The sequence below is a fragment of the Furfurilactobacillus curtus genome (assembly GCF_045862785.1).
Taxonomy (GTDB): domain Bacteria; phylum Bacillota; class Bacilli; order Lactobacillales; family Lactobacillaceae; genus Furfurilactobacillus; species Furfurilactobacillus curtus.
In genome coordinates this window covers 173,014-230,684 of sequence record NZ_BQXO01000003.1, presented here as the reverse complement: position 1 = coordinate 230,684, position 57,671 = coordinate 173,014, and the positions used below count along the sequence as shown (strand labels likewise).

At 43.9% G+C, this 57,671-nt stretch carries 55 protein-coding genes, 3 tRNA genes and 1 other RNA gene (2 of these 59 only partly in view); 43 read left to right on the top strand and 16 right to left on the bottom strand.

Going from position 1 to position 57,671, the window contains the following annotated elements; genetic code table 11:
- Positions 1-761, bottom strand: the 5' portion of a protein-coding gene (gene pnuC / locus ACKTR2_RS06925) for a nicotinamide riboside transporter PnuC (protein WP_407883885.1). Its footprint begins 7 nt before the window's first position; the window shows 761 of its 768 coding nt (coding positions 1-761); its start codon is at positions 759-761; the stop codon falls past the left edge of the window.
- Between the two features lie 334 nt (positions 762-1,095).
- A complete protein-coding gene (locus tag ACKTR2_RS06920; protein WP_407883883.1) occupies positions 1,096-1,317 on the bottom strand; it encodes a hypothetical protein in 222 nt (73 codons plus the stop codon).
- A 167-nt stretch (positions 1,318-1,484) separates the two neighbouring features.
- Between ACKTR2_RS06920 and ACKTR2_RS06915 the strand changes: the two genes are divergently transcribed.
- The 18 genes from ACKTR2_RS06915 to smpB all read left to right on the top strand — a co-directional run bounded on the left by ACKTR2_RS06915 (position 1,485) and on the right by smpB (position 21,207).
- Positions 1,485-1,556: transfer RNA gene (locus tag ACKTR2_RS06915), tRNA-Arg, on the top strand.
- A 342-nt stretch (positions 1,557-1,898) separates the two neighbouring features.
- Positions 1,899-2,954 carry an aldose epimerase family protein gene (locus tag ACKTR2_RS06910; RefSeq protein WP_407883881.1) on the top strand — a complete coding sequence of 352 codons (1,056 nt, stop codon included), beginning with the start codon at positions 1,899-1,901 and terminating at the stop codon, positions 2,952-2,954.
- A gap of 313 nt (positions 2,955-3,267) precedes the next feature.
- Positions 3,268-3,513 (top strand): hypothetical protein, encoded by a 246-nt coding sequence (locus ACKTR2_RS06905; RefSeq protein WP_407883879.1) that lies wholly within the window; start codon positions 3,268-3,270, stop codon positions 3,511-3,513.
- Positions 3,514-3,586: 73 nt separating this feature from the next.
- Positions 3,587-5,020: a glycoside-pentoside-hexuronide (GPH):cation symporter gene (locus ACKTR2_RS06900; protein ID WP_407883877.1), complete on the top strand. Its 1,434-nt coding sequence runs from the start codon at positions 3,587-3,589 to the stop codon at positions 5,018-5,020.
- A gap of 18 nt (positions 5,021-5,038) precedes the next feature.
- Positions 5,039-6,211, top strand: coding sequence for a galactokinase (locus ACKTR2_RS06895; RefSeq protein ID WP_407883875.1), 1,173 nt, complete (start codon positions 5,039-5,041; stop codon positions 6,209-6,211).
- Between the two features lie 21 nt (positions 6,212-6,232).
- Positions 6,233-7,705 (top strand): UDP-glucose--hexose-1-phosphate uridylyltransferase, encoded by a 1,473-nt coding sequence (locus tag ACKTR2_RS06890; protein WP_407883874.1) that lies wholly within the window; start codon positions 6,233-6,235, stop codon positions 7,703-7,705.
- A 1-nt stretch (position 7,706) separates the two neighbouring features.
- Positions 7,707-8,699: a LacI family DNA-binding transcriptional regulator gene (locus ACKTR2_RS06885; RefSeq protein WP_407883872.1), complete on the top strand. Its 993-nt coding sequence runs from the start codon at positions 7,707-7,709 to the stop codon at positions 8,697-8,699.
- A 205-nt stretch (positions 8,700-8,904) separates the two neighbouring features.
- Positions 8,905-9,405: a phosphatidylglycerophosphatase A family protein gene (locus ACKTR2_RS06880; protein ID WP_407883870.1), complete on the top strand. Its 501-nt coding sequence runs from the start codon at positions 8,905-8,907 to the stop codon at positions 9,403-9,405.
- A 162-nt stretch (positions 9,406-9,567) separates the two neighbouring features.
- A complete protein-coding gene (gene gap, locus ACKTR2_RS06875) occupies positions 9,568-10,584 on the top strand; it encodes a type I glyceraldehyde-3-phosphate dehydrogenase (protein WP_407883868.1) in 1,017 nt (338 codons plus the stop codon).
- A 193-nt stretch (positions 10,585-10,777) separates the two neighbouring features.
- The gene (locus tag ACKTR2_RS06870) at positions 10,778-11,977 is read left to right on the top strand and encodes a phosphoglycerate kinase (RefSeq protein ID WP_407883866.1); all 1,200 of its coding nucleotides are present in this window, start codon (positions 10,778-10,780) and stop codon (positions 11,975-11,977) included.
- A 254-nt stretch (positions 11,978-12,231) separates the two neighbouring features.
- Positions 12,232-12,993: a triose-phosphate isomerase gene (gene tpiA / locus ACKTR2_RS06865; RefSeq protein ID WP_407883864.1), complete on the top strand. Its 762-nt coding sequence runs from the start codon at positions 12,232-12,234 to the stop codon at positions 12,991-12,993.
- A 90-nt stretch (positions 12,994-13,083) separates the two neighbouring features.
- The gene (eno, locus tag ACKTR2_RS06860; RefSeq protein ID WP_407883862.1) at positions 13,084-14,403 is read left to right on the top strand and encodes a phosphopyruvate hydratase; all 1,320 of its coding nucleotides are present in this window, start codon (positions 13,084-13,086) and stop codon (positions 14,401-14,403) included.
- Positions 14,404-14,620: 217 nt separating this feature from the next.
- On the top strand, positions 14,621-15,283 hold the full coding sequence (locus tag ACKTR2_RS06855) for a TetR/AcrR family transcriptional regulator (protein WP_407883860.1): 663 nt from the start codon (positions 14,621-14,623) through the stop codon (positions 15,281-15,283).
- A gap of 21 nt (positions 15,284-15,304) precedes the next feature.
- The gene (locus tag ACKTR2_RS06850) at positions 15,305-16,879 is read left to right on the top strand and encodes a ClC family H(+)/Cl(-) exchange transporter (protein ID WP_407883858.1); all 1,575 of its coding nucleotides are present in this window, start codon (positions 15,305-15,307) and stop codon (positions 16,877-16,879) included.
- Between the two features lie 264 nt (positions 16,880-17,143).
- A complete protein-coding gene (gene secG, locus ACKTR2_RS06845; RefSeq protein WP_407883856.1) occupies positions 17,144-17,386 on the top strand; it encodes a preprotein translocase subunit SecG in 243 nt (80 codons plus the stop codon).
- Positions 17,387-17,530: 144 nt separating this feature from the next.
- Entirely contained in the window at positions 17,531-18,295 is a 765-nt protein-coding gene (locus tag ACKTR2_RS06840) for an alpha/beta hydrolase (protein WP_407883854.1), read from the top strand.
- A 41-nt stretch (positions 18,296-18,336) separates the two neighbouring features.
- A complete protein-coding gene (gene rnr, locus ACKTR2_RS06835; protein ID WP_407883852.1) occupies positions 18,337-20,706 on the top strand; it encodes a ribonuclease R in 2,370 nt (789 codons plus the stop codon).
- A gap of 30 nt (positions 20,707-20,736) precedes the next feature.
- Positions 20,737-21,207, top strand: coding sequence for an SsrA-binding protein SmpB (gene smpB / locus ACKTR2_RS06830; protein WP_407883850.1), 471 nt, complete (start codon positions 20,737-20,739; stop codon positions 21,205-21,207).
- A gap of 87 nt (positions 21,208-21,294) precedes the next feature.
- On the opposite strand, the gene apf is transcribed toward smpB, so the two are convergent.
- Together apf and ACKTR2_RS06820 are read right to left on the bottom strand one after the other, a co-directional pair.
- The gene (apf, locus tag ACKTR2_RS06825; RefSeq protein ID WP_407883848.1) at positions 21,295-21,927 is read right to left on the bottom strand and encodes an aggregation-promoting factor; all 633 of its coding nucleotides are present in this window, start codon (positions 21,925-21,927) and stop codon (positions 21,295-21,297) included.
- A gap of 386 nt (positions 21,928-22,313) precedes the next feature.
- Positions 22,314-22,886, bottom strand: coding sequence for an LURP-one-related/scramblase family protein (locus ACKTR2_RS06820; protein ID WP_407883846.1), 573 nt, complete (start codon positions 22,884-22,886; stop codon positions 22,314-22,316).
- A gap of 132 nt (positions 22,887-23,018) precedes the next feature.
- On the opposite strand from ACKTR2_RS06820, the gene ACKTR2_RS06815 reads away from it, so the two are divergent.
- The 4 genes from ACKTR2_RS06815 (at position 23,019) to ACKTR2_RS06800 (ending at position 25,824) form a co-directional block, all read left to right on the top strand.
- Positions 23,019-23,723 carry a uracil-DNA glycosylase gene (locus ACKTR2_RS06815; RefSeq protein WP_407884023.1) on the top strand — a complete coding sequence of 235 codons (705 nt, stop codon included), beginning with the start codon at positions 23,019-23,021 and terminating at the stop codon, positions 23,721-23,723.
- Positions 23,724-23,764: 41 nt separating this feature from the next.
- Entirely contained in the window at positions 23,765-24,742 is a 978-nt protein-coding gene (pta, locus tag ACKTR2_RS06810) for a phosphate acetyltransferase (protein WP_407883844.1), read from the top strand.
- A 100-nt stretch (positions 24,743-24,842) separates the two neighbouring features.
- The gene (gene tsaE / locus ACKTR2_RS06805) at positions 24,843-25,316 is read left to right on the top strand and encodes a tRNA (adenosine(37)-N6)-threonylcarbamoyltransferase complex ATPase subunit type 1 TsaE (RefSeq protein WP_407883842.1); all 474 of its coding nucleotides are present in this window, start codon (positions 24,843-24,845) and stop codon (positions 25,314-25,316) included.
- Entirely contained in the window at positions 25,309-25,824 is a 516-nt protein-coding gene (locus ACKTR2_RS06800) for a GNAT family N-acetyltransferase (RefSeq protein ID WP_407883840.1), read from the top strand. The genes tsaE and ACKTR2_RS06800 overlap by 8 nt, the downstream gene beginning before the upstream one ends.
- Before the next feature lie 73 nt (positions 25,825-25,897).
- Here ACKTR2_RS06800 and ACKTR2_RS06795 read toward each other — a convergent pair whose 3' ends face one another.
- Positions 25,898-26,431 carry a 3'-5' exonuclease gene (locus tag ACKTR2_RS06795; RefSeq protein WP_407883838.1) on the bottom strand — a complete coding sequence of 178 codons (534 nt, stop codon included), beginning with the start codon at positions 26,429-26,431 and terminating at the stop codon, positions 25,898-25,900.
- 128 nt (positions 26,432-26,559) lie between these two features.
- Positions 26,560-27,321 (bottom strand): exodeoxyribonuclease III, encoded by a 762-nt coding sequence (locus ACKTR2_RS06790; protein ID WP_407883836.1) that lies wholly within the window; start codon positions 27,319-27,321, stop codon positions 26,560-26,562.
- 137 nt (positions 27,322-27,458) lie between these two features.
- Here ACKTR2_RS06790 and murB point away from each other — a divergent pair, with 137 nt between their 5' ends.
- The 7 genes from murB (at position 27,459) to ACKTR2_RS06755 (ending at position 37,041) form a co-directional block, all read left to right on the top strand.
- Positions 27,459-28,385, top strand: coding sequence for a UDP-N-acetylmuramate dehydrogenase (gene murB, locus ACKTR2_RS06785; protein WP_407883834.1), 927 nt, complete (start codon positions 27,459-27,461; stop codon positions 28,383-28,385).
- Positions 28,386-28,483: 98 nt separating this feature from the next.
- The gene (locus ACKTR2_RS06780) at positions 28,484-30,628 is read left to right on the top strand and encodes a cation:proton antiporter (protein ID WP_407883832.1); all 2,145 of its coding nucleotides are present in this window, start codon (positions 28,484-28,486) and stop codon (positions 30,626-30,628) included.
- A gap of 101 nt (positions 30,629-30,729) precedes the next feature.
- A complete protein-coding gene (gene cdaA / locus ACKTR2_RS06775) occupies positions 30,730-31,569 on the top strand; it encodes a diadenylate cyclase CdaA (protein WP_407883831.1) in 840 nt (279 codons plus the stop codon).
- Entirely contained in the window at positions 31,566-32,678 is a 1,113-nt protein-coding gene (locus ACKTR2_RS06770) for a CdaR family protein (protein WP_407883829.1), read from the top strand. The genes cdaA and ACKTR2_RS06770 overlap by 4 nt, the downstream gene beginning before the upstream one ends.
- Before the next feature lie 28 nt (positions 32,679-32,706).
- Positions 32,707-34,059: a phosphoglucosamine mutase gene (gene glmM / locus ACKTR2_RS06765; RefSeq protein ID WP_407883827.1), complete on the top strand. Its 1,353-nt coding sequence runs from the start codon at positions 32,707-32,709 to the stop codon at positions 34,057-34,059.
- A 263-nt stretch (positions 34,060-34,322) separates the two neighbouring features.
- The gene (gene glmS, locus ACKTR2_RS06760) at positions 34,323-36,140 is read left to right on the top strand and encodes a glutamine--fructose-6-phosphate transaminase (isomerizing) (protein WP_407883825.1); all 1,818 of its coding nucleotides are present in this window, start codon (positions 34,323-34,325) and stop codon (positions 36,138-36,140) included.
- Between the two features lie 193 nt (positions 36,141-36,333).
- Positions 36,334-37,041 (top strand): glucosamine-6-phosphate deaminase, encoded by a 708-nt coding sequence (locus ACKTR2_RS06755; RefSeq protein WP_407883823.1) that lies wholly within the window; start codon positions 36,334-36,336, stop codon positions 37,039-37,041.
- A 399-nt stretch (positions 37,042-37,440) separates the two neighbouring features.
- Here the strand turns inward: ACKTR2_RS06755 and ACKTR2_RS06750 are convergent, their stop codons facing one another.
- The gene (locus ACKTR2_RS06750; RefSeq protein WP_407883821.1) at positions 37,441-37,776 is read right to left on the bottom strand and encodes a hypothetical protein; all 336 of its coding nucleotides are present in this window, start codon (positions 37,774-37,776) and stop codon (positions 37,441-37,443) included.
- 550 nt (positions 37,777-38,326) lie between these two features.
- Between ACKTR2_RS06750 and ACKTR2_RS06745 the strand changes: the two genes are divergently transcribed.
- From ACKTR2_RS06745 to ACKTR2_RS06725, 5 genes are all read left to right on the top strand, one after another.
- Complete coding sequence (locus ACKTR2_RS06745) at positions 38,327-39,040, top strand: nuclear transport factor 2 family protein (RefSeq protein ID WP_407883819.1); 714 nt, start codon at positions 38,327-38,329, stop codon at positions 39,038-39,040.
- An 84-nt stretch (positions 39,041-39,124) separates the two neighbouring features.
- Complete coding sequence (locus ACKTR2_RS06740) at positions 39,125-39,301, top strand: hypothetical protein (RefSeq protein ID WP_407883817.1); 177 nt, start codon at positions 39,125-39,127, stop codon at positions 39,299-39,301.
- 117 nt (positions 39,302-39,418) lie between these two features.
- A complete protein-coding gene (locus ACKTR2_RS06735; protein WP_407883816.1) occupies positions 39,419-39,856 on the top strand; it encodes a MarR family winged helix-turn-helix transcriptional regulator in 438 nt (145 codons plus the stop codon).
- A gap of 21 nt (positions 39,857-39,877) precedes the next feature.
- Positions 39,878-40,135, top strand: coding sequence for a hypothetical protein (locus tag ACKTR2_RS06730; protein ID WP_407883814.1), 258 nt, complete (start codon positions 39,878-39,880; stop codon positions 40,133-40,135).
- A gap of 398 nt (positions 40,136-40,533) precedes the next feature.
- Positions 40,534-41,970 carry an Nramp family divalent metal transporter gene (locus tag ACKTR2_RS06725; protein ID WP_407883812.1) on the top strand — a complete coding sequence of 479 codons (1,437 nt, stop codon included), beginning with the start codon at positions 40,534-40,536 and terminating at the stop codon, positions 41,968-41,970.
- An 81-nt stretch (positions 41,971-42,051) separates the two neighbouring features.
- Here ACKTR2_RS06725 and ACKTR2_RS06720 read toward each other — a convergent pair whose 3' ends face one another.
- Positions 42,052-42,909, bottom strand: coding sequence for a metallophosphoesterase family protein (locus tag ACKTR2_RS06720; protein WP_407883810.1), 858 nt, complete (start codon positions 42,907-42,909; stop codon positions 42,052-42,054).
- An 80-nt stretch (positions 42,910-42,989) separates the two neighbouring features.
- Positions 42,990-43,356: a transfer-messenger RNA gene (gene ssrA, locus ACKTR2_RS06715) on the bottom strand.
- 234 nt (positions 43,357-43,590) lie between these two features.
- Here ssrA and ACKTR2_RS06710 point away from each other — a divergent pair.
- From ACKTR2_RS06710 to ACKTR2_RS06675, 8 genes are all read left to right on the top strand, one after another.
- Positions 43,591-44,751 carry a LysM peptidoglycan-binding domain-containing protein gene (locus tag ACKTR2_RS06710; RefSeq protein ID WP_407883808.1) on the top strand — a complete coding sequence of 387 codons (1,161 nt, stop codon included), beginning with the start codon at positions 43,591-43,593 and terminating at the stop codon, positions 44,749-44,751.
- A 171-nt stretch (positions 44,752-44,922) separates the two neighbouring features.
- Positions 44,923-46,353 (top strand): APC family permease, encoded by a 1,431-nt coding sequence (locus tag ACKTR2_RS06705; protein WP_407883807.1) that lies wholly within the window; start codon positions 44,923-44,925, stop codon positions 46,351-46,353.
- 191 nt (positions 46,354-46,544) lie between these two features.
- Complete coding sequence (locus ACKTR2_RS06700) at positions 46,545-46,817, top strand: hypothetical protein (RefSeq protein WP_407883805.1); 273 nt, start codon at positions 46,545-46,547, stop codon at positions 46,815-46,817.
- A 325-nt stretch (positions 46,818-47,142) separates the two neighbouring features.
- The gene (locus ACKTR2_RS06695; RefSeq protein WP_407883803.1) at positions 47,143-48,168 is read left to right on the top strand and encodes an ROK family glucokinase; all 1,026 of its coding nucleotides are present in this window, start codon (positions 47,143-47,145) and stop codon (positions 48,166-48,168) included.
- Positions 48,169-48,202: 34 nt separating this feature from the next.
- Positions 48,203-49,096 (top strand): GRP family sugar transporter, encoded by an 894-nt coding sequence (locus ACKTR2_RS06690; RefSeq protein ID WP_407883801.1) that lies wholly within the window; start codon positions 48,203-48,205, stop codon positions 49,094-49,096.
- Between the two features lie 280 nt (positions 49,097-49,376).
- Positions 49,377-50,729: a glucose-6-phosphate isomerase gene (locus ACKTR2_RS06685; protein ID WP_407883799.1), complete on the top strand. Its 1,353-nt coding sequence runs from the start codon at positions 49,377-49,379 to the stop codon at positions 50,727-50,729.
- 315 nt (positions 50,730-51,044) lie between these two features.
- Positions 51,045-51,260: a hypothetical protein gene (locus ACKTR2_RS06680; protein ID WP_407883797.1), complete on the top strand. Its 216-nt coding sequence runs from the start codon at positions 51,045-51,047 to the stop codon at positions 51,258-51,260.
- A gap of 547 nt (positions 51,261-51,807) precedes the next feature.
- Complete coding sequence (locus ACKTR2_RS06675) at positions 51,808-51,942, top strand: hypothetical protein (RefSeq protein ID WP_407883795.1); 135 nt, start codon at positions 51,808-51,810, stop codon at positions 51,940-51,942.
- Between the two features lie 242 nt (positions 51,943-52,184).
- On the opposite strand, the gene ACKTR2_RS06670 is transcribed toward ACKTR2_RS06675, so the two are convergent.
- The 3 genes from ACKTR2_RS06670 to ACKTR2_RS06660 are packed head-to-tail and all read right to left on the bottom strand — an operon-like array spanning position 52,185 to position 55,344.
- Entirely contained in the window at positions 52,185-54,188 is a 2,004-nt protein-coding gene (locus ACKTR2_RS06670) for a cation:proton antiporter (protein ID WP_407883793.1), read from the bottom strand.
- Positions 54,189-54,242: 54 nt separating this feature from the next.
- Positions 54,243-54,887, bottom strand: a complete 645-nt coding sequence (locus tag ACKTR2_RS06665; protein ID WP_407883791.1) for a DUF421 domain-containing protein — start codon at positions 54,885-54,887, stop codon at positions 54,243-54,245.
- 7 nt (positions 54,888-54,894) lie between these two features.
- Positions 54,895-55,344, bottom strand: a complete 450-nt coding sequence (locus tag ACKTR2_RS06660) for a DUF3290 family protein (protein WP_407883789.1) — start codon at positions 55,342-55,344, stop codon at positions 54,895-54,897.
- Between the two features lie 100 nt (positions 55,345-55,444).
- Here ACKTR2_RS06660 and ACKTR2_RS06655 point away from each other — a divergent pair, with 100 nt between their 5' ends.
- Positions 55,445-55,735, top strand: coding sequence for a hypothetical protein (locus ACKTR2_RS06655; RefSeq protein ID WP_407883787.1), 291 nt, complete (start codon positions 55,445-55,447; stop codon positions 55,733-55,735).
- A gap of 48 nt (positions 55,736-55,783) precedes the next feature.
- Here ACKTR2_RS06655 and ACKTR2_RS06650 read toward each other — a convergent pair whose 3' ends face one another.
- The 4 genes from ACKTR2_RS06650 to ACKTR2_RS06635 form a co-directional block, all read right to left on the bottom strand.
- Complete coding sequence (locus ACKTR2_RS06650; protein ID WP_407883786.1) at positions 55,784-56,149, bottom strand: winged helix-turn-helix transcriptional regulator; 366 nt, start codon at positions 56,147-56,149, stop codon at positions 55,784-55,786.
- Positions 56,150-57,250: 1,101 nt separating this feature from the next.
- Positions 57,251-57,323, bottom strand: a tRNA-Gln gene (locus tag ACKTR2_RS06645).
- Positions 57,324-57,375: 52 nt separating this feature from the next.
- Positions 57,376-57,448 (bottom strand) — tRNA-Glu (locus ACKTR2_RS06640).
- A gap of 155 nt (positions 57,449-57,603) precedes the next feature.
- Positions 57,604-57,671: the 3' end of a universal stress protein gene (locus ACKTR2_RS06635; RefSeq protein ID WP_407883784.1), read on the bottom strand. Its footprint extends 379 nt past the window's final position; the window shows 68 of its 447 coding nt (coding positions 380-447); the start codon falls outside the window, past its right edge — the gene reads right to left on this strand; the stop codon is at positions 57,604-57,606.

Sequence of the window (57,671 nt, the reverse complement as noted above, 5' to 3'; positions counted from 1 at the left end):
TTATGCAATGCCTTATGTTCAGCAAAGTAGGCAGTTTCAAGCTTGGCTTGAGTAACTTGATTTTTCTTGTTGTACCATGGGGAAATCGTAAAAGCAAGAAAGTCATTGATTAGATAAACTGAACTATTTACAAACATAGCTAATGTTGCATCCCCTTGACGGAATGAAACGGCCCACAGAACCATTTGTGCCAGACCTGATGCCACCCACCACAGGTATTGTTGCTTAAAACGCAAAAAGCAAATCACACCAGCGCAAGCTGAAATGCTAAAAGAGATTGCATCAATCCATGGCCGCGGGTCATTAGTAAAGGTACCGATGAGAAAGCCAGATAAACCGTACGTTAGCAAGGTCGCTAGGATGGCAATAAAGGTTGTTTGCCAAGTGAACGAGCGAATCTTGCTAACCATATTTTGATTCCAAGACGGGCTCATTAAGACGGGTAGATCTAAAGTTAGCATGTAAACCAACTGTTCACCAATAGATAAATAATTCTTGGCCGCAAAACCGACGTAGATAAAACATAGGGCGGACAAGATACCCAACAACCCATTGACGCTTTTAGCCTGATTGATTGCTAAGATGCATAGTACACCAAGCGTTGTCCCAACAAAGGTAACTAAGCTAACCCAACTAAATGGGTTAGAAACAAGGGTCATAACTTGAGCACCTAGCGAAAAGCCAAATAGCCAATATGAAGCTGTGTGCCAGCCCGTTAATTGATGTGCGAGAAACTTGAAATAATTTGTAACCTGTTGCATGAAAAGATCTCCCCTTGTTTTATATTGTGGCGATTACATGAAAATCATGAAATTAAAAACGCACGAGAAGTATCTTAGCATCCCTGATTCTAAAATAAAAATGTGATTAAACTGCTTATTGCATATAGCATTTTCTTAACTAAATAACGCGTTAAAGGACGTCCTGACAAGAGCTGACCACATTATCGGTTGAACACAAGATATTGTGAAAATAAATTTTAAAAATCTATATCTTGTGGTCAAAACGAATTGATAACCTCTTTTATTGCACGTGAAAACCCCCTCAATTGAGTGGGGGGTCAATTGAGGGGGGAGAAACCAAGCTTAATTAGAACTAGATCAGCTGGAAACTGAGTTGTGGTTCGCGTAGTTGTAAAATTTGGCCCAAATGGCTGAAGCGAACTTGGAGCTTTTTTAGGCCAGTCAGATTAGTGTCCAGAATTTCAATCTGGTAAGCGGAGGCGGGATTGGGATGGACTAAGTTAAACGTAATGTACTTCCCTTTAGGGAAATGGACGCGATGATGACCTAGTTCGTTATGAAAAATTGTAATCATAAATTTATCCTCCTTACTATGTGATTTACCATAACAATAAATAAATGAAAATGATAATTATTTGCTTCTAAATGACTGATTTTAATTGAGAAAAGTCGTTATAACGGGTTGTGTTTTCAAAAGTAGTTCGCTAATATAGTAAGGTACTCTTTGAGTTAGTTTGATTTGCGCCTGTAGTGTAATGGATCGCACGTAAGATTCCGGTTCTTGAAATGGGGGTTCGATTCCCTCCAGGCGCATTATTAACACTTCTTTTTACAGCTAGTTTATTTGGCTAATTCCTCATGGTAGTAGGAATTGGCCTTTTTGCTAGACCATTTTTGCCACGGCTGAACTCATTACCAGCAAGTGATGACATTGAAAGAGGCCAACGGACTATAGCCATAGTAGAAAGTTATTTTGTCGAGTTCCGCCAACCAAATCTATGTGTTTAACCCAGCTGGCATTCGCTCTGCGTGTTTCATTTTGGCAAAACTTTGCTCAACAATTTGGAGGGATGTATGCAGACTGTTGTAAACGTTTTCATAAACCTTTATACTGACTTTGGTAAACTTTACTAAAAAAGTGGAGGCCGAAGACAGATGAATTTCGAACAGAAGACGATGGGAACATTGAAGAATGGTGAAACGGTTGACCAGTTGACGTTAACTAATGATCATGGCGTTTCAATTCGCGTTTTAACTTTTGGGGCTACATGGCAGGGCTTTGACGTCCCCAATGGTCACGGTGGACAGGCCAATTTATTGGTCGGCTATGATCAATTAAGCGACTATGAAGCGACACCATTTTATGTTTGTAAGACAGTAGGGCGCGTCGCTGGTCGTATTGGTGGGGCGACCTACGACATTGATGGAACAACCTATCGCAGCGATCAAAATGAAAATAAAAACACGCTCCACGGCGGGTATCACGGTTTTTCTGACCGAGTCTGGGACGTTGTTGACCATCAAACAAATGAGGATGAAATTTCGGTCACCTTGTCATTAATAGTGGATGAGGATGTCGACCACTTTCCTGGCGACATGCAGGTTAAGGTCACTTATACGTTGACCAACGAGGATAAGGTTACTTGGTCGATTACTGGTAATAGTACAGCTACCACTTTGTTTAATCCGACCCTCCATACCTATTTCAATGTGACAGATCAGGATGCGCTTAGCACGCAGCAGTTGTGGATTAACGGTCATCAGCGAGTTCGTCTAGGTAGTGATAAAGTGCCAACCGGGGCCCTGGCAGAAGTTGCTGATACCCCTTATGACTTCACTGAGACTGCAACGATCACAGATCAATTAGCCAAATTAGCTACTGAAAATGGTGGCCGCGAATTCGATGATGCCTACCGGGTTAATGGTGATCAAAAGCAGGCAATTGCCACGGTCAGCGATCCTGCTAGTGGCCGAGCATTGGATGTATTTTCGAACCGTAATGGCCTGGTCATTTTTACTGCAGATCCACTTGGTTATGACCAAGACGAAGCCTACCAGGCAAGCCATCCGTTTACGGCATTAGCGATGGAAGCACAGTGGCTACCTGATGCAATTCACCATGATGGATTTGGTGATATTGTTTTGCCTGCCCAAGCTGATCAGACGTATCAAATTAGTTATCAATATCGGAAATTAGGATCAACTAATTAGTCTCATGATATTAATCAAATAGCGGAAAAAGTGTGGGATATAAGTCAATTGCGACTTATATCCCACATTTTTTGTTATTTAGGGCAGCATTGAAATTTAGTGACTGGTTTTGTTCCCCGTGGATGTTTTTAAGTCAGTTAATGGCAGCCTGCTTATTTTAGTAAAAAATATTTAGACGCTGTTATTGCCTTGAATGCGTAAATACAACCGGTTGCACGATTTTTTTAAAGGAAGTTTTATTTGATAATTTTAGTAAAACTTCGTATAGTAGATTCCGGAAGCGCTTACACTAATCCTACGAGGAGGTAGCAAAATGGCAAAGAAGGATCAGAAGATCCAAATTAATCCGGAAAAATTTGCAATGGCGGTTTTAGGTGGTAATGCACAGCATGAGGGTGAAGAAAACAAGTTATACATCAAGCGTCAGCTAACATTATACCTTGAAACTGTTTTGCTAGTTCAGGATTTCAATGATTTGGAAGAAACCTCATTTGACATGGCAAAAGCGCAACAACGTAATGAGATTTTAGAGAAGGTTATTGAGCGGCGTTACCACTAATTAGCGTCGTTCAACATTAATTCAAGTCACGCGGCAATCGCTCGATGGGCCGCTAGCTAAGGAGATTGCACTTATGAATCAGGTTAAGCAGTACATGTCTTACGCTTTTGGGGCGTTTGGACATGATGCGTTTTATGCAACATTAAGCACTTATTTCGTTATTTTCGTAACGAGTCAGTTATTTGATTCTGGTAACCATGCCGCAGATGCCAAGATGATCAGTATTGTCACAGTAATGATGATGGTTATCCGAATCATAGAAATTGCTTTTGATCCGTTAATCGGTGGGGCGGTGGATAATACCCGTAGTAAGTGGGGCAAATTCAAACCTTGGTTGATGGTTGGGGCGACGATCAGTTCAATCATGCTGATCTTAATTTTTACCAGCTTTGGTGGCATGAACATTAACAAGCCAACCTTATATTTGATTTTATTTGGGATTGCGTTTGTTATTTTGGATATCTTCTATTCATTCAAAGATATTGCTTTTTGGTCCATGCTTCCTGCTTTAACGGTTGACTCTGACAAGCGGGCACGCTTTGGAACGATTGCTCGGTTTGGTTCCACTTTGGGCGCTCAAGGGGTTGCGTTAATTATTATGCCAACGATCACGCTAGTCTCAGGCTGGTTTGGTGGTGCTAAGGGTCAACAAACTCAGGTTGGTTGGCTCGGGTTTGCCATTTTAATTGGGGCAGTTTCGTTCTTAGGTGCTTTATCAACGGCCTTTGGTACCAAAGAAGAAGACAATATCATTCGTGAAAATACTGAAAAGGTTGGGATTGTTGGTATTTTCAAAGTCCTATTTAAGAACGACCAATTGATGTGGTTGGCGCTCTCATACTTCATGTTTGCTTTTGGCTATGTGATTACTAGTTCCTTATTCTTGTACTACTTTAAGTACATCATGGGTAAACCCGGCGAATTTAGTCTGGTGGGTGCGGTAACAGCTATTTTAGGGATTATCTCGGTTGTCTTATTCCCATTCTTAGAAAACTTGATTAAGCGGAAGGCAATTTACGTTGGTGGTATTTGCTTGATGTTGATTGGATACGTGGTCTTTAACTTTGCTGGCACTAACTTGTTTGCTGTCTTATTGGCCATTTCCTTGATCTTCTTCCCATACCCAATGATTTTCTTGGCTGCCTTAATGACGATTACAGATAGCGTGGAATATGGTCAATTACGGTTAGGCAGTCGGAACGAATCGGTTACATTAGCCGTTCGGCCATTACTAGATAAGTTGGCCGGAGCCTTTGCTAATGGGATCGTTGGTTTAGCCGCGATTCATGCAGGGATGATAGGGAATACGAAGCCAAGTGAGATTTCCGCTAGTCAATTATTGAATTTCAAGACGTATATTTTCTACGCACCAATGGTCCTGATGGCCCTAGCCGCCATCGTGTACTTTGCTAAAGTTACGTTAACCGAAGCTAAGCACGCGGAAGTCGTTAAGGAACTGGAAAGAAAATTAGGCGCCAGCAAAGAAGATATCGACAACATTAATTAAGCTGAGGTGGTTAAAGCAATGGATACTGCAAGCATTAAACAAGAATATAAAACGCAATTTGGGAATGAGCCAGCTGCCGTGTTTTTCTCACCAGGTCGAATTAACTTAATTGGTGAGCATACGGACTACAATGGCGGGCATGTGTTTCCCGCGGCAATTAGTTTAGGCACTTACGGGGCAGCTACGCCAAGAACCGACAATACGGTTCGCCTTTACTCAACTAACTTAGCCGATGCCGGTGTGCTAACATTCGACGTAAGTGACGATTTGTCTTTTGATAAGACTTTTGGCTGGGGCAACTATGTAAAAGGTATGATGTATGAGCTTGGCAAAAAGGGCGCCAGCTTTGCTCATGGCTTTGATATGTATGTGCATGGTAATTTGCCTGATGGTGCGGGGATGTCTTCGTCTGCTTCACTTGAACTATTAGCTGGCGTTATGCTGAAAAAGTTCTTTGAATTGGATGTCACCCAGTTAGATTTAGTTTATGCTGGGCAACAAGTGGAAAATGATTATATTGGTTTAAACTCTGGGATTATGGATCAATTTGCCATCGGCATGGGTCAAAAGGATCAAGCCATGTTCTTGGATACCAATACGATGAAATATGAATACTATCCAGTTGAACTGGGCGATAATGTTGTTTTGATTATGAACAGTAACAAACCACATGACCTAGCGAGTTCAAAATATAACGAACGCCGCGCCCAATGTGAAGAAGCTTTGCGACGAATTCAGACGCAAGTCGATGTAGCTAGCTTGGGCGCATTGTCGAAATCTGCATTTGATTTAGTGACGTATCTAATCAATGATGACACGTTGATTCGTCGCGCACGGCATGCAGTATTTGAAAACCAACGGACAATTGATGCCAAACAAGCACTCGATGACCATGATCTCGTTAAATTTGGTCACTTAATTAGTGCATCCCATATTTCGCTTCAGTATGATTATGAAGTCAGTGTTCCAGAACTTGATACGCTGGTTGACACAGCATGGGATCAGGCAGGTGTCTTGGGTGCTCGAATTATCGGTGGTGGTTTTGGTGGCTGTGCGATTGCGATTGTTAATCGTGAACAAGCAGCACATGTCCAAGAAGTTGTCGGCAAAGCATATCAGGAGAAGTTTGGTTATGCGGCAGACTTTTACATTGCCGAAATTGCCGATGGCGCTCATGAAGTAATAGAATAAGGGTTTAGGAGAACAATACAAATGGCAGAAGATGCAGTAGAGAACTTGGTTTCAATGGCCGTTGCAACAGGGGCTATTGAACCGCTTGACCGGGTGTACTTACGAAATCGTGTGTACAGTCTGGTTGGAGATCAACTGCATGTCGACCAAAGCGGCACTGGGGTGGAAGCCATCAGTGCCGCTTTGGTGCAAACGGCAGTTGATCATCATAAAATTGAAGATTCACAGACTGCGCGTGAATTACTGGATGGACAATTGATGGACCTCATCACGCCGAGACCCAGCCAAGTTAACGAACGCTTTTGGCAGGCTTATCAAAATGGACCTGAGGCAGCGACGAAGTATTTTTATCAATTGAGTCAGGCCAATAATTATATTAAAACCAGCGCAATTGCCAAAAATATTGTTTTTAATACTGAGACGACATTTGGCGATCTTGAAATCACAATTAACTTGTCGAAGCCTGAGAAAGATCCCAAAGCAATTGCAGCGGCGGCCACAACTAAGGCCGATGGTTACCCTTTGTGTCAGTTGTGTTTGGAAAACGAAGGCTATCTTGGACGGCTTGGCTATCCGGCGCGGAGCAATCATCGCGTGATTCGAATGACGATTGGCGGCCGTCCTTGGGGCTTCCAGTATTCACCGTATGCTTATTTTGGCGAACACGCGATCTTTTTGGATCAAGCGCACACACCGATGCATATTAACCGGCAGACGTTTACGAATTTATTTGAGATCATTACGCAACTTCCACAATATTTTGTTGGTAGTAATGCCGACTTGCCAATTGTGGGTGGTTCGATGTTAAGCCACGAACACTATCAGGGTGGTCGTCATACCTTTCCGATGATGAAAGCGCCAATTGCCACGGCGTTTACGTTACCTGATTTTCCGTCTGTGAAAGCAGGCGTTGTGAAGTGGGCCATGTCAACAATTCGGCTGATCGGCAATGATCCACAGACACTAGCAGATGCTGCTGAACAAATTCGTGTGAAGTGGCAAGCTTATGATGATCCGGCTGTGTCAATTAAAGCCTACGACGGTGAACTACGCCATCATACGGTGACCCCGATTGCCTATCGTCATGGTGATAACTATATTTTGGATTTAGTCTTACGCGATAATCAAACATCAGCGACTTATCCTGATGGCATTTTTCATCCGCATCAAGATGTGCAACATATCAAAAAAGAGAACATTGGACTAATTGAAGTGATGGGACGGGCCATTTTACCCGCGCGTTTGAAGACGGAAATGCAAGAGGTTGAACAATTCCTATTAGATGAACCTAACGACATGGCCGAGTATCATCGAGTGTGGGCTGAAAATCTCAAGCAAACGAGGACTTTTACCTCAACGAACGTTGCGGAAACGCTCGATCAAGCCGTTGGACAAGTGTTTGGTCGAGTCCTTGAAGATGCTGGTGTCTTTAAGTGGGATGCAGCTGGTCGTGCTGCGCAACAACGCTTTATTGACCGGCTGATGGAACAGTAAGATGGCGACTTTAAAAGATATCGCAGAACGTGCTAACGTTTCTCTGGCAACGGTATCGCGGGTGCTTAACTATGATGCCACAATGGCGGTCAGTGACGCCACGCGCCAACGGATTTTTGAAGCGGCAGAAGCACTTAACTACACTAAACGTGGCCGCGAAGATGGCAGCCATCCGACCAAACAACTTACAATTGTCGAATGGTACTCACAAACCCAAGAAATGGAAGACCTTTACTACATGTCCATTCGAATTAGTGTGGAGCGGGCGGCACGACGGGCGGGATTTCAAGTGACAACTGTTTATGGCGGCGAAGTGGCCGGCTTTGACAACCACCCCGATGTCACAATTGCGTTGGGAAAATATTCACCGGCGCAGATTCGCACATTGGTCGATGTGAGTCAGCATCTAGTGTTTGTCGATTTTGATACGCTGGCGGCGGGTTATGATTGTGTTGTGACGGATTTTGAACATGCGATCGAACACGCCATTTCGCTACTACAACAACATGGAGCTAAGTTAATTGGTCAACTTTCTGGTCGTGAGGTGACTGCTGATCACCAGTTAGTCATTGAAGATCCTAGAGTTGAGCCATTTCGGCGAAAATTAGGATCTCAATATAATCATAAATTAATGGCTGAAGGGGATTATTCGCGACAATCCGGGTATAACCAAATGGCACGTCTGATTCGTCAGTTAGGCGATGAACTACCAGACGCATTTATGATTAGTAATGACGCAATGGCGATCGGTGCTTTAAAAGCCTTATTGGAGGCTAATATTGATGTGCCAGACCGGGTTCAACTGGTGACGTTTGATGACACTTCAATTGCTAGCTACGCCATTCCGGGGTTGACTGCGATTCATGTGGCCATGAACCATATGGGGATGGCGGCAGTTGATTTAGCCATGGAAGCGATTAAAGAAAATCGCCAAGTTGCGAAAAAGGTCGTTTTGGGGACCCGTTTAGTTTCACGAGAAAGTACCCTGTTTTAAGCTAGGTTCGCTGGAGTAGTTAATGGCCCATTAAAATTTAGTAGGCGATCGATCGGCCACACCAAAAGTGGTTCTCCGGTTGATCGCTTTTTGCTGTTGTGGTGATTAAAACGCAGTTACTAATCAATCTTGATGGGGTCAAATCAGCATTTTTGGCGTAAGTAGCGTAGTCTGTAAGTAGTCAATTACGAGGGAGGGTCCGACTATGAATCAACCAACGTTTAAATATCCGGATAAAGAAGCTTATCAATTAGTGACTGAGCAGTTGGCCGAAAAGGGAATTACTTATCATGAAATAGCGGCGATTGCTAAAAAATTGCAACAGCCTTATCTGCCACAAGTCCCACTGACAGAGTTTGAAACTGAAACCGTTGACGTCTTACACAAACGAGAAGTGATGAATAATGTGATGGTTGCCTTGGAACTTGATCGTTTTGCCACGGCTGATCTGTTGAGGGAACCGTTACAAAGTATTATCAGAAATGATGCCGGCGTTTTTGGCGTGGATGAAGGTTTAGCATTAAACATTGCTAATATTTATGGCACGATTGGCGTGACCAACTATGGATACGTGGATAAGGTTAAAGAAGGCGTGATCCAGCAATTGGATGAAGAAAAGGGTGGCGAAGTGAACACCTTTATTGATGATATCGTCGGTGCATTAGCCGCTGCTGTCGCGGCAAAAGTGGCCCATCATTATGCCTAAACTATCTTTGGCTAATGGCGCAGCTTTTGGTTATGAAAATTGCTTGAAAGCTAACTTTTGAGTTTGTGAAGTTCAGTTTAATGATTTGCAGGATTTAGTTGATTGGCATATAATTCTTCCTGTTGTTAATTATATATTTTCCTTAAGGGAGGAAGTTCACCAATGACTGTTAAAATTGGTATCAACGGATTTGGCCGAATTGGCCGTTTGGCTTTGAAGCGGATCCATGAATTGAACACTAGTGACATTGAAGTGGTTGCGATCAATGATTTGACTACACCATCAATGTTGGCTTACTTACTTAAGTACGACTCCACACATGGCAAGTTCAATGGTGAAGTTAGCTCAACGGACAAGGGCATTGTCGTTGATGGTAAGGAAATTCCTGTATACGCAGAACGCGATGCAAAGAACATTCCTTGGGTTGCTAACGACGGCGTTGACTACGTACTTGAATGTACTGGTTTTTATACGTCAGCTGACAAATCACAAGCGCACTTGGATGCCGGTGCAAAGCGTGTCTTGATCTCCGCACCTGCTGGTAGCATCACCACGGTTGTGCCTGGTGTTAACTTGGATGTTTTGAGCAATGATGACAAGATCGTTTCTGCAGGTTCATGCACGACCAACTGTCTTGCACCATTGGCTTACTTCATGAACCAAGAATTTGGCGTTAAAGTTGGGACAATGACGACGGTTCATGCCTTCACTTCAACACAATCTATCCTTGATGGCCCTCGTGGTTCAAAGCCACGTAGTAACCGGACAGCTTCTGTTAACACGATTCCACATTCAACTGGTGCTGCCAAGGCGATTGGCTTGGTTATCCCCGAATTGAATGGTAAGTTACAAGGTCATGCACAACGGGTTGCCGTTGTTGATGGTTCTTTGACGGAATTAGTTACTGTTCTGGACAAGAAGGTAACGGCTGATGAAGTTAATGCAGCCATCAAGAAGCACACTGAAGGTAACGAAGCCTTTGGTTACAATGACGATGAAATCGTTTCAAGTGACATTATTGACGATTCACATGGTTCTGTTTTCGATCCAACCCAAACGGAAGTAACCACTGCTGGCGACACGCAATTGGTTAAGACGGTTGCTTGGTACGATAACGAATGGGGCTTCACTTGCAACATGATCCGGACATTATTAAAGTTCGCGACATTGGAAGCTTAATTTAAGTGTGATGAGTTTGGATAAACTCAAAAAAGGCGGGCGGGAATTTTCCCGCGCGCCTTTTTTTAATCGAATAGTAATTTTATTCACAAATGAGTTAATGAATTTTCTGAAAATGGACTTACAGGTGGTTTTTGCGATGTAAAATCGGTAAACTACTGATGTACACCTAACTCGTTGGGAGGAAGAAACTTTGGCAAAATTAACAGTATCAGATGTAGAACTGAGTGGTAAAAAAGTACTGATGCGGGTCGACTTTAATGTACCCATTAAAGATGGCGTGATTGGCAATGACAATCGGATTGTCGCCGCATTACCAACGATTAACTATGTGATTGATCATGGCGGTCGAGCGATTTTATTCAGCCATTTGGGCCGGATTAAAACAGAAGCGGACAAGCAGGAACTATCCATGCGTCCTGTGGCAGAACGATTGAGTAACTTATTGGGCAAACCGGTTACTTTTGTGCCAGCAACCCGTGGCCCACAACTGGAAACGGCTGTGAATAACTTAAAAGACGGCGAAGTTTTGTTATTTGAAAACACTCGTTTTGAAGATTTAGATGGCAAAAAAGAATCTGGTAATGACCCTGAATTAGGCCAATACTGGGCTTCATTGGGTGATGTATTCATCAATGACGCTTTTGGGACGGCACATCGGTCTCATGCGTCTAATGTGGGTATCGCAACGGCAATGAAGGCCGCTGGTAAACCAGTGGCTGCAGGTTTCTTGATGGAAAAAGAAATCAAGTTCTTAGGCGAGGCCGTGGACAACCCAGTTCACCCATTTGTTGCGATTCTTGGTGGCGCGAAAGTTTCTGACAAGATTGGGGTTATCGATAACTTGCTAAGTAAGGCCGATAAAGTGATTGTCGGTGGTGGAATGGCTTACACCTTCTTTGCTGCACAAGGTTTAACGGTCGGTAATTCATTATTAGAAGCTGACAAGATTGACACTGCTAAGGCAATTATTGAAAAGGCTGGCGATAAGCTAGTCTTGCCGATTGACACCGTGATTGCCAAAGAGTTCAAGAATGATTCACCATCTGAAATTGTTGATGGAGCCATCCCCGATGGTTACATGGGCCTAGATATCGGTCCAAAATCAATTGAATTGTTTGAAAACACATTGCGCGATGCTAAGACGGTGGTTTGGAACGGACCAATGGGCGTGTTTGAAATGCCTAACTTTGCTAAGGGTACATTGGCGATTGGTAAATTCCTTGGTGATTTAGATGCCACAACAATTGTTGGCGGCGGGGATTCAACTGCTGCCGTTCAACAACTCGGCGTTGCTGACAAGCTTACCCACATTTCCACTGGTGGTGGTGCTTCCTTGGAATACCTTGAAGGTAAGACATTACCTGGAATTGCGGCAATTAGTGATAAATAGTTTCAGTGAAGCTCGTTGGTCTAATGACTAGCGAGCTTTTTTTATGGGCTCGTTGGTAGTTGCGTCGAATCAGTAAGTTCACTACAATGTTTTTGACAGTGAGTACGGCGCGTGCCAAGCAAGGTGGCGCGCGGAAACTAGCCGCCCGTAATCTCGCGGAAGCTGTAAATCAATGAAGGACATATAGAACACTGTCAGTTAGGCTGGTTAATTGTTTATTTGCTAGATGACCATGATTTTATAGGAGGATGCTCATGCGAATTCCAATGATCGTTGGGAATTGGAAAATGAATAAAACGGCAGCGACAGTCGCCAAATTTATGGATGGTATACGGGACAACCTACCCGATAGTCGTATGATTGAAACTGCAATCTGTGCACCTGCGTTGTTTTTAGAACGCATGGTGGCACACACTGCTGATATGCCGTTGGAGATTGGTGCTGAAAATTGTTACTTCGAGGATAGTGGTGCGTTTACTGGTGAAACAAGTCCTATGGCATTGAGTCAGGCAGGCGTTGATTTTGTTATTTTAGGTCATTCAGAACGGCGTAAAATTTTTAGAGAAACAGATGAAATGGTGAATTTAAAAGTTCAGGCGGTGTTTCGTAATCACATGCGCCCAATTATCTGTTGCGATGAGACGATGGGACAACGTGAGAATAATGATACGGTGCACTGGGTGGTAGCACAAGTCATCGAGGCGTTAAAAGGGGTTAGTGAAGAAGATGCCAGAACAGCGATTATCGCCTATGAGCCAAGTTGGGCGATTGGTGTAGGAACCCCGGCAACACCTGATCAGATTGAAGAAGGCTGTTATTTAATTCGACAAACAGTTGCTGACGTGTACGACGATACGATTGCTGATGAAGTCCGAGTGCTATATGGTGGTTCCGTCAAACCGGCTAACATTAACGAAATTATGCAAAAAGTTGATGTAGATGGAGTCTTAGTCGGTAATGCAAGTTTAGAGGCGCAATCATTTCTTGAATTAATCAGCAACGATCCAGGAAAATAATGCCGTTGTTTCTTGATAGTGAAGCGACCAACACATATAATGGTGTTGGAGTCGTTACGACTACATTTGCCTATATAAGGAGAGAATAAGATGTCTATTATTACAGATATTTATGCACGTGAAGTTTTAGATTCACGCGGTAACCCAACTGTTGAAGTTGAATTGTACACGGAAAGTGGCGCAATGGGCCGTGGAATTGTTCCTTCAGGTGCCTCAACCGGTGAACATGAAGCCGTTGAGTTGCGTGACGGTGACAAGAGCCGGTTCCAAGGTAAGGGCGTAACGAAGGCTGTTGACAATGTTAACAACATTATTGCAAAGGAAATCGTTGGTTATGATGTCACAGACCAAATCGCGATTGACCAAGCAATGATCAAGTTAGACGGTACCCCAAACAAAGGTAAATTAGGCGCAAATGCAATTTTAGGTGTTTCCTTGGCTGCTGCTCGAGCTGCTGCTGATGAGTTAGAAGTACCGCTTTACAACTACCTCGGTGGTTTCAATGCCCACTTATTGCCAACACCAATGATGAATGTCATCAACGGTGGGAAGCACGCCAACAACAAAGTTGACTTCCAAGAATTTATGATTATGCCTGTTGGTGCCCCAACGGTTAAGGAAGCCATTCGTTATGGTTCAGAGACGTTCCACACTTTAAAGGGCATCTTAAACGATCGTGGTTACTCGACTGCGGTTGGTGACGAAGGTGGCTTTGCTCCGGATTTGAAAAATAACGAAGAACCATTCGAAATTCTGGTGGAAGCGATCACCAAAGCCGGCTATGTTCCTGGTAAGGATATTGCGATTGCTTTTGACTGTGCAGCTTCTGAATTCTACAATACAGATACGAAGAAGTATGACTTAGTCGGTGACGGTAAGAGCTACACAGCTGATGAATTTACTGATTTACTAGAAGGCATTGTTGACAAGTATCCAATCGTTTCCATCGAAGATCCGTTAGATGAAAATGAATGGGACGACTGGGCAACTTTAACGGCTAAGCTAGGTAAAAAAGTTCAACTCGTTGGTGACGACTTATTCGTGACGAATACTGACTACTTAGCTAAGGGGATTAAGATGGGCGTTGCTAACTCCATTTTGATCAAACTTAACCAAATTGGGACTTTGACTGAAACAGTTGCAGCGATCGAAATGGCTAAGGAAGCTGGCTATACAGCAATTGTGTCTCACCGTTCTGGTGAAACTGAAGACACAACGATTGCTGACTTGGTTGTGGCTACCAACGCTGGTCAAATTAAGACAGGTTCAATGAGCCGGACTGAACGGATCGCTAAGTACAACCAATTGATGCGAATTGAAGATCAATTAGGTACGACCGCAGAATACAAGGGTGTTCACTCTTTCTACAACTTAAGTGAACAAGCCCGTAACACGATTTTAAACAAGTAATTTATATTCGGGATTGGGCGTGACTTCCAATTGGAGGTCACGTTTTTTGTGTCATGTCATTATTTTAGGTTAGTAGATAGGCCAACATGGGCTTCGTGCTAGGTTTACGAAATGATAAAGCTATCAAAGAAAAAGTAAAGTTAAACATTAGCACGTAAAATCGTTTACTTTGGTATCGTATACTTAAGCGTTGTTGTATCTTGGGGGGAGGGCAAAAATGACTGGCGAACATGAGGCCGCCAAACGGCAAGAATTATTGAATCGTATCATGGCGGTTGTGACTCGAAATGGGTTTCAACGATTGACGATGAATGATTTGATTAAGATTATGGGTGTTTCTCGACGGACTGCGTATAAGTATTTTGATTCTAAAGGGGCAGTCTTTCATGCGATTGTGCGCGATTATTTGGATTACGTCGAGTCGTTGCCACGGCCACAATTAAGCGGTGACGATCGCAGTTTTCTCAAAGAATGGCAAAGGCTTTTTGACCAATCGTTAACACTGGCGCGAACGATTTCAGATGTTTTTCTAGAAGATTTGCGGATTAGCGATGATGCAGATTATCGCAATTTGCAAGATGCATTAAACCAACAACAGCGACAAGCGATTGATTACTTTGAAGCGGGGGTTAATCGCGGATTGTTTCAACGCTATGATTGGCAAATTTTATTATTACAAGATCAGTTGATGATTCGTGGCTTGATTAATCACGATTTCTTAGTGCGCCACAGCGTCGATTTAACCGTAGTGTTAACGGATTATTATCGTCTTAAAAAGCAACAGCTGTTATTGCCAGACAAGGTAACCTTGCTGAATGATCAACCGGTTCGGCTTATTATCGAATATTTTGTCAATGAATATCAGCGAACCTTCTTATAACATAAAACAGGGGTGATGAGTTTGATTAAAAAGGATCAGCAGTGGCTTAATGTAGACTTCACCCGCGTCGGTACAGTTATTACTGGCATTGGGGTCGGCATACTCGCTGGACTAATCGTTAGCTTATTTAGGCTAACGATTGAACAATTATTGAACATTGTTAAGGTCGTTTATGGATCCCTACATACTAATCCTTGGTGGCTATTCATATGGATTCCTGTCATGGGCGCAATTGGCTGGTTGGTCGGCCAATTGGTCAAAACAAGCCCGCAAATTAGTGGTTCTGGGATTCCTCAGGTTGAAGGACAGCTGGCTGGAGAGTTTGACGAACCCTGGTGGCCAACCCTGTGGAAAAAATGGCTCGGTGGAGTCATCGCAATTGGTTCTGGATTAATGCTCGGCCGTGAGGGGCCTTCGATTCAATTAGGAGCTGCAGTTGGGCAAGGATATGCACAGTTAAACCATCAGCAGGGGACCAAACGGCGAGTCGCAATTGCGAGTGGTGCAGCTGCGGGCCTGTCAGCAGCATTTAATGCGCCGATTGCCAGTACGTTATTTGTTTTGGAAGAGGTCTATCATAACTTTTCACCATTAGTTTGGCTGACATCGCTGACAAGCGCCGTCGTAGCCAATTTTGTTTCGATGGCTTTTTTTGGTCAGACACCGGTGTTACATATTCCTTATTCGACGTCATTGCCATTGAGCTACTATGGTCAATTGCTCGGTTTAGGGTTGGTATTGGGACTGTTAGGCCGATTTTATCAAGCCGTATTGCTTAGATTGCCACAGTGGTATGCAAAGCTTAAAATGCCACGTCATCTGGATGGCATTGTGGCCCTGATCGCGACGATCCCAATTGGTTGGTGGTGGCTAGATGCTTTAGGCGGTGGCAATAGTGTTATTTTAAAACTAGCGAGTGGTCAGCCAGGATTAACAGGATTATTACTTTTACTGGTTGTCCGCTTTGTCTGGTCAATGATTGCATATGGTTCAGGTTTACCCGGTGGGATCTTTTTACCAATTTTAACGATTGGCGCAGTAATTGGTGGTGTTTATGGGCGTTTTATGGTGATGATTGGTTGGTTACCAAGCGTCTATGTCGTTAACTTGGTTATTTTTGCAATGGCCGGTTATTTTGCCGGCATTGGGAAAGCCCCTTTTACCGCAATTTTATTAATCACTGAAATGGTCGGTTCGCTGAAACACTTAATGCCATTGGCAGTCGTCTGTTTAGTCGCGTACTTGACCGTGGATGTCTTAGGCGGTGCACCTATTTATGAGTCGTTATTGAATCGAATGGTTTTACCATTACAAACATGGCGTATGGAACAGGCTGCCGGATATCCTGATCGGATTGAAGTCCCCATTTTTGCTGGGTCAGCACTTTCCGGGCATCAAGTCCGGGAATTCCGTTGGCCGACTAATGCACTTCTGATTGGGGTTACACGTGGCGAACGAGCGATTATTCCACACGGTGATACGATCCTTCGCGCAGGGGATACCCTGCTTATCGAAACGCAACATAATAATCGAGCTTACATTCGTCGCAAAATTGCCGAGATGGCTGAGACTACCAGTGCTCGAACTGAGGACTAAGGCTGCTTAATCAAAGACGATTGCTGCCGCCTTGCTAGTGCTCAGGATCACCCAGCTTGTTGCGCTCTGAGTCATTGTCGAGCTGCGCAAGCCTAATCCTTGTGCCTAGCCTGTCGTCATCAATTGGCCAAGAACGCTAATCGCTGCCGCCTTGCTAGTGCTCAGGATCGCCCAGCTTGTTGCGCTCTGAGTACTAGCAATTATAGTTAAATTATGGTAAATTAGTTGGGACATCTGGCATGAGCCACACGGGAGGAAATCGCTTTGTATAATTTCTTATTAACTGCACTGATTGTTATCGCCATCGTTATCGTTATTGCAGTCATGTTGCAGCCGACGAAAACGGACGATGCGTTGGGCGCCCTATCTGGTGGTGGCGGAGCCAATGATCTTTTTGCTCAACAAAAGTCACGTGGCTTTGAAGGATTTATGCAACGCGTTACTGTTGTTCTTGGGATTCTTTTCTTTGGGATCGCACTGGCGTTAGTGTATTTGTCTTCGCACTAGCTTAATCTAGCTAGCGACCACAAGGAAAATCTCGCAATTCAGGGTGACGTTTCGTCACGGTAATGAATGTGACTCCAGGCTGGGCGCGCCCCAGCCTTTTTTGATGCCTTTTCGCAGTTTGTAAATGGATAAGGAGTGTTCACCATGACAGTTCGTTTTCGGCGGCCAGAGCCGCTTTTGATTGAAGCAGGACCTCATGCAGTATTATTGCTGCATGCTTATTCGGGAAGCAGCAATGACATGGGGTTACTGGGACGTGGCCTAGCACGAGCTGGTTATACAGTTTACGCGCCGATCTTCTCTGGACATGGTACATTAGAGCCGAAAGATATTTTAACGCAAGGCGGTGTGTCGCAATGGTTGGCTGATGCTAAAGCAGCAGTACAGCGATTGCAGACAATGGGATACCAACAGATTGCGGTATTTGGCTTATCTATGGGTGGTTTGTTTGCTACGCGACTGTTGGAAATGGATGATCAATTAGTCGGTGGTGGCACGTTTGCCTCGCCAGTGATTCGTGTTGGTGAAACGAATGTGCCTCAGAGTTTTATTCAATTGAGCCGGAAAATTTATGATCGTGAACCGTTAGACGAGGCAAAAAAACAAGCGAATTTAGATTGGTTAGCCCAACATAATCCGCAACAGCTGGCTGAGATCGAAGCTTTCGTTCGAGATGAAATAGATCCGCGTCTTGATCAAATCAAGCAACCATTTTTTATTGGACAAGGGGATGCTGATGAGATGATTGATGCGCGCAGTGGAGCGGCCTTTTACGACATCATGATTAAACTGGGTAAACAAGTATCCTTTCATGTTTATCCAGGGGCTGGTCACGTCTTAACGGTTAATCAAGCGCATCACCAATTACAAGACGATGTTGAAACATTTTTAGCAAATTTATTTAATTAGAACAAATTACATGCTTGATGCATAAGAAAAATGAGGTAACTATGGCAGATCATAATTTACAGGAGCAGATTTTAACGTTTTTGGACCGACATCAGGACCGGACGTTTACTGCGGCGGAAATTGGCACCGCTTTAAAACAGCCAGAAAAAGAATTCACACTCTCTGTGCAGGCTCTCGCAAGTCTTGAACGAGCGGGTCGAGTACGGGTGACCGACGATGGCAAATGGGCCTTGGTGAAACCAGAAGCTCAATTAGTTGGTACCTTTCATGGCAACGATAAGGGCTTTGGCTTTGTCAGTTATGGCGAAGAATTACCTGATGCCTACATTAATCCAGACCATACCAAGCACGCGATGACTGGTGATACGGTTGAAATTAAAATTTTGCGTCCGGCTGACAAGGGTTCTGACCGCGGCCCAGAAGGGGAAGTCACAAAGATTACGGAGCATCACTACACACAAATTGTGGGGGAATTTCGATCAAAACGAGATCCTAAACTACCAAGTGTCATTGGTGAAGTGCTTTTAAAAGATAAAAAACTGGGGTCGTTTTCATTTGATGTGACTGATGGTGGGATTCATCCCGTCGACGGTGAAGTTGTGACGGCTGATGTTACAGCCTATCCGAGCGATCTGAATCCACAATTACTCACTGGTGTGGCGACCAAGGTCATTGGGAATGCTGATGAGCCTGGTATCGATATTTTACAAATTGTTTATGCGCATGATGTTCCGTCAGAATTTCCCCAAGAAGTCCTAGATGAAGCTAATGCAATTCCGGATACTGTTCAAGAGGCAGACAAGATTGGTCGCGTAGATATTACCGACCAGCCCTTAGTGACAATTGATAGTATTGAAAGTAAGGACCTGGATGATGCCGTGGTTGTTTGGAAGCTGGACAATGGCAACTATCATCTGGGTGTATCGATTGCCGATGTGAGTTACTATGTCAAAGAAGGCTCGGTTTTAGATCAAGAGGCTTATAAGCGAGGAACATCGGTCTATCTAACAGATCGGGTAATTCCAATGTTGCCGAAACGCCTATCTAACGGAATCTGCTCGTTAAATGAAGGTGTTGAACGACTTTCAATGACCTGTGATATGGAAATAGACTCAACCGGGAAGATCGTTAATCATAAAATTTATCCTAGTTTGATGCGTAGTCATGCGCGGATGACCTATAAAGCGGTTAACAAAATTTTAGAGGCTCACGATGCAAAAACGATGGCCCGGTATGACGAGTTAGTCGGCATGTTTGAAGACATGGCTGAGTTGCACAAGGTCTTGGTGAAGAAACGCCATCAACGGGGAGCCATTGATTTTGATGCACCGGAAGCAAAAATCATCGTTGATGAAAACGGTCATCCAACGGACATTGAATTGCGTGATCGTGGACTGGCAGAACGAATGATCGAATCGTTTATGTTAGCTGCTAATGAGACGGTTGCTGAACACTATGATCGATTACACGTGCCATTTTTGTATCGTGTTCACGAAACGCCGGATGGCGATCGAGTAAAGAGTTTCTTTGACTTACTAAATGTTTTTGGCATTAACGTCAAAGGGGATCCTAACAATCTGAAGCCTAAAATGCTTCAAAGTGTCTTGAAAGAGGTTGCTGGGACACCTGAAGAGCAGATGGTGCAAACAATGATGTTACGCTCAATGAAGCAGGCCAAGTATTCGGATGAACCGCTGGGTCACTTTGGCTTGGGTGCGGAATACTACACTCACTTCACGTCACCAATTCGTCGGTACCCTGATGACATGGTTCACCGAATGATTCGCTGGTACGCAGCTTCGGGGACTACTGATGAGGCAAAGGCTCGGTATGCGGACGAATTACCACAGATCGCCAAAGATACCTCTGAACGTGAACGTCGCTCTATTGACACGGAACGAGCAACGGATGATATGAAGAAAGCCGAATATATGGCTGATCATGTGGGTGAAGATTTCGATGCGGTGGTTAGTTCCGTGCTGAAATTTGGGATGTTTGTGGAATTGCCCAATACGGTTGAGGGACTTGTGCATATTTCCAATATGAAGGATGATTTCTATGGATTTGATGAAAGCCACCTTGCATTAATTGGTGAACGCCACCACCACATTTTTCAAATTGGTCAACCAATTAAAGTTCATTTGGAAAAGGTGGACAAAGATGCGGCGGCCGTCGACTTCACGATTGTCGAGCCACAAACAGCGCCGACCACGGATATTCGGGTTCCTCATGATAATCGAGGTAACGGGGGCCGTCGAAATGGTGGTAACAACCGTGGTAATCGTAATTTCCACAACAATTCGTCACGGGACGAAAAAAATGGCGTGAAAAAAGTGAATCATTATCAAAGTAACCGCAATCGAGCGGGTCGCAGTGGCAAGACAAATTTTCACGGTGATCATAAAAAGTAACGCCCTTGAACCTGAAAGGTAGGTGTAAAAATGGCTAAAAGAAAGTCTGCTGGAAATGATGCACTGGCAAATAATCGAAAAGCCCGTCATGACTACACCATTTTGGAAACCTACGAGGCGGGAATCGAACTAACTGGTACGGAAATTAAATCGGTGCGTGCAGCGCGGATTACGATTGGCGATGGTTTTATCTCCATCAAAAACGGACAAGCCTATTTAATGAATGTTAATATTGCCGAGTTTACTCAAGGTAATCGGTTCAACCATGATCCGCTGCGTACGCGACGTCTATTGTTGCATAAACAAGAGATTAAAAAGTTACAAGCGGCAGTGGCTCAAAAGGGGCGGACAATTGTGCCTTTACGTGTGTATATTAAACATGGATATGCTAAGGTACTGATTGGTGTTGCTCAGGGAAAACGGGAGTATGATAAGCGTCAAACCTTGAAGCAACGGGATCAGCAACGAGAAATTGATCGTGAGTTGGCCCGTCGACAGTAACACAAAAAAAGCTTCAGCCCGTTCGTCGGGCTGAAGCTTTTTTTGTGTTACTTATTTAAAAATAATCGTCACTGATTAAAGTTTAGCTTACCATGAATGGTGAGCTGACCAGTAGGCAGCTGCGGCAGTCCAAGAGCCGTAACGTGATACTGCATATTGGGTTGCAACTGCTTCTTGGTTGGCAGCAGAGTAGTCACCATGCAAGTAACTAGAAGTCAATTGGTATTTACCAATGTACTGGCCGTTTGTTGCTGTATAGGAACCGCCTGATTCACCGGCTGCAATGTAGGCTTTGGCTGCTTCATCAGAAGAACTAGCAGCAGGAGTCGTAGTCGCAGCGGTAGTGGTAGCCGCTGGTGCTGGGGTTACCGTAGTTGTTGTTGTTTGAGTTTGGGCCTGATTGGTAGTAGCAGGCGCAACCGGGGTTGTAACTTGAGCAACAGGTGCAGCCGTAGTGGTTGCGCTGGTTGCTGCTGGCGCAGCCGTTGTGTTGCCATCAGGGATAACCAATGTTTGACCAACATAGATTAAATTACCGTCGTTAGTCAATTGGTTAGCATTCACGATCGCATCGATCGTTGAGCCATTGGCTGTTGCTAATTCAGAAACTGTATCGCCGGTTTGAACCGTTACATTAGTGTCGGCGTTGGCAGCAATTGTACCGGCAGTCAATAAAGCACCAGCACTTAAAGTTGAAGCTAAGATTTGTTTGAATGTCATGTAGAAATTTTCACTCCTATTTTCTGTGTGGCACCGTTGTTTTAAACAACGGGCTAAGGGAACTCAACATCAAGTTAATGAGTCAAGCTGTTGTTTTCCTCTAAACAACGATGCTTACTATACAGGGTGTAAATAACATACCAATACCGTGGGCATTACAAAAACAGGTTGGTTTGTCATAAAATTCGGTTTTTGCAACATTCTGTAACATTGTAGCGACGAAAATAGTTTTGACATCCAATTAATTCTATTCTGACAGCAATGGAGGGGCTTTCAAAAAAGAGCGAAGTGGATTAAAGCCTACCATGAAGGCATTTCAGCACAAAAAAAACGACCAAACAGGGGTGAAGATCAGGTTAAACCGCTGAATGATCGAATTATAATGATTAATTTTTTCTTAACGAAGTCGGTAATTTATGGTATTCGGGTCCTAGTAATTTGGGCTCTCTAGCCAAACGACTCGCGCGTTGATGGTTAAGACGACGTGATTTTTGTTTAGCCCAGCGATCCATAATGGCTGCAATCAATAAACAGACTGGTTCCGCAGAATGATTGGTAACACTGACTTGTTGATAGTCACCGTCAGTACCTGCAACGGTGCTCATGGCCGCGACGACATGGGTGCCGTGATAAATCTTATACTTACCTGCCACCAAATTGCCCATTATCAACCAGTTGAGGCCGCGAATATAGACGACTTCTCGCCAAAAACCAAGTGAGCGACTGACTGCCCCAACTTCCTTATTGTTATAAAGTAACGCAAATTTGGGCATAATACCTAATGAAAGCTGCTTTGCTTCGGCCAAGATTTTTCCTGCTGGTGTCGAGGCGATCATTTGAGCTCGCGACCAGCCAAATTGACCTGACAAGAGGTAAACAGACTGGTGGTGATGATCTAAGACTGGTCTTACGCCGTTAAGTAAGCCCGGCGTTTGACGAATAAATAATTGGCGCATCATAGCCTCCTTTGGCCACTCACGTGAGCATAGCTGTATTGTACCACGTGATTCAATGAATTCGCTTTCAAAAAGAGCGCGATCCAATTTATTTTGTTGAATGAGTCTGCTACAATGAAATTCGAGGTGCCAAGTATGAAACCGTTTATTCATAACGATTGGTGGCAGGTACTGCAGCCAGAATTTGAGCAAGCCTACTATCAAGAGCTACATCGTTTTTTGAAACATGAATATCAGACGCAAACGATCTACCCTGATATGAATCATATCTTTACTGCTTTTGAGTGGACCCCTTTTAATGAAGTTAAAGTCGTTATTTTAGGGCAGGATCCATATCATGGACCAAGTCAGGCGTTTGGTTTGAGTTTTGCTGTGATGCCAGGCGTGCAAGTACCACCATCGCTGCAGAATATTTATAAGGAACTCGACAGTGATTTGGGCATCAAACCGGTGAATCACGGGTTCCTGAAAGCTTGGGCTCAACAGGGCGTTTTGTTACTGAACTCTGTTTTAACGGTTCGTGACGGCGTTGCCTTCTCTCATGCTGGCAAAGGGTGGGAGCAATTGACGGATGCGGCAATCAAAAAATTGTCAGAGCGTGAGCGTCCAGTGGTCTTCATTCTTTGGGGACGGGCAGCGCGGGATAAGATTAAGTTGATTGATACAAGTCGTAACGTTGTTTTGCAATCACCACATCCCAGTCCGTTGTCAGCGCACCGCGGTTTTTTCGGTTCAAAGCCATTTTCGAAAACCAATGAAGCTTTAATTGCGATGGGTGAACAACCCATTGATTGGCAATTACCAACTTCGGTTTCAATGGCGGATCTCAACGAAGCATAAGCTAGAGAAAATTCATACTCATTATATTGGAGGAACGCACGATGGATTTATTTGATAGTTTGAAGAATAAAATTAGTGGCCAAGATAAGACGATTGTTTTTCCTGAAGGGGAAGATCCTCGCATCTTAGGTGCTGCAGTCCGTTTAGCTAAAGAGGGTCTTTTAAAACCAATTCTGTTGGGGCACGTTGATGCAATTGAACAAGCAGCCGCAACGGCAGGCTTAAGCACGGATGATGTTTTAATCATTGATCCAGAGACGTATCCAAGTGATAAGTTAAGCTTAATGCTGGATGCATTGGAAGAGCGCCGGGCTGGCAAGAATACCCGTGAGCAATTAGCTGAATGGTTAAAAGACGTCAACTACTTTGGCACGATGCTCGTTTACATGGATCAGGCCGACGGGATGGTTTCTGGTGCAGTTCATCCAACTGGAGATACGGTTCGTCCAGCTTTACAAATCATCAAAACTAAACCAGGAGTCAAACGAATTTCCGGTGCTTTTGTGATGCAAAAGGGCGATGAACGCTACTTGTTCGCAGACTGTGCCATCAATATTGAATTAGATGCTGCCGGAATGGCCGAAGTTGCGTTAGAATCTGCTCAAACAGCACAAGTGTTTGACATTGATCCTAAAGTTGCCATGTTGAGTTTCTCCACTAAGGGTTCAGCGAAAGGGGAGATGGTGACTAAGGTCCAAGAAGCCACGAAGTTAGCCAATGAACAACAACCGGACTTAGCGCTTGATGGCGAGTTGCAATTTGACGCGGCCTTTGTCCCAAGCGTCGGTGCAGCTAAGGCGCCTGGTTCCAAGGTAGCTGGTCATGCAACGGTGTTCGTCTTCCCTGAGCTGCAATCGGGGAATATCGGCTACAAGATTGCGCAACGCTTTGGTGGATTTGAGGCAATTGGACCAATTCTGCAAGGTTTGAATAAGCCAGTATCTGACCTATCTCGAGGTGCAAACGAAGAAGATGTTTACAAAGTTGCCATTATTACAGCGGCTCAATCGGTTAAATAAATCTAGGTAAATGGAGGCAGACAACTTTGATCCACCCAGCGGCGGAGGGTTGTCTGTTTGCTTTTAAACGGCTTAATATTTAGCGGTAGGAGAAAGTAGGATGTTTTCATTAACGACGACAACAGCAGAACAAACCCAGGGCCTCGGTCGCCAAGTTGGTTCCTTGGTGACTAGTGGGGATGTAATCTTGCTAGATGGTGATCTTGGCGCAGGAAAGACCACCTTCACTAAGGGATTAGCTTTAGGGTTAGGGATCAAGCGACCAATCAAAAGTCCAACATTTACCATTATTCGTGAGTATCAGGAGGGACGATTGCCGCTTTATCATATGGATGTTTATCGACTTGAAGCCGGTGGTGGTGATGAATTAGGTCTAGAAGAGTATTTCACCGGTGACGGAGTGAGCGTCATTGAATGGTCTCAATTTGTGGAAGATGAACTCCCAGCTGATTATCTAATGATTCAGTTACGTCGGATGGCAACAAATGAAAATGTTCGCCAGTTGAGTTTCGTTGCTCATGGTGAACATTACCAGAAAATCATCGAACAGTTGGAGGATTTAAATCATGAGTGAAGCAACCGTTGATATTCGCCCAGCAACTGAAAGTGACGCTGCTGCGCTTTTAGCTTTATTGACCACGTTACAGCGTGAATCAACGACGTTTACCGCTGATCCCCAGTTAGGCCATTTGAATGTAACGGAAGAAGCACAACAAATTTCGCTCATGATGGCCTCGCCCAAAAACCATCTCATGGTTGCTGATTATGCTGGTCAACTGATTGGGATCGGCAGCATCGTTGCTATTGACGATGCACGGGGAGAAATTGGGGTTGCCATATCAAAGGCCTTTTGGAATGAAGGCCTTGGCTCTGCCTTGATGGAGGAAATGCTGTATTGGGCAAAAACAGCTAGTCAATTGACTGAAATTGTGCTTACTGTTCAGCTTGAAAATACTTATGCCAAACGACTTTATCGCAATCTGGGTTTTCAAGTAAGCAAATCAGTTAGCGTACAAAATGCGATTGGTGAAGCTGTTCCGGCACAGACAATGGTCTTAACAGTGCGTCATCCAGCAGTTTAAGGGAATATGAAGCTGTTAAACCAATAAAACCACCCGACAATTTTTTCATTTGCGGGTGGTTTTATTAAGTGGTTTAAAGTAATTTCATAAATGGTTTGATGGCCGATGCACCAAAATGTTGATCTTGGTAAATGAGGATATTAGCGCAAGCTAAGCTATCATCTAATGCATTATGGTGATGGTCAAGTTCAATGTTGAGTCGCTCACTAACAGTGTTGAGCCGGTGATTGGGAAAATCTGGGAAAAAGCGGCGACTTGTTTTAACGGTATCTAATGTTAAATAGTGGGTCGGCGCGAGTTCATAATGAGCCAGTGTACTTTTCAAAACACCATTATCAAAGGGGGCATTGTGTGCCACGACAAGCTGATTATTCGTGTAAAATTGGTTGATATGTGGCCAAACCTCAGGAAAAGTTGGTGCGTCGGCAACGTCGCGCTCGTGAATGCCATGAATCTGGACATTACGCCACGAAAATTCAGTGTCGGGTTTAATTAAGGTATAAAACTCATCCACCACTTGGTTGTGGCGAACGACAGTTAGCGCCAATGAACAGGCACTATGTCGCTGAGAGCTAGCTGTTTCAAAATCCATTGCGACAAAGTTCACGGCTGCAACCTCCATAATATAGCTGAGTGTTCTAAAAATCGAATGCAAATAGTTTAGATCGAGCTGTTTAAAAAGTAAAGTGAAAACGGGTTGCAGCTAATTATTTGAATGAATCGGGGCAAGCTTATTTAGACAAGTTCATCAGTATCCAGTTCAACCGGACAATGATCGGACCCCATGACGTTACTTAGAATTTTAGCGCCCTGAATTTGTGACATTAGCGGATTAGAGACAACGAAATAATCAATTCGCCAACCTGCGTTATTTTGACGTGCATTGAAACGATAACTCCACCAGGAATATTGTCCGGTTGCGTCTGGGTAGAAATGACGAAAGCTGTCAGTAAAGCCTGACTTCAGTAACGTTGTGAAGTTCGCTCGTTCCGTATCTGTGAAGCCGGCGCGCTGATGATTCGTCTTCGGATTCTTCAAATCGATTTCTTCATGGGCAACATTTAAATCACCACAGAAGATCACCGGTTTATTAGTGGCGAGTTGTTTTACATATTCTCGGAAGACTTGATCCCAATCATTCCGGAAGGCTAAACGTTTTAGCTCTTGCCCAGAGTTTGGCGTATAGCTAGTGATTAAATAGTAATTTTGGTATTCGAGTGTAATTACTCGGCCTTCATGATCGAATTCGGGTTCGTTTAGGCCATAGGTCACCTGTATCGGTTCGTGTTTAGTAAAAATGGCGGTACCAGCGTACCCCGGGCGTTCAGAATAATTCCAGAACTGATGATAGCCTGGCAGTGAGACCGTTGCTTGGCCTGCTTGTAATTTGGTCTCTTGTAAACAAATTGCATCCGCCTCAAAATCGAGCAAGGTTTGTTCTAAGCCACGTTTTAAAATGGCTCGCAGACCGTTTATATTCCACGAAATAAATTTCATCTTAATGGTCGTCCTTTGAGTTTAATTGCCTTGATTTTAACATAAGCGGTTTGGAAAAGTCTTTCATCACCCAGTTCCCGGTGCTGATGAATTTCGTGGTAAAATAAAAGAACGGCATTTATGTAGGAGTTAATTAAATGGGTGAGAACATGCAAAAAGTGGATTTGCAATCAATTTTTACAGATTTTGACATCATGGAAAATGAGTCATTGAGTCATTTTACGAATACAAAAACAGGTGGACCAGCGGATTGGCTGGCCTTTCCACAAACTCGTGAACAGGTGGCAGCTTTAGTTACATTTGCTCGGACCATGGCATTACCGCTGACGATTATTGGAAATGCTAGTAATTTGATTGTTAAGGATGGCGGTATTCGTGGCTTGGTTGTTATTTTAACGGCCATGAAAACGATTAGTGTTGTGGGACAACAAGTTAAAGCAGATGCTGGTGCACCGCTCATTGCTGCTACAGAGGCTGCTTACGCAGCTAGTTTAACGGGACTAGAATTTGCTGCTGGCATCCCGGGCAGTGTGGGCGGCGGGGTCTTTATGAATGCCGGTGCCTATGGTGGCGAAGTTAAGGATGTCGTTAGCGAGGTCGAAGTAATTACGCGTGATGGGAACTTCAAAACTTATTCAAACGAGCAGATGGCCTTTGGTTATCGGCATAGTTTGGTTCAAGAGACTGGTGATATTGTCATCAGTGCGACATTTACGCTCGCGCCAGGTAATGGTCCTCAAATTCGTGCGCTGATGGATGACCTTAATGCACGGCGAGCAGCCAAGCAACCGCTAGAATATCCGTCTTGTGGGTCTGTTTTTAAACGACCAACGGGTTATTTTGCTGGGAAATTGATCACTGATGCGGACTTACGAGGATATACCTCCGGGGGCGCACAAGTCTCCAAAAAACATGCCGGGTTTATCATTAATATTGGTCACGCAACTGCTAGCGATTATTTGGCGGTGATTAAACATGTTCAAGAGACGGTGGCTGCCAAGTTTGGCGTACATTTAGATACAGAAGTTCGGATCATTGGTGAAGATGTGGTCAGACATAAGTAGAGCCTGGAACTGGCGTGGATGACGGGAAATTAACCGGAGCCACGCCATTTTCTTTAACATAAAAAACGACAAGCTCACCAAAAAGGGGGGATGATAACATGAATATTATTGAAGCCGTCATCGTTTTAGTCTTACTTGTTCTATTATCGAATGTCTTAGATCATTTTTTAGAAAACATCCCCGTTAGCTTAATTCAAGTGGTGTTGGGTCTCCTATGGTCGGTCATTTTTCATATTACCATCCCATTGGAGACGGATTGGTTCTTACTACTTTTTATTGCGCCATTGCTTTTTAATGATGGGCGGCGGTTTCCTAAAAGTGAGTTATGGACATTACGCGGACCGATTTTAGCGAATGCTGTGTTACTCGTCTTTTTAACCACTATTTTTGGAGGCTGGTTATTTCACTTGCTAATTCCGGGCTTACCGCTAGCGGTGGGATTTGCTTTAGCAGCGATTTTATCGCCGACAGACCCAGTAGCGGTGACCTCGATTGCTGAACAAGTCAGTTTGCCACCAGCAATTATTCACCTAGTGAGTGGTGAAAGTTTGATTAACGATGCCAGCGGTCTGATTGGCTTCAAGTATGCTTTAGCGGCGGCAGTGACGGGCACATTTTCAATTTGGACCGCCACCGGTGACTTTCTGTACACTAGTTTGGCCGGGTTCTTAATTGGTTTTGCTGGTATGACGCTTTTGCAGATGTTACGAGAAACGTTGCGAAGGTCGGGAATCAATGATCCAGTCTTTAATACGGTCCTACAACTTGTGAGTCCGTTTGTTGTCTACATTGGTGCAGAGATGATCCATGCATCTGGTGTGATTGCAGTGGTTACAGCCGGCGTTTTAGCTCACTTGAATGAAAGCCGGTTGGTTGAAGATGTTCCTGAGCAGCGTTTACTGGTGGAACGAACCTGGGATATTATCGTGTATGTTTTAAATGGGATTGTGTTTATTATTCTGGGGGACGAGTTACCAAGCGCCACTAAGGCGACAATTGCTGATCCAGCGACAGGAACCCTTGGCGCGATCGGGTATGTGGTGTTAGCTTGGGCCATCTTATTTTTAACGCGGGTGATTTGGATTTATCTGTACGCAGGCGTACGGCGAATTAGTCAGCGAGAACGCAATGCGCCACCGGTGACGTTGAAAACGGCTGTTATTTCTGGCTTAACTGGTGTGCGTGGCGCGATCACCTTAGCTGGTGTATTAACCATTCCCACAACCATTGCTGGCGGTGCGCCGTTTCCTGAACGTTCACTTATTTTATTCGTTGCTGCCGGCGTTATTGTGGTGAGTTTAGTGGTAGCAGCGGTGACATTGCCGTTGCTGAGTCGGCATGGCGCTTTATTGGTTACCCGAGGCAGCCAGGTGGATTTGCTAGAGGAAATGGTTGGCACCGACGATCATAACCCGACAGAGCGGACCTTGCTGAGTTTGGATGAAGCAAAAACATACCTTGCTAAGACCGCCGTCGCAGCGATTGAAGTTCAACGGCGACCAGAAAATCAACGAGCTGCTTATGACCTGATGCTGGATTACCAGTTTATCATTCGCCGCTTTGAATTACGGACTAAGCCTTCCACTGAAGTGGCAAAAATGGTTGAATTTGAGGTGGAAATTCGACGCGTGGCTTTGCGTGGTGAATTGGCTCAATTGAATGAGTTACGTGAGGCTGGTCGTACTGGTGGGTGGATCTATCGATATTATCAACAGCAAATTAATCGGCGACTATTGAACGCTGACGCGCGCCAACGCCATGAACCACTACCAGCGTGGCGAACTGCCCGTCAATTAATTCGGCATGGGATTCGCCGCCTGACAATTCTGTTGACTGGTAATGATATGGCCGGTTTTCGTGCCCAACAAGTCTTGATTGAAACGGAAACGGCTAAGGCAGCCATTCGTCAGTTATCGCGTTTTTTTAAGCAAGATCACCACAAGAAAAATGTGCAACAACGGCAAAGCGTCTATCATTTGATTGTTCATTATCGTTATCGAATTGAACGACGTAAATCCAGTACTGCCACTAAAATTGCACAACAGGAACAATATGATTTGGCTCGTCAGGCCTTACGGATTAAGGCCTTGGCAGCAGAACGTTCTGCCGTTTCAGAGCTTTTGGAGGCCGGCCGTGTCAATGCGGTTATGGCGGCAAATTTGCGCCAGTATGTCAACTATTCGGAGAATGTTTTAATGCTGGGTGAAGACATGCAAACGGAAGCCAATCGCCCGGTAGACTAGTCGTGTGGAATCGTTAAATCTGCTATAATGTAGCCTGGATAAGTTGTATCGCGAAATTCATGGCAATATAACTGAGATTTGTTAAGTATAGGAGGATCGCTATGGTATTCGATCCCATCGGTTGGATCACTTGGGGCAATGCAGCCCGGTTGCTTGATGTATTGGTGATTTGGTTTGTGATTTATGAACTAATTATGTTACTACGAGGGACTCGCGCTGTGATGCTTTTTCGTGGCATTTTAGTGATTATTGTCATTAAAATTGCGAGTTGGTATTTAGGCTTGGAGACAGTTTCTTGGGTAATGGATCAAGTGATTAATTGGGGTGTCATTGCCTTAGTCATCGTTTTCCAACCTGAAATTCGGCAAGGACTTGAACGTCTGGGTCGCGGATCATTTATTCAACGCGGTCGGACTGTTTACGATGATGAAGAGAATTTAATTGAATCATTGGACAAAGCAATTCAATACATGAGTAAACGGCGAATTGGCGCACTGATTGCGATTCAAATGGAAACTGGTCTGGAGGAGTACATCGAGACTGGCATTGACTTGGACGCGGATGTGACAGGTGAATTGCTCATTAATATTTTTATTCCGAACACGCCATTACACGACGGGGCGGTGATTATTAAGAATAATCGAATTGCTTCTGCTACCGCTTACTTGCCATTGTCTGACAGCAACTTAATTCCTAAAGAATTGGGGACACGTCACCGTGCGGCTGTCGGGATTAGTGAGGTGACCGATGCGTTGACCATCGTGGTTTCCGAAGAGACCGGTGAAGTGATGTTTACCCGAAACAACGAAATGATGCGCAACCTGTCGCAAAAGGACTATTTGAATTACCTGCGCAAACAACTGATTCCTGCTGAGCCGGAACGCCATAATTGGTTCCTAGATGCGGTGAATCAATTATTTCGAGGGGGTGGCCGTCAATGAAACCTTTTAATCGGTTTTTAAACAGCGCCTGGTTTTATCGGCTGATGGCACTGGTACTCGCGATTTTAATGGTAATTTATGTCACGAATACTGCTGCCAATGACACGCGTTTAGCGCGTCCGACCAATGATAGCCGCATATCTTCGCTAACCTCGACTAAAACAGCAACGATTTCGGTTCCACTTCAGCTCAATGTTAATTCCAATAAGTATTTCGTTACGGGGTACCCGGAACGCGTTAAAGTTAAGGTGACCGGTCCAGCAGCCTTAGTGACAGCAACCACTAATACTCAGAATTTTACGATTAGTGCAAATTTACGTGGCTTATCAATGGGTAAACATAAAGTGAAATTGGTCGCGACCGGTTTGAACAAGGAATTAACTTATCAAATTCAACCGCAAAATATTAATGTTACCATTGCTCGTCGTGCCACGGTAACGTTGCCAGTTCATGTCAAATATGATGCCAGCAACTTAGCGAGCGGTTACCAAATCGGTACACCTTCCAGTTCTGTGGCTAAGGTAACTGTTACCGGCGCGAGTGATCAAGTTGAGCAGGTTGCTCAGATTGTTGCTCCGGTTAACCTGACTAAAAACAGTACGTCTACTTTGAGTGTGACGGCTCAGTTAGAAGCACAAGATAGCAACGGACGGACAGTTAACGTGGTCATTACGCCAGCGACGACCACCGTGAAGATTCCGATTACTTCTGACGAGAGTTCGAAAAAGGTAACGGTTAAGTACAGTGCAGTTAATGGTGCTGGTGATCGAAACTATGACTTGTCAGGAGACGTGGATAGTCTGGTTGTATATGGGACCAAGTCTGCTATCGATAAGCTTAAGGATACGATTACTGTTCCTGTTGACGTGTCTGGGTTGCCCCTTGGCACATCGAAGCAACAAATTAATTTAACCCCGAACGCCTCTGGACTTCGCAGTTATTCAATCACCAGCGCGGCGGTCACGATTAAGGTGACGGCCGTTAGCACGGATGCGGGCGCTCAGGGTGGCACATCTAGCGCAACGTCGAGTAGCGAATCGAGCGCGACACCTTCAACTGCTAGCGATGCCACAACCGATGGATCTAGCAGTGCGTCAAGTGGGTCATAAGTCAATATTGAAATGAGGAATTTTTAAGATGAAGTATTTTGGAACAGATGGTGTACGTGGGATTGCCAATCAAGATTTGAGCCCTGAATTAGCGTTCCGTTTGGGTCGGGCCGGCGGGTATGTCTTGACACAACATGCCGAAGGTGATCGCCAGCCCCAAGTATTGGTGGCTCACGACACACGGATTTCTGGGCAGATGTTAGAAGAGGCTTTGGTTGCCGGTTTATTGTCCGTCGGGATTGAGGTCTTGAAACTAGGCGTTATTACGACCCCTGGGGTAGCTTACCTCGTGCGTGTTCAACAGGCCGATGCAGGGGTTATGATCACTGCTTCCCATAATCCGGTGGCTGATAATGGGATTAAGTTCTTTGGTAATGATGGTTTCAAATTGTCGGATGCCATGGAAGAAGAGATTGAGGCTTTGTTGGACGCAACAGTGGATGAATTACCACGTCCTTCTGCAGCTGGATTAGGGACCGTAGAGGATTATCAAGAAGGTGTGGCTAAATACACACAGTTTCTTGGACAGACGATTCCTGACGAGTTGTCTGGCTTGCACATTGCGATCGATGCCGCTAATGGAGCAACCAGTAAATTAGTGTCGCGCTTATTCGCGGATGTAGATGCTGATTTTGAGACGATGGCCACTTCACCTAACGGCTTAAACATTAACGATGGCGTTGGTTCAACCCATCCAGAGGCGTTGCAAAAGTTTGTCGTTGAACAGGGCGCTGAGCTTGGGGTAGCCTTTGACGGTGATGGCGATCGTTGTATCGCGGTTGATGAAAATGGTCAAGTCGTTGATGGCGATAAAATCATGTATATCTGTGGTAAGTACATGAGTGAGCATGGACGTTTGAAAAAAGATACGGTTGTTACTACCGTGATGAGTAACATCGGCTTATACAAAGCGCTAGAGGCCAATGGGATGCACAGTGTTCAGACGCAAGTGGGCGATCGCTATGTCGTTGAAGAAATGCTTAAAGATGGCTACAACGTTGGTGGCGAGCAGTCTGGACATGTTGTCTTCTTAGATTTCAACACCACTGGTGATGGTATGCTAACGGCTTTACAGTTGATGTATATCGTCAAGGTCACCGGCAAGAAGCTTTCCGAATTGGCGAGTGAAGTGACTAAATATCCGCAAAAATTGGTTAACGTGAAAGTTCGAGATAAAAAGGCGGCATTGGATAATCCTGAAATTCAGGCCGCTATCGATAAAGTCGAAGCTAAGATGGCTGGCGATGGGCGGGTGCTGGTACGCCCAAGTGGGACAGAACCATTGTTGCGGGTCATGGCTGAGGCACCGACGCAAATAGCTGTCGATGGCTATGTTGACGAAATTGCTGAGGTTGTCCGCGAGCAGGAAGGTATCGAATAATATCGTCAGGATGCTTTACCAAAGCTAGTGACGCCAACCTCCTTGTCATAGAAATTAAGCGTTAAATCATAAAAACGGTCTGCTCAGAAACTGGGCGGACCGTTTTTATGGGTAAGTAAGTCGCATAGATGGCCTTGCATTCGTATAGACCAATGATAATAACTGTTGACGATAGAGTGCTAAAACAGTAGTATTGATTTGTTTTCAAAAACAAAAAGAATTATTTTTATGTCTATACCAATTAACGAGAGTAGGAGAACGCTATGTGTGGAATTGTTGGAGTTACCGGAAACGAAAATGCGGTCGCAATGTTGATGGAAGGTTTGCGTCGCTTGGAGTATCGCGGCTATGATTCAGCCGGTATATATGTGAACGATCAGAATGGACACGACTTTTTGGTCAAGGAGAAAGGACGCGTTGCAGATCTGGCCAACGCTTTAACGCCTGAAGTTCAAGGAACAACTGGCATTGCACACACCCGCTGGGCAACCCATGGGCAGCCGAGTATTGAGAATGCACATCCACAAATTTCGGCTGATGACCGCTTTTATCTCGTTCATAACGGGGTCATTGAAAATTATCTGGAATTGAAAAATAAATATTTAGCTGATGTCGAATTTAAGAGCGAAACCGACACTGAGGTTGTTGTACAGTTGATCGATTACTTCGTTTTACATGATAACTTGACCACCTTAGAAGCATTTCGTAAGGTTTTGTACCTTGTGGGGGACTCCGCATATGGCTTTCTTTTAATGGATCGTGAGCAACCGAATACGTTATTTGTGGCTAAGAACAAGAGCCCGTTGTTAGTTGGTGTTGGTAATGGCTTTAACGTCGTCTGCTCTGATGCAATTGCTATGCTGAATTACACCCATGATTTTATCGAAATGCAAGATGGCGAGATTATGATTTTGACGCCAGACAAAGTAGACATTGAGGACGAAGAAGGACACCATATCACGCGGTTGCCTTTCCACGTGAATATGGATGCTAGTGAAGCAGACAAAGGCACTTATCCCCATTACATGTTGAAAGAAATCGATGATCAACCAGCAGTGATGCGCAAGTTAGTTCAGACTTATTTCAATGATGCGGGTGAGATTGACCTTGATTCAGATTTACTAGCTGATCTAAAAGCAGCTGATCGTTTGTATATTATCGCGGCTGGAACCAGTTATCATGCCGGATTAGTGGGTGAACGACTCTTTGAACGATTGGCTAAAATTCCAACGGAGGCCCATGTGGCATCTGAGTTTGCCTACAACACGCCAATTTTATCGGCCAAACCATTTTTTATTTTTCTCAGTCAAAGTGGTGAGACCGCAGACTCGCGGGAAGTTTTGACAAACATTGGTGAAGCTGGTTATCACAGTTTAACCATCACGAATGTTCAAAATTCAACATTATCGCGAGAAGCGACATACACGATGTTACTGGAAGCCGGTCCTGAAATTGCCGTTGCCTCGACAAAGGCTTATACGGCGCAGATCGCAGTCGAGGCGATTGTTGCTAAAGCGTTAGGAGAAGCAAACGGGACCGACGCTGCTAGTCAATTCGAGTTAGCTAATCAACTTGGATTAGTGGCTAATGGCATTCAAGCATTGGTTGACCAAAAAGAGGTTTTTGAGAAAATTGCGCAAGACAATTTTGTCGATCAACATGATGCGTTTTATATCGGTCGTGGCATTGACTACGCTGTTTCGCTTGAAGCCTCATTGAAGTTGAAAGAAATTACCTATATTCATTCAGAAGGCGTGGCTGCTGGTGAATTAAAACACGGTCCAATTGCCCTAATCGAAGCTGGCACGCCTGTGATTGGCTTGATTACTCAGTCCAAGACGGCTAGCCTCACTCGTAGTAATTTGGCAGAAACCGCCGCTCGTGGTAGTCATATTATGACGATTGTTTCTAAGTCCTTAGCCAATGTTCATGACGATATTATCTTGGAAGATGTGGATGAAACACTGGCGCCGCTGTTGACCATTATTCCGGCACAACTGATTTCGTATTACACCAGTTTACTGAAGGGTTTGGACGTCGATAAACCACGTAACCTAGCAAAAAGCGTGACTGTTCAATAAATCGAATAAAAAACGTTCCTGGTAAAGGAACGTTTTTTATTGAACACATTGGCGATGAACCGAAATTGACTCCTTGTAATTAGTGCGCGAGGAAACGACGGCTTATTCCACGACGTTTTTCATCCTTGTAAAAGTTAAGAATCCTGTTATAATTGGACTATACCAATAAACGATAACGATAAGGAGATTCAACATGAAAGTAATTGTGGTGAAGGATGCAGTTGAGGGCGGCAAGCAAGGGTTCCAAGTGTTTAAAGATGCTCTTGATAGTGGTGCTAAGGTATTTGGTTTGGCAACGGGTAGCACGCCGGTGTCAACATATGATGAAATTACGAGTTCAGACTTAGATTTTAGTCAGTTGACTTCAGTTAATCTTGATGAATATGTTGGCTTAGGACCAGATCATCCACAAAGCTACAACTATTTCATGCATGAGCATTTCTTTAACAAGAAACCATTTGCACAGTCTTATCTGCCAGATGGCCTGAACAAAGATGCCGCTGCTGAAACAAAACGTTATGACCAAGTTATCGCTGACAATCCGATTGATTTAGGTATCTTAGGATTAGGCCGCAATGGACATATCGGGTTTAATGAACCAGGCACGCCGTTTGATTCAACAACGCACGAAGTCAAATTGACGGAATCAACCATTGAGGCTAATGCTCGCTTCTTTGACAATGAAGAAGAAGTGCCAAAGTATGCTTACTCGATGGGCATTGGCTCCATCTTGAAAGACAAACAAATTTTGTTAGAAGCTTATGGCGCAGAAAAAGCTGATGCGGTTAAAGGCATGATTGAAGGTCCAGTGACAACGGATTTGCCAGCTAGTGCTTTGCAGAATCATGATGATGTCATTGTCATTATTGATGAAGCGGCAGCATCCAAATTAAGCAAGTAATAGATAATAAAAAGAGCGGGGCATAAGTTGGTAAGTGACGAGCGCTAAGGGCTAACTGCGAATGATGATGATTTATTCATTGGCGGCAGTTTGCTTTTAGGCGGAGTCACTTGACTTATGTCCCGCTTTTTGGCTATTCAAATTGAAAACGACATTTATCGTTTGATTTGACACCCGTAGGGATTTCGAATAGTTGGTTTAATATGAAAAAACGATTAAAAAATGAATAGACTTTTTTTAGAATTCATGATATTTTAAAACTACCATTTATTACTTCCTCTTCCAAAGCGTTCACCCCAATGACGTTTTGAAATGAAACATCATCAATGATGTTCCTAATCTAAATGGCCCTTAAAGGGAACCGATGCCCGTCGGTTCCCTTTTTGGTGGGATAAATAATTAACTGACTTGGTTCTCTTTTAGAATCGCATCCACAAGCGCCTGTGCAGTGTCAGTTTTAATCCATTCTTCCCAGTGATCCATATCCCATCCTTGCATTAAAAAGTGATGGTTAATGTAGTCCTCATATTTAATGACGTTGGCTGATTCAGGGATATTTAGTTTGAGAATGCGAACTTCTTTGATGAAATGATGCTCTGCTGCAAACTCTGCCCGGCCATTATGAACCATGTTACCAATTTCCATATATTTGGAACCATCCGTACGGGTGATTTCTTCAATCATATCGAGCGATTCGTGTCCGGGATCTGCCAGCTGTATTGGTGCATTTGCCATTTTGAAACCTCCAATTTTTACCTATCAACATTATGCCATGAATTAGCAAAGATACACGGCTTATTTTAATTTGGCAAAGTAAATGGCAATGGATTTGATGACAAAACAAAAACCACCATCTGACGATGGTGGCCGGCATAAGAGAGAAAGAGAATTGATTAGAAGGTAATTACTAAATACCTTACACAAGCAGTGTAACGAAAAATGTAAGCGCTGTCAATGCTTATTTATTGGGTTCGAGTTAATCGGATGAAGGTTTAGTTGGCTCGTTAATTTTTACTTGGGGAATGATGAGGTAGGAGACAATTGAAATGTGCGACTTCACAAGTGTAAACGATTACAAAGCTAAGACAAACGGTTAAAATGGAGGTGGAGTAAAAGATTTTAAATTAACCAATCAAATGTGAGGAGGGAATCTCATGGGATTTCAACCAGAACTCGCGATTATTGCCATAACTGTCATTGTCATTATGATTGCTTTAGGCATTGCTGGCATTCGAGGCGGTCGTCGTATTCACTCGTAGGCCTTTGATAGATGGGAGACTAGCTAATGACTAATGAATTAATTGGGCGGCGATGGCTCATCAAACAAGCGAACCGACGACAGTGGCTTGGACAACTGATTGATGATCGACATTTAAGCTGTTCAATGCTTGGTGAGTCTGATCAAAAGGAACATGATGCAGTTGTTCAATTACAAATTATTGCAAATGGCGTTTATTATTTAACGTGGTTTGACGCCGATCATTGGACGACCTTGATGCTCAACTTTAATGCTGGGACGATGAGTCAAGTTAGTGGTGGTGAGCGGGGAGATGCAACACTCGATTATGTCACAGGGACAGTTCAATTATTAAATGACAACGGCACACCTAACCTGCAGCCGTTTACAAACCGCCAGATTGTGATCGCTTTTTGGAATGCCTTTTTTAACCGTCATGATATTACTGCGGTTCAACAGTATGTCGCTGCCGATCTTGTTCAACATAATCCTAGTATTGCTGATGGTGCAGAAGCAATGGTGCATTATTATCGACCGCTGTTTGGTCCCCAAGGCAGTCTGCGACAGGCTTACCGGACGATTGTTAGCGTGGCGGATAATGATGATTTAGTTTACTTGCATGTGATTCGACGGGATCAACCAGAGGCCATTGAAATGGCTGAAGTTGATGTCTTTCGGGTGCGCGAAGGCCAGATAGTTGAACACTGGATGGTCAAACAACCATTTCCTAATCACAGTGCCAATGGGCATCCAATGTTTTAGCGACAAGGCGTGAGGACTCAAGTGCCCCTCATCGTCGTGGCTATGATATACTGGCTTTACCGTTAACCAAGGAGAAATGTTTATATGGCAGATCAACAAGCATGGGTTTTGAATCAACTGCAACAGTTAAAAACGTCGGACAATCAAATCGTCATTGATGCCGCTGTAGCACTGATTCAAGATCAACAAACGGAAATTGAGAGCCTTCGTGGCGCTATGGAAGGACGTTTGTGGAGCCCAAATCAATGGCGGGAACCGTAAGCACGCTGCGGGGCGCTACTTATTCAATTTAAGGATGTCTCAAAATGGGCGAGTGGCATCGGAGGTGATCATACTTCGCGGATGCGGGACTGCGTAACTAGCAGGGAGGGAACAATCATGGCTAATGAAGAATTGTTGGCAGAATCCATTGATGTTTATATTCATTTTTTGAAATATCTTGATGAATTCGTGTCGCGACCAGCGGCAGAATTTCAGATTTCATTTGAACAGTATTTAATTTTGCATGACGTTTCTCGCCAGCAAGATTTGACTTTAATGACAATTGCCGAAGATCGTAAAGTTACTAGGAGTGCAATTTCTCGACAAATTCGATCGCTACTGAATAAGGATCTGATTCTTCAATCGCCAGATCCGCACGATCGTCGCAAAATGAACCTGAGTTTAACACAGAAAGGTCAACAAGCTGAGCAACAAATTACAGCGCGCGTGACCAAGCGGTTTAGTTCCTGGATCGGTGAGTTTGGTGAAGAACAGGCTAAACAGGTCATCGACTTTATTCGTGAATTTGGCATCAAGTTTGCCAATGCAGACTAAATATTTAGGAGGTCATTGCTGATGGTAACCATTGTGGTCAACGAAGGAACGGTGGATTTAGTTGACGGTGTAAGCATAAGTGCTAGTTTCAATATCACTGATTTGGAGTCTGGCGTGTTACTTGAGTTAACCCAGGCAAATATCGACGCTGCCCATTTACAGGCGTTGATGAGTCAGAAACGTTCAGAGTTTGCGGTCGCACTAACAGATGCGACTAATCAAGATATCGTCCATGTTTGGTGGCGCGATCCAGATCACGAGGTTCGTCAATTATCCTGACAAATGTGAAATAATGTAGTGAAGACGCCCATTAGTTTTATGGACGTTTTTTGTGTTAAGTCGTTAATTTGAAAAAAATTAGCCACTGCTAAATTGATTCTTTGAAATAAAAAACAAAAAATTGGTTGTAAACACTTTCAAAGCGCATGATGTGCTTGTAATTTGTGGGACTTCGGCACATAGTATACATGGCTCAAAAACCTGCCAAAAAATATCCAAAGACGGAGTGATTGTCATCTGACAATCCGATGTTACGTCGAATTAACAAAAAGCTAACCAAAGCCGATAAATTGAATATCATTGGATTGATCTGTTTTTTGATGACGCGACGCTAGCGACCATCTTTGAAGGATTAGACCTGAGTAATCAGGAATCAAAACGGAAAAGAGGATATCGGGATGAGCAAAAAGCACGATAAAAAGAGGGATAAGAAGCGTGATTTAGCATTTGACACAGGCGAAACAACTAGTGAAGTGAGCAACCACGACAGGAAGCATTTCGTTAACACAACTGGTGATCACGCCAAGAGTCTAGATGAAGTTAATGGGTCCATTTTGGTGCCCCAACATGCTGGTTACTTTAGAACGCTAATGGCGTACACTGGGCCGGGTGCGTTGATCGCTGTTGGTTACATGGATCCGGGGAACTGGATCACATCAATCGCCGGTGGTGCGCAATATAAGTACGCGCTAATTAGCGTTATTTTATTATCAAGTTTGATTGCAATGCTTCTGCAAGCAATGTCGGCACGGTTGGGAATTGTGACTGGTAAAGATCTGGCTCAAATGACCCGTGAGCGGACTTCTAAAGGGATGGGGATCTTTTTATGGGTCATTACAGAACTAGCAATCATGGCAACAGACGTGGCGGAAATCATTGGGTCAGGGATTGCATTGGAACTGTTATTTGGTTTTCCGCTGATCGTCGGGTTGATTATCACGGCCTTTGATGTGTTGTTACTGTTAGTTTTGATGAAAATGGGCTTCCGAAAAATCGAAGCCATTGTTGCTACATTAGTGGCAGTTATTTTATTTGTTTTCTTATATGAAGTCATCTTGGCTCGGCCAGATGTGCCTGAGATCTTTGCCGGGTTTGTACCCCACCCAGGGCAGCTACTAACGCACAAGCCAATGTTATATTTGGCACTAGGAATTGTGGGGGCGACAGTAATGCCTCACGACTTGTATCTAGGGTCATCGATTTCACAAACCCGCGCTTTGGACCGTAATGATCGTGACAGCGTTAAAAAAGCGATTCGTTTCACGGTAGCGGATTCAAACATCCAGTTAACAATTGCCTTTGTGGTCAACTGTTTATTGCTGATTTTAGGAGCGGCCCTATTCTTCGGAACTCACAGCGAATTAGGACGCTTTGTTGACCTCTACAATGCCTTAAGCAACTCCAAAATCGTTGGCGCAATTGCCAGTCCACTGCTCAGTATGTTATTTGCCATTGCACTGCTTGCTTCTGGGCAAAGCTCAACGATTACTGGGACCTTAGCAGGGCAGATTATCATGGAAGGATTCATTCACTTGCGAATCCCATTATGGGCGCAACGGTTGTTAACGCGTTTAATGTCGATCACACCAGTTTTAGTATTTGCGATTATTTACAAGGGTAATGAAGCTAAAATCGAAAATTTGCTAACCTTTTCTCAGGTGTTCTTGAGTGTCGCGCTGCCATTTGCCATGGTTCCCTTGGTTCTATTCACGAGTAATCGTGAACTGATGGGAGAGTTTAAAAATCGACCATGGGTAAATTGGACCGCCTGGATTGTTACAGCAATCTTAATCGTGTTGAATCTCTGGTTAATCGTCGGTGTCTTTACTGGCTAATCCAACAAAAAAGAGCTGTCAAATGGACAACTCTTTTTTTGTTGGATTTTGTTTTGCAAATTTAGTTTGAGCGGTTTTTATTTAAAAATGTTGATCAGGGAGTTGACTCAAAAATTGTTCCGCTAGGTCACGATAATGATGGGCGGAATTAATTTTTGTCAGCAAAGGGAGATCATGGGTGGATGCAATCCCAGTTTCTAGCAATTTTTTATATAATTCAGGATAAGGAAAGCCAGAAGATTGAGCTAAATTTAGCTCAATCTGTTGGTCATAATGAATTCGCCGAAAATCAATTCCTTCAATGCCGCTTTCACTAATGGTCAAGAGGACGTAGCTGGCAGCTCGATTTGCCAGTAAATGTTGTTGGGTAGACCAAGGTTGACCAACTGATCCAGGGTTAAGGATTAATTGACCAGAAGCGGTATAGCGAAATAGTGGCATATGGATATGAGCGTAGATCGCAACGTCAGTGTTTGGATCGGAAATTAGTTGGTCGAAATTACCCTGTGGTTGGGTAGGAAATAATGAATGACCGCTGTTTTCCCTAGGTAAATTGTGAGAAAGGCTGATTTTGAAACCGTTAATTGTTTTAGTACTCGCCATCGGCAGCGTTTGTATCTTTTCTCGTTGTTGTTTAGATAAACGAGCGTAATCATAACGAACCAGCATGACAAAATAAACATCGCTTGGATCATTCAAATTGATTGCCTTTTTTTGAAGAACCAGATTGAAGTCAGTTTCCCAATTACCCATGAGATATTGACTCGTATTGGCGTCAGCTAGCAATTGATAGCATTGTGCCGTGCCAGGCCCGCCAAAACCGATGTCACCCAAGGACCAAATGTCGGTGGCTTGATGTTGGCGAGCATCGTCTAGCACTGCTGCTAAGGCCGTGGCATTACCATGACTATCTGAAATAACCGCAATCTTGTGCTCCATTCGCTCCTCCAACTGTTCACATGAGCGATAAATTTTTAAATAAAAGCACCCCGATACGAAACGTAACGGAGTGCTTGAAATTATGGAGATGGCGGGAATCGAACCCGCGTCCAAGCATATCGCCACTTGAACCTCTACGCTCATAGCCAAACCATTTAAGCTTCACTAATCAAAACGCCGTTTGGCCGGGCAACCGTGATTAGCTAAGTCTGATTAATCTCTTCTGCTGACTTCAGACGGGAGCTCGCAGCGTAGCCCAAATTTTTGAGACCCGTAACCCGCCACCTGGGCCGTAACGGACGGATCTACGTCAAGCTACAATTAAGCAGCTAAAGCGTAAGAATTATTATCTTTTGCAGATAAAAATTAGGTAGCGTTTTTACGTGGACGCAACCCACGAAGCGCAGTTCAAGTTCGACCTATACCTGTCGAATCCGGAACATCCCCGTGAACCTGTTTAGTTTACCATGAAATGTGGCTAAGGTCACGGCTGAGATCTCAAGAGATTAGGCAGACACATGGAACATGTTTCTCAAAAAAATTACCGGTTTTTGAGAATGTAATTGTGTTGTAATGGTAATTCACCACTTGTCAGAGTTAAATTGTATTGTACAGGTTCGACTACCACCAGCCATGGTAGTTATTACTCAGAACGCTAAAAGTAGGAGTGGAACATTCAAAATGAACAAGACTTTAAAAGCAACGTTATTAACTTCAACCCTTGCCGTTAGTTTGTTAGCTGGTACAACACTCGCTAATGCCTCAACGGTCACAGCTGTCAAAGGCGATACTGTTTGGGCTTTTGCCCAAAAACACCATACGTCAGTTGATGCAATCGCTAAAGCTTCACATTTGGCCAATCCAGCTTTGATCCAAATTGGACAAACGATTACGATTCCGGACGCCCAAGGCTCAACTGCACCTCAGCCACAGCCACAGTCTGCGGCACCGGCTAGTCAAGCAACATCACAAGCTGCCCCTGTCTTGGATGCCAATGGAGACTATGTGGTCGTTACCGGCGATACGTTATCGACCGTCAGTGAAAAGCTAGGCTTGTCCATGGAACAATTGGTAGCCGCAAACGGCCTAGTTAATGCTAACTTCTTGTCTGTCGGCCAAGTGCTGCATACGCAAGTTCCTGTTAGTCAAGCGCCAGCTGCTAGCCAAGCACCAGCTGTCAGTCAAGCGTCAGCCGCGCCCTCTGCAACACTGGCGAGTCAGGCACCTGCTACTATTTCAAGCGAAGCCCCTGCTTCACAGAATAGCCAAGGCCAAGTAACTGATTCAACTGTTGCCCAAACGACATCGGCTGCTACGAGTGCACAAGTGCAGACACCACAGTCAACACAGTCAACGACGATTACACCAGCGTCAACCGCGCCTTCTGCTGCACCACAGCTAACTCAAGCGCAACAAACACCTGCTAGCCAAGCGGCACCAACGACGCCTGCGCCTGTAACACCGGCTGCATCAGCGCCAGTCGCTACTGATGCTTCATCTGCCGGAATTGCCGGTTTTCGGCAAGGAATCAATGGATATCCAGCTGGTCAATGTACCTCATTTGTTGCCGGAATTTTGCAGGCCGAAGGTATTCCAGCATGGCAATTTAGCTATCTAGGCGACGGTGCAAATTGGGGTAATTCCGCTCGTGCTAAAGGTATTGCAGTTAATAACCAAGCCACAGCTGGTTCAGTAGCTTACTTTGCTTACAACCATGTAGCTTACGTGACTGGCGTTAATGGCGACGGGACAGTTAACATCATTGAAGGAAACTTTAATGGGCTGGCTTATCACGCACGCACAATCTCTGCTAGTGAAGCGGCTGGTTATATCCACTTCTAGACAGTTACCACTCTTATTTAAATCATCAATGATTGTATGAAGTCCTCTCCAAGTCTGAGAGGATTTTTTTGATGAAGTCGATTGGACTAATACACATTCAACCTACATGGGTTTGTTTCAAGACATCTTTTCATGATAAAGTTAAACACATTATTAACAGGGAGGCGCGTTGTGCGAAAAAAATCTGCTTTTCACCGGCTATTTCGAAAGCAAGATCCTAAATTTTATTTTGATCAAGATGCCCGTTTGGTGCCATCACTGACGACTAAGGATCTATTGGGACTAGGTCTAGGCATGGTGGTGGGAACGGCAATCTTTACGTTGCCGGGAATTGTTGCCGCCGATCATGCCGGCCCGGCCGTTGTATTTTCTTTTTTGCTTGGCGCAGTTGGGGCTGGATTGGCTGCATTAGCATACGCTGAGACCGCTTCCGTACTGCCATTTGCAGGTTCCGCCTACAGTTGGATTACCGTTTTGTTTGGCGAGATTTGGGGATGGTTGACTGGTTGGGCTTTACTAGCTGAATATTTCATCGCGATTGCGTTTGTCGCGTCTGGATGGTCGGCCTATGTCCAAGGCTTTTTAGGTAGTCTGGGAGTTCATTTACCTGAAATGATGACAGCGGGCTTTAACTTACATCATGGGACCATGATCGACGTGTTAGCTTTGGGGGCAATCTTGTTTGTCGGCTGGCTTTTATCACATGGGATTGATCAAATCTCACGACTTGAAAATGGTTTGGTTATTTTTAAATTGGTGGTTGTTGTCATTTTTATTATTGTGGGCGCAACAGCGATCCACAGTACCAACTATGTACCGTTTATTCCGAAGCATCGTCCAGGAACGAGTTTTGGTGGCTTAACTGGCATTGTAGCCGGCACGGCGCAAATTTTTTTAGCATATGTAGGATTCGATGCGATCGCAGCTAACACCGCAGAAACAAAGAACCCACAAACGACAATGCCTCGGGGGATCATTGGCACGTTAGTGATTGGTACAGTGCTTTTTATGTTCGTTTCTTTAGTTTTAGTGGGAATGTACCGATATACTAGCTATGCAGGTAATGCAGAACCCGCCGCTTGGGCGCTACGGCGTTCTGGGCATAACCTTGTAGCCGGGCTCTTATCATTGGTAGCGATTTTGGGAATGTTTGCGTCATTAATCGGCATTCATCTGGCGAGTTCACGCTTGGTCTATGCATTTGGCCGAGATGGTCTGTTACCAAAGTACCTAGGCCACCTTAATCATAAGCAGTTACCTGGTCGGGCGTTAACGTTGGTAACGATTGCAGCGGCTGTGTTAGGTTCTATTTTCCCATTTACATTTTTAGCGAATCTAGTGTCGGCTGGAACGTTGGTCGCATTTATGATGGTGTCGTTTGGCATCTATGCATTGCGGCCGCGTGAAGGCAGAGATTTAATGACTGCCCAGTTTAAAATGCCCGGTTATCCGATTTTACCGGCAATTTCGGCGGGCTTTTCTGCAGTTATTTTTATGGGCCTAAATCAGGCGGCCAAGTTGTTAATGGTTGGTTGGTTTGCAATTGGATTGCTCATTTATTTAGGCTACGGCTTTAAACACTCTAAACTACAACACCCATAAAATTTAAGATCAATCTACATCGCTTGAATTTCCGCGTTTGGTGCGGGCATTCGATGTTGGTTTATGTTAAACTGAAATTTCAAAGAGATTTAGCAATTTAACCATTGGAATAAATTGACTCACGATGATGTAAGATTGCCAGACAGTTTTACATCGTCTTTTTTTAAAATAATTTTGGGTGAGGTGCGGGGATGAAAAAAGAAATTGCTGCTGTTCGATTAACAAGCAATCCGAGTCGGATTTCGGGTGTTCGTGAGGTGGTACGCGTTAAACTGGTTGATGAGAAGGAGTACCAACTGCCCGCATTGTTTGAGGAAATGACGGTAAATGACTTCTACTACATTGATCAACACGGTCAGGAGCGGATTATTGCGTCAGCAAATGAGCAAGGCCACGTGGCTGTGTGGACTAAGGATGAAGAAAACCACCATCAAGATGAGTTGATGGCTTTGCCGGAGTTTTGACCTCCCTGAATTAAATGCTGGGCGTCGTAGGTACACTGCTTAAGTGTGCTTGCGGCGTTTTTTTATGAAAAAAATTTTCATAGGCAATTCACACATAATTGGACTATACCAGGGCGTTGAATCCTTGATGGATTCGCAACTTGACATAGATGAAAGTTCAATGAAAGTCTAAAAAAGGGTTGTAAAACCGCTTACATTATTAGAGAATATAACGTAAAGTTTTTTACGTTGGAGCCAATATATGACGGTTGGGTCATTTGGCTTCACCTGGCAAAGGGAGTTAACTATCGTGAAACAAACGGTTGTTAAGAGGAGGAAAATTAAAATGGCAGCAAAAAAGTTAATCGGTGTTGATTTGGGCGGGACAACGATCAAATTCGCAATTTTAACCTTAGACGGCATTGTGCAACAAAAATGGAGTATACCAACTAATATTTTGGACGAGGGAAGTCATATCATTCCTGATATTATTCAATCGATCAATCACCATTTAGACCTATATCAAATGAACCCGGATAACTTTGTCGGAATTGGCATGGGCACGCCGGGGACAGTCGATTTGGACGCGGGCACTGTAACGGCTGCCTATAACCTGAATTGGAAGACGCTTCAGTATGCGAAAAGAGACATTGAATCCGGCACTCATATGGCATTTGCACTGGACAACGATGCCAACGTTGCCGCACTCGGCGAACGGTGGAAAGGCGCTGGAGATAACGAACCAGACGTTGATTTCATCACATTAGGAACTGGTGTTGGTGGCGGTATCATTGCTGGTGGACGGTTACAGCACGGGGTTAACGGCGCCGGTGGTGAAATTGGTCATGTAACCGTGCAACCCGGTGGGTACTTATGTACTTGTGGGAAGCATGGTTGCTTGGAGACATATGCTTCCGCTACTGGGGTGGTTCATTTGGCCCATGATTTTGCAGAAGAATATTCTGGCAACTCAACGCTCAAAAAAATGGTGGATAACGGGGACGAAATTACTTCTAAAATTGTTTTTGATCTCGCTAAACAAGGCGACTTTCTGGCCAATGAAGTCACCAATAAGGTGGGCCAATATCTTGGCTTGGCTGTGGCAAACTTGGCCAATGTGCTTAACCCCAGCGCTGTGATTATCGGTGGTGGTGTTTCTGCTGCTGGTCAATTCCTATTAGATTTAGTAAATAAGACGTTTCAACAAGAGGCGTTCACTACGGTACGTCAATCGACACAATTAAAATTAGCTCAATTAGGCAATGATGCCGGTGTAATCGGTGCTTCTTCTTTGGCGTTGCGATTCGCGGATGACATTGACTTGAGTGAATCGGCCCGGGTGGCCAATGTTGCAGCGACGATTGTCGAATAATAATGACATGTTGAATTAATTAAAGGAGTTTCAAATGGGCATTTTAATCGCGTTAGTTCCAGTGATTGCTTGGGGCTCGATTGGACTAGTTTCTGGTAAACTGGGCGGGTCGGCGGCACAGCAGACCTTAGGGATGACCATGGGGGCCGTATTATTTGGTATTTTATCACTGCTGATTTTTCAGCCAATCTTAGATGCAAAGGTGTGGATTGCTGGGTTGCTCTCCGGATTGTTATGGGTCGTGGGGCAAGCAGGACAATTCACTTCTATGAAAGCGATGGGCGTGTCCAAGGCGATTCCACTTTCCACGGGACTACAGTTGGCGGGCAATGCCTTGGCTGGGGTTTTACTTTTTCAAGAGTGGGTCACTGGCAAACAATACACAATGGGGACAATTGCCGTCATTGCACTGATTGTTGGGGCAACGTTGACCTCACGGCGTGATCCACACAAACCTGGTGACACGAGTCAGGGGCGTAGTGCAGCAGCGGGTGCACGTGCGATGACAATTTCGACCATTGGTTATGTGGCCTACACGATTGTGATTAAAGCGTTTGAAAAATGGGGTGGTGTGGGCAATGCTACCGACTTCACTCACGCCGTTGTTTTTCCTCAATCCATTGGCATGCTGCTGGGAGCTGTTGTCTTTGTTTTAATGATCGGAGCGCGTCGTCAGATGTGGCAAGCGCCAACATGGAAGAATATTATTACAGGATTGTTCTGGGGGACTGGGAATCTATTCATGTTCTTAGCTACCGTTAAAGTGGGCTTGGCCGTGGCCTTTTCATTGGCTCAAATGGGGATCATTATTTCCACATTTGGTTCAATTTGGTTGCTTGGTGAGCGCAAGACACACTGGGAAATGGTGAACATCATTATTGGTTCTGCATTAATAATTGGCGGAGGCATTATGATCGGAATTATGTAGCTGGTCAACGACTCAGCTTTAAAAACACATGAACGTGATGAGTTTATTAAAAATCGTCTCCTGCTTTGGTGGAGGCGATTTTTAATTTGGTCTCAGCGGCGAAGGCCAATCACTAACTAAACGAAAAATAGACCACTTTTTTTAGTAGTTGAATGGGGCCGAAGCGGTAAATGAGTATTGGTACATACCAATCGTGTGGGTGGGCTTTCATTGCTCATGGATCAATGTTTTAGTGTATACTGAGTAATGGAAACACAATTAAGAAAGAGGTAGGCAAAGCATGGCATATATTTCCTTTGATAGTTCTAATCTGACGAAGTTTGTTCATGAGAATGAACTGGGTGAAATGCAAGCAATGGTAAATGCGGCGGATGAACAGTTACGGAATGGAACAGGGGCTGGCGCAGATTTCCGTGATTGGTTAGATTTGCCAACGGCTTATGATAAAGAAGAATTTAGCCGGATTAAGGCAGCTGCTAAACAGATCCAAAGTGATTCAGAAGTGCTGGTCGTCATCGGAATTGGTGGTTCGTACCTTGGTGCCCGTGCTGCAATTGACTTTTTGAATGAAGCCTTTTATACAGCACTACCAGCTAGTGAACGCAAAGGAACGCTGGTGTTATTTGCCGGAAACTCGATTTCTTCTTCATACGTGCACGACTTGATTCATGTCATCGGAGATCGCGACTTTTCCGTTAACGTTATTTCTAAGTCTGGAACAACGACGGAACCTTCAATCGCCTTTCGAATTTTCAAAGAACGTTTAGTTGCGAAATATGGCGAAGATGGTGCTAAGAAACGTATTTATGCAACGACTGATCGTGCTAAAGGAGCGCTGAAGACAGAAGCAGATGCTGCTGGTTATGAAGAGTTCGTTGTCCCTGATGGTATTGGCGGGCGCTTCTCCGTCTTAAGCGCGGTTGGCTTATTACCAATTGCCGCATCTGGCGCTGACATTGATCAATTGATGAAGGGTGCTGCTGATGCTGCTGCCGAATATACTGATACTGACTTGACGAAGAACGATGCCTATCAGTACGCCGCATTGCGGAACATTTTATACCGCAAGGGTAAAACAACTGAATTATTAGAAAACTATGAACCAACCATGGCTTCATTTTCTGAATGGTGGAAACAATTGATGGGCGAGTCTGAAGGGAAGGATCAAAAGGGAATTTATCCTTCTAGTGCAAACTTCTCCACAGATCTACATTCTCTTGGTCAATACATTCAAGAAGGCCGTCGCAACCTAATGGAAACTGTCGTTAAAGTGGACAAACCAAAGTACGACATTGATATTCCAAAGGAAGCTGATGATCTCGATCAACTTGGCTACCTTGAAGGGCAGACGATGGATTACGTCAACACCCAAGCTTTCCGTGCAGTTACCTTGGCGCATACCGATGGTGATGTGCCGGTTATGGCTGTTCACATCCCCAATCAGACTGAATACTCGTTAGGTTACTTGATCTACTTCTTTGAAATTGCCGTGGGTATTTCTGGCTACTTGAATGGGATCAACCCATTCAACCAACCAGGGGTAGAAGCGTATAAGGTCAACATGTTTGCCTTACTTGGCAAACCTGGGTTTGAAGAACAGACTAAAGAAATCCAGAAACGTGTACAGGACTAAGGACTAGGGCTGTTAGATTCTTTAGAATTTGTATGTGTTGATGATTACTTTTTGCTTTGAGGGCTACCATCAATGCTACTTTACGGCGAATTATTATCGTTTTTTCGTAAAAGTCATTCAATTTTTGAATGGCTTTTTGTTTAGGTGCAAAGTTCACGTTGGTTGACAGTGAATAATGCTGTGATCGTCTATCTAGTCTAAGATACGCTAACCAGACGTCGCCTGTTTCTGACGCTAAGTTGAGGTAATGGATGCCAAAGTGGTAAAGTAACAGAGAGATGTGAACGAAGTGTCGCTAACAGAAAGGATTTACTAATGAACAATAGCGAACAATTTTTGCATGATTTAAAAACAACTTTGCGCGGTCACGTTGAGAATGATCAAGCAACATTGAAGGCTGTGACGGTTAGATTAAAAGGGAGTCAAAGTGGGCGTTATGAAATTTCAAAATGGCGAGCTAAAGATGGACTAAATCATGAGTTTATGTTTGCTTGCCACGACCAACAGGTGACGTATTTATACATGCATTAGTCGTCAGCACTTTAAAATTTAAGGTAAAATTGATGAAAAATGTCAGCGATAAGCTAGGCATTTTTTTTGCGTGTTAACAGCAAGTATTATTTAATCTAATCAAGATAGCGATTAATAATAACTTATCAAAGTTAGTAGTCAAATTGAAAGCGAGGCTAGTCTGATGATTACAAATGCGGCAACTTTTATTCACGATCTACACCAAATTCTACGAGGCGCTGCTACTCAAGCAGATACTGATATTACAAAGACGGTCAAAACTGTGAGTCATAAATTACGTCACACCCAGTCGTCTCATTATGTCGTTTCACGTTGGCGGTCCAATGATGCTTGTGACCATGAATTTACGTTCCAATGTAACTCTGACCGGACTTATACTTATCTGTCTCATACCTAGGCTGTGATTAGTGGCAAGAGAGCAAGTGTTTTAAATGACAATTAGTCAGGTAGTGAAACACTTACGGCTGGATAATGGGATCGAGCACCGCCAGCGGCGAAGTTGGATGCTTGTCCTGAAAATATTCGCTGCCGGGAGGAAGGTGACCAATTGCCAAATTTTTCTCAATTGCTAAAGTTACGTGACTTGGCACAAATTTCTTTAGATGAATTAGTCGATGAAGATGAACGTTTGCGACAACAGTTAGTTGTGGAGCAGGCCTTCACCCTTTGTGATCTATTATGAATGAGCGGACGTTTCTAAGCCGCTACTGATGGTTGATTTTTGAAATTGGCGGCTATTTGAGTTGGTTGATTCCTTATTTTGTTCGCTTATTCCAGTGAGTTTGACCTAACTAGGAAGCATGTAATACCGAGCCTCTCCAATTTAAAAAACAGCGTTCCCTAAAATTGGGAACGCTGTTTTTGGTCGAGGCCAGAAAAGTGACATGGAAAAGCAAAGATGGAACTGGACAATTTAAAATGAAATCAACTGATAAATGAATTGTTATTTTGTAGGTAGGCCATTTCATCAAAAATGATGTGTTGTTGCAGTTCTTCGGCGAGACCTACGCTCATTTTTCCCGCACTAATTGCTGTTTGAAAGAATTCATATTCGGCATGGAAGGCGGTTAAAAAGAGTTGATAAACAACTTTAGGATCAGGAACGGGCATATTCATGCGTCGGTGGCGTTCGCGATAGGTTCGTTGAACGGCATGTAGTTCAATGGTTGTTTTGCCACCGTGAGCGTGACGATAATCTTTTAAGGCGTCAATCACGGCATTGAAACCGACTTCTTCAATTGGTCGAATGTCTTCACCGTGTGCTTGAAATTGACGTTGCCAATAGAATTGTTCGGCAATTAATGGCGTCGTAAAAAACATATCTTGTCCCGATTGAACATCTTGGTACAAACGACCAGTATGAATACTAAACCGAATTCTTAACATAAGGTTGTGCCACGGATTGGTGTCAACGGTAGAGATGCATAAGTCGAGAAATTCAGTATAGTAGTTGAATTCATCATCGGTGATTTCACCACGGTCGTGCATACCGGCGATTGCTGTTCGCTCTGTGGCATCAGCTAAGTCAAAAATACGCCGTCGCTCACGACGATGAGAAATTTTATTTTGATGTAATTGTTGGCTCAATGCGTCTACAACAATTTGAGCTTCGGCGGGGTGATCCTTATCGCCGCGGACGGTATTCATGGCGGTCATAATCATTTCTCTGGTCCATTGTGAAATCGGTTTTTCCACGGATGACTTTGTCACTTTTGTCATTTTCGGGACAATTATCGCAGCAACGGTCAAACTAATCATGATAACAACGGCTACGATAAAGATGAGAGCGTTTCGATCAATCGGTAGTTGTTTATTACCTAAGGCTGGCAGTAGGAAGGCCAGCGATAAGGAAATCGTCCCACTAGCGCCACTAACAGCCATTAACCAACTGTCCTGCCAACGATGATTACTGGATACGTGCATCCAGACGAGATAGCGCGACCAAAGGAGGCGTAGGCCGAACTTCAAGCCATATAAAACGACGCTGATTAATAGGAGTAGACCTAATAGTCCGGGGTGTTTGGTTACAATTTGAATGACAATGGTTGGTAATGAGATGCCAAGAAGGACAAAGACTAAACCAGTTAATGCTTCCTCGACAATTTCCCATACATTTGAACGGACTAACTGCATCCGGCTCGAGATCAGTTGTAAGCTGTCATTTTCTCGACCTTGAACGAGACCAGCGGCTACTACTGCGAGAATACCGGATAATTCGTATTGTTCTGCGATAAAGTAGACCAGAAATGGCACGATTAGCTCCAGTGATAGCATGACAAAAGGACTGTCATCATCGCCGAGAATTAAGAGACGGCGAAGATAATGGAACAAGAAACCGATTAGGACGCCGACAAGCAACCCACCAATGAACTCGAAGATAAACTTGCCAACGGCTGCGTTTGCTGAAAATGTGCCGGTCGTAAATGCCAGTAGCGAAAGGTCAAAGGCAACGAAACCAGAGGCATCGTTAAAAAGAGATTCGTTTTGCAAGATTGTAAAAGGAATCTGGAAATCAGGGTTAGGTTGAGCGAAGGCACTGACGGCAGAGGCATCCGTTGGTGTAACCACAGCACATAACGCTAGTGCCAGTGCGAATGGCAAAAATGGAAAAAGCAGATGAAGTGCCGCACCAACCAAAACAACCGTCACTAGGACTAAAGCCACAGACAAAGAAGCAATATTAATTGCACCACGACCGATCCAATAACGTGATGCAGATTGGGATTCATTGTATAACAATGGTGTCACGATAAAAAAGAGAAATAGATTTGGATCAAAAATGTAGTTGTGGTACATCGGTAAAATTGACACAATGAGACCCATCAAAATGAACCACAATGGTAACGGAATAATCGGGAAGTGTCGGTTAACGATGACCGCGGCGATAACGCCAATTAGAATAATCAGAAAGAAAAATGTAGTGGTCATTTGTTGCCTCTCGTTTCGACGATAATTTAAGAATGGAAATAACGACAGGGTAATTTAGCGGCCTTGATTATCATAAAGCATTAAACTTAGTTGCCCATGTTGATACTTGGCCATATAGACTTGCCGAACATTGCTAACAGCTTGTTGATTTAATTCGTTTTGTAACCAAGCGTTATCTTTACCCATTAGTTCTAAAACATCCGGATCGACTTGTCCATCAACAATGACCGGGTACCGAACATCTTCGTCACCGAGCGTAAGTACGGTGATGCTGCCATTCTGTTCGAGAATAGCACGTTTGACTTGGTTTAAGTCATAAGCACCAACCGTTCGGAGCTTGAAGTCGACGTCTTTAGCCGACAAGTTAGCTCGTAGACAATTTTCAACGAGTAAATGGCCATTCCGAACGATCGTGATGGGTTGACCGTCGATAAACTTACCAATGCTATGAACATGAGTTTTTAAATACCGGGTGATCAAGATGAGTAAGGCCCAAATCAGCAATACGACAATAAATTGGGCTAACGTGATCGTTGAACTGTAAATAACGCCACCAATGATGCCACCAAGGACGTAATTTTGCAGTTGGTCCATCGCTGAGGTTGGGGCTAAGTTACCTTTACCAGTAAAATTAATTAGTAAAGTGATAAATAAAAAACCGATGATTAGTTTTAAAACGATGTCGGGATAACTTGCCATGCGTCAGTTACGCTCCCTTCACAGTAATTCGTGTTTTAACTAGGTTCACCCTTTGCAAAACAAATTGTGAACCATCTGCATTATAAACAACATTATAGTAGTGATTTGCCGATTTAACGAGTAAACCAGTGTTCGCTTGCGATGGGTTATTTACAGCTAGCGTTTGCGGTTTCACATCGAGTTGATGCGCGATTTGTTTAACGGTCGCAATGATTTGTCCATTTTGTTTTGAGGAAGCCTGAAGATTGGTGAAGTCATTATATTGATAAGCAAGCGTTAACATTAAGAATGTCCCTGCAATCACAGCTAAATCTTTAAACTTAACATCCCAACGATGGCGCAAGTATTGGGTCATTAATAACAGCGTCACGACCACTAGCACACAAATGACCGCGATCCTTAAATACTGACCTTGATTTTGATTAGATACAATAAATTGATAACTATAAAAAGTCATCGGTTGTTCCTCCCGTGGTGGGCTTAACATGGACTGTGGGATAACGCAAGCGGCATTTAAATTCGGAGTGTGGTACGCTTAAATCGAAGAGGGTGATCAAATGACACCGCAACGCTTACTACGGCACATTAAACGAATTACTGTCGCTGGTACTAGGCAGCTTTTGGTTGTAGTTAATCCACATCGCATGTATGAATATGGCTTGGGTACTGATCCTTATGACGCTGATAATATTGAGTGGTTCACCGGTGATATGAATCGAGTGACCAAGATTATCGATGAACAAAAAATTTCGGCCACGTTTATGGAAGCACCAGATGGGCGACCGGATAACGCTCGTCAAATTTATAATCATCACCGCAATGAATTACGACGGCCACGTTCACGTTGACTGTCGCCTTATTAATGGTGTAGACGCCATGTTGATGGCGCTTTTAATTTAGACTGATTCGTCACATAGTGAGCGTTGGCGCAGACTAGGTGCGACGTGTTGATCGCCCCAATCACAAATGGCATTGAGGACTGGAATTAAAGTTTGTCCGGTGCTGGTGAGCTGATACTCTACGTGAGGTTGGGCGGTTTGAAAGTCGTGACGACTGATCAGGCCGTCTTCTGCTAACTCTTTAAGTTGAACGGTCAATGTTTTGTGGGACACATTGTCGATATGGCGTTGTAGTTTTGCAAATCGGCAATGCTTACGGTCAGCCAGTTCGAATAAAATCATAATTTTCCATTTGCCTTGAATGAGTTGCATGGTCGCGTCAAATTCATTGAGGTAGGGCATTTTTTTCTGAGAATTTACCATGTTCAAACTCCTTTCTGATTAGTTACAATCGAATGTTATGTTGATTATTATACTGATTCTTATGTCGAAGATAAAAGAAGTATCATTTTTCCTGATTGGAAATTGTTGGACTTAATTAAGGATGTGACTAGCAGCACGTCGATGTTTACGGGTTTTTAGATGTTATGAATTGGTAAGGTTGCATCAAGCTTTGATCAATTCAAAATGCTAACCTTTGCTAACGTTTTTAGATGTCTAAAAATGTAGCGGTTTGTACAATGATTTGCTGTTTTCATTAGGTTATTGGTTCGGTATGCTAGTAATACAGTCGCCAGCCAGTTCGCTACTTGCTGGCGGCCTAGCTGGAAAAGTATTAAGTGCTCTCATTCTCACCAATCCATGACCGCAAGGGGTGAGAGCATGGAATCCTATTCAAGGATGGTTGGGGAATAGTGCCGCTTGCTGTATCGTTCTATATCTCCGCAAGAGCAGTGAAGTTGCTTGCTCAAGCATACGAGAGAATAAAAAAAGCTAATCGCAAATAGCGACTAGCTGACCAATCAATACTTGACCGGCGGACAGGGAAGAAGTTAAGGGGTTTCCCTGTCTTTCCAATGACATTATTATATCAGGTTTGCCATTAAAGACAAACGATATTGCTGGGGATGTACCGAGTGGTGCATCCTTTTTTCTTTGGTCTTTTCAGACCCTATAAAAAGCCCGTTTGCGGTTCCGTAGAAATGGGAACCAAAAATAAAAAAAGCCGCCCATACGGACAGCCTGCGTACTAAAACCTTAACCCCAGCCGCCCGCCGGTGTATTTTTATTATGTGGTGCCATTATATGAGGTAGACCAATTTCAAAAGTCACTCAAAAATTGGTCTGTGGTGCCAGTGAAAAGCTGTATACACTGGCATAAAGGCGTTTATTGATGATTAAAATCATCCAAAAGTATTCAAATACGACTTTGGTCTACAAAAAATGATGTTTTTAGTTGTTTCGTGGTGCTATTGTGGTGCCATTTGGTTTTAACTGAATCAAACTAAAAGAAATAAAAAAATGCCTCAAATGCTGATATAACAGCCTTGAGACAATCAGATGAAACACTATAAACCTTCAAAGTTGGGTATACTGGACTCGAACCAGTACATTACGGATTCAGAGTCCGCTGCCTTACCAATTTGGCTAATACCCAATGAAATTTTAAAGTCGTAAATCTGCCAAGCAAGCGCCCGGGTGACTTTAAATCACCCCACCGGGGATCGAACCCGGAACTCCGCCTTGAGAGGGCGACGTCTTAACCAATTTGACCATGGGGCAAATTTACTCTACTTATTATACGGTACTGACCAACGATGTCAACGGGAATTCCTAGAAAAAGTCTAGATTTGGTTTAATCGGATAACTGGATGTCGCTTGTGTATGGGTTTTGGTCATTAAAAAAGTCCCGTTCGGGGACTTTTTTAAGTAACGTTTTAATTAGCCTCATCTTTAACCACTAGAACATCGACAACAGCTTCGCGAACAACATAGCCCGTGGTAG

Excerpts from the sequence above, each read along its gene's own strand:
- ACKTR2_RS06920 (WP_407883883.1), bottom strand. The coding sequence starts at position 1,317 with ATGATTACAATTTTTCATAACGAACTAGGTCATCATCGCGTCCATTTC.
- ACKTR2_RS06910 (WP_407883881.1), top strand. The coding sequence starts at position 1,899 with ATGAATTTCGAACAGAAGACGATGGGAACATTGAAGAATGGTGAAACG.
- ACKTR2_RS06905 (WP_407883879.1), top strand. The coding sequence starts at position 3,268 with ATGGCAAAGAAGGATCAGAAGATCCAAATTAATCCGGAAAAATTTGCA.
- ACKTR2_RS06900 (WP_407883877.1), top strand. The coding sequence starts at position 3,587 with ATGAATCAGGTTAAGCAGTACATGTCTTACGCTTTTGGGGCGTTTGGA.
- ACKTR2_RS06895 (WP_407883875.1), top strand. The coding sequence starts at position 5,039 with ATGGATACTGCAAGCATTAAACAAGAATATAAAACGCAATTTGGGAAT.
- ACKTR2_RS06890 (WP_407883874.1), top strand. The coding sequence starts at position 6,233 with ATGGCAGAAGATGCAGTAGAGAACTTGGTTTCAATGGCCGTTGCAACA.
- ACKTR2_RS06885 (WP_407883872.1), top strand. The coding sequence starts at position 7,707 with ATGGCGACTTTAAAAGATATCGCAGAACGTGCTAACGTTTCTCTGGCA.
- ACKTR2_RS06880 (WP_407883870.1), top strand. The coding sequence starts at position 8,905 with ATGAATCAACCAACGTTTAAATATCCGGATAAAGAAGCTTATCAATTA.
- gap (WP_407883868.1), top strand. The coding sequence starts at position 9,568 with ATGACTGTTAAAATTGGTATCAACGGATTTGGCCGAATTGGCCGTTTG.
- tpiA (WP_407883864.1), top strand. The coding sequence starts at position 12,232 with ATGCGAATTCCAATGATCGTTGGGAATTGGAAAATGAATAAAACGGCA.
- eno (WP_407883862.1), top strand. The coding sequence starts at position 13,084 with ATGTCTATTATTACAGATATTTATGCACGTGAAGTTTTAGATTCACGC.
- ACKTR2_RS06855 (WP_407883860.1), top strand. The coding sequence starts at position 14,621 with ATGACTGGCGAACATGAGGCCGCCAAACGGCAAGAATTATTGAATCGT.
- ACKTR2_RS06840 (WP_407883854.1), top strand. The coding sequence starts at position 17,531 with ATGACAGTTCGTTTTCGGCGGCCAGAGCCGCTTTTGATTGAAGCAGGA.
- rnr (WP_407883852.1), top strand. The coding sequence starts at position 18,337 with ATGGCAGATCATAATTTACAGGAGCAGATTTTAACGTTTTTGGACCGA.
- smpB (WP_407883850.1), top strand. The coding sequence starts at position 20,737 with ATGGCTAAAAGAAAGTCTGCTGGAAATGATGCACTGGCAAATAATCGA.
- apf (WP_407883848.1), bottom strand. The coding sequence starts at position 21,927 with ATGACATTCAAACAAATCTTAGCTTCAACTTTAAGTGCTGGTGCTTTA.
- ACKTR2_RS06820 (WP_407883846.1), bottom strand. The coding sequence starts at position 22,886 with ATGATGCGCCAATTATTTATTCGTCAAACGCCGGGCTTACTTAACGGC.
- ACKTR2_RS06815 (WP_407884023.1), top strand. The coding sequence starts at position 23,019 with ATGAAACCGTTTATTCATAACGATTGGTGGCAGGTACTGCAGCCAGAA.
- pta (WP_407883844.1), top strand. The coding sequence starts at position 23,765 with ATGGATTTATTTGATAGTTTGAAGAATAAAATTAGTGGCCAAGATAAG.
- tsaE (WP_407883842.1), top strand. The coding sequence starts at position 24,843 with ATGTTTTCATTAACGACGACAACAGCAGAACAAACCCAGGGCCTCGGT.
- ACKTR2_RS06800 (WP_407883840.1), top strand. The coding sequence starts at position 25,309 with ATGAGTGAAGCAACCGTTGATATTCGCCCAGCAACTGAAAGTGACGCT.
- ACKTR2_RS06790 (WP_407883836.1), bottom strand. The coding sequence starts at position 27,321 with ATGAAATTTATTTCGTGGAATATAAACGGTCTGCGAGCCATTTTAAAA.
- murB (WP_407883834.1), top strand. The coding sequence starts at position 27,459 with ATGGGTGAGAACATGCAAAAAGTGGATTTGCAATCAATTTTTACAGAT.
- ACKTR2_RS06780 (WP_407883832.1), top strand. The coding sequence starts at position 28,484 with ATGAATATTATTGAAGCCGTCATCGTTTTAGTCTTACTTGTTCTATTA.
- cdaA (WP_407883831.1), top strand. The coding sequence starts at position 30,730 with ATGGTATTCGATCCCATCGGTTGGATCACTTGGGGCAATGCAGCCCGG.
- ACKTR2_RS06770 (WP_407883829.1), top strand. The coding sequence starts at position 31,566 with ATGAAACCTTTTAATCGGTTTTTAAACAGCGCCTGGTTTTATCGGCTG.
- glmM (WP_407883827.1), top strand. The coding sequence starts at position 32,707 with ATGAAGTATTTTGGAACAGATGGTGTACGTGGGATTGCCAATCAAGAT.
- glmS (WP_407883825.1), top strand. The coding sequence starts at position 34,323 with ATGTGTGGAATTGTTGGAGTTACCGGAAACGAAAATGCGGTCGCAATG.
- ACKTR2_RS06755 (WP_407883823.1), top strand. The coding sequence starts at position 36,334 with ATGAAAGTAATTGTGGTGAAGGATGCAGTTGAGGGCGGCAAGCAAGGG.
- ACKTR2_RS06750 (WP_407883821.1), bottom strand. The coding sequence starts at position 37,776 with ATGGCAAATGCACCAATACAGCTGGCAGATCCCGGACACGAATCGCTC.
- ACKTR2_RS06745 (WP_407883819.1), top strand. The coding sequence starts at position 38,327 with ATGACTAATGAATTAATTGGGCGGCGATGGCTCATCAAACAAGCGAAC.
- ACKTR2_RS06740 (WP_407883817.1), top strand. The coding sequence starts at position 39,125 with ATGGCAGATCAACAAGCATGGGTTTTGAATCAACTGCAACAGTTAAAA.
- ACKTR2_RS06735 (WP_407883816.1), top strand. The coding sequence starts at position 39,419 with ATGGCTAATGAAGAATTGTTGGCAGAATCCATTGATGTTTATATTCAT.
- ACKTR2_RS06730 (WP_407883814.1), top strand. The coding sequence starts at position 39,878 with ATGGTAACCATTGTGGTCAACGAAGGAACGGTGGATTTAGTTGACGGT.
- ACKTR2_RS06725 (WP_407883812.1), top strand. The coding sequence starts at position 40,534 with ATGAGCAAAAAGCACGATAAAAAGAGGGATAAGAAGCGTGATTTAGCA.
- ACKTR2_RS06720 (WP_407883810.1), bottom strand. The coding sequence starts at position 42,909 with ATGGAGCACAAGATTGCGGTTATTTCAGATAGTCATGGTAATGCCACG.
- ACKTR2_RS06710 (WP_407883808.1), top strand. The coding sequence starts at position 43,591 with ATGAACAAGACTTTAAAAGCAACGTTATTAACTTCAACCCTTGCCGTT.
- ACKTR2_RS06700 (WP_407883805.1), top strand. The coding sequence starts at position 46,545 with ATGAAAAAAGAAATTGCTGCTGTTCGATTAACAAGCAATCCGAGTCGG.
- ACKTR2_RS06695 (WP_407883803.1), top strand. The coding sequence starts at position 47,143 with ATGGCAGCAAAAAAGTTAATCGGTGTTGATTTGGGCGGGACAACGATC.
- ACKTR2_RS06690 (WP_407883801.1), top strand. The coding sequence starts at position 48,203 with ATGGGCATTTTAATCGCGTTAGTTCCAGTGATTGCTTGGGGCTCGATT.
- ACKTR2_RS06685 (WP_407883799.1), top strand. The coding sequence starts at position 49,377 with ATGGCATATATTTCCTTTGATAGTTCTAATCTGACGAAGTTTGTTCAT.
- ACKTR2_RS06680 (WP_407883797.1), top strand. The coding sequence starts at position 51,045 with ATGAACAATAGCGAACAATTTTTGCATGATTTAAAAACAACTTTGCGC.
- ACKTR2_RS06670 (WP_407883793.1), bottom strand. The coding sequence starts at position 54,188 with ATGACCACTACATTTTTCTTTCTGATTATTCTAATTGGCGTTATCGCC.
- ACKTR2_RS06665 (WP_407883791.1), bottom strand. The coding sequence starts at position 54,887 with ATGGCAAGTTATCCCGACATCGTTTTAAAACTAATCATCGGTTTTTTA.
- ACKTR2_RS06660 (WP_407883789.1), bottom strand. The coding sequence starts at position 55,344 with ATGACTTTTTATAGTTATCAATTTATTGTATCTAATCAAAATCAAGGT.
- ACKTR2_RS06655 (WP_407883787.1), top strand. The coding sequence starts at position 55,445 with ATGACACCGCAACGCTTACTACGGCACATTAAACGAATTACTGTCGCT.
- ACKTR2_RS06650 (WP_407883786.1), bottom strand. The coding sequence starts at position 56,149 with ATGGTAAATTCTCAGAAAAAAATGCCCTACCTCAATGAATTTGACGCG.